Source organism: Pseudomonas brassicacearum (genome assembly GCF_009601685.2).
In the GTDB taxonomy this organism is placed as follows: Bacteria; Pseudomonadota; Gammaproteobacteria; order Pseudomonadales; family Pseudomonadaceae; genus Aquipseudomonas; species Aquipseudomonas kilonensis_B.
In genome coordinates, this window is record NZ_CP045701.2 from 5,506,052 (window position 1) to 5,561,257 (window position 55,206).

Consider the following 55,206-nt stretch of genomic DNA (forward strand, 5'->3'; position numbering starts at 1 on the left):
GTTCCTCGACCATGCGATCGCGGAACTTGTACATTTCCTGGAATTTCCAGCGGGTGTCGACGTGCATCACCGGAAACGGCAGCTTGCCGGGGAAAAACGCCTTGCGTGCCAGGTGCAGCATCACGGCGGAGTCTTTACCGATGGAGTAAAGCATCACCGGGTTATCGAACTCGGCGGCCACCTCGCGGATGATGTGGATGCTTTCCGCCTCCAGCTGTTTCAGATGCGTCAGTTTGTCGACCATGGCTACTCACGAAAACATTCTTATGAACGGCCAGCGGGCCGTGTTCGAGCGGGGAATCCTAGCACAGCGACCTCTTCTAATCAGGGCGCCAACTAGATCGAAACAGCATATGGATATGCCTGCCGGTTCGGGCATTGCAGTGAATTTTGTGGGAGGCAGTGACCCCTGTGGGAGCAAAGCTTGCTCGCGATAGCGGCGTTGCTTGTGCCGACGTCATCGCGAGCAAGCTTTGCTCCCACAGGCCCGCTTCCACATTTGGTTCAGCGTTAGTCAGATCGGATTCGGGCAATCGATGAAGATGTGCTCCAGGGCAAAGCGTCGCGCCAGGTAGTCACCCAGCGCCTGGATGCCATAGCGTTCGGTCGCATGATGCCCGGCGGCGATGAAGCTGATGCCATTTTCCCGCGCGCTGTGGAACGTCTGCTCCGATGCCTCGCCGCTGAGGAACAGGTCGACGCCGGCCAGCACCGCCTGATCGATATACCCCTGGCCGCCACCGGTGCACCAGCCGACCCGGCGAATTATCTGCTCGCCTTCGATCAGCAAGGGCTCGCGACCCAAGGTTTGCTGGACCTTGCGCGCGAAATCCCGCGCCGTCATCGGTTCGGACAGGGAGCCGACCAGGCCGACGATCTTGGGGTTGTCCGGATCCAGCGGCCCTTCGACGGTGATGTCCAACTGGCGGGCCAACTGCACGTTGTTGCCCACCTCCGGGTGCAGGTCCAGGGGCAAGTGGTAGGCCAGCAGGCTGATGTCATGCCTGAGCAACGTCTTGAGGCGACGCTGTTTCATGCCGGTGATGCAAGGGTTTTCGCCCTTCCAGAAATAACCGTGGTGCACCAGCACCAGGTCGGCCTCGGCCTCGACGGCAGCGTCAAGCAAGGCCTGGCTGGCGGTGACGCCGCTGACAATGCGCATCACCTGGGGCGCGCCTTCGACCTGCAGGCCGTTGGGGCAGTAATCGGCAATCCGGCTGCTGGTCAGGTAACGGTCCGCTTCTTCAACCAGGGTGTTCAGGGCTACGGCCATGAAAAGACTCCTAAATATCCCGTTCAGAGGCGCGCGCGGCCTCGTATAATGCGCGACATTATGGGCGGTCTCATACCGCCTGCAACCTTTGTAGGACGTGCTTAATGTTCAAGGCGCTGCGTTTTTCCGGCTGGCCGCTATTGGCCGGCGTGCTTGTCGCTCTACTGATTATCCAGCGTTACCCGGAATGGGTCGGCCTGCCGAGTCTCGACGTCAACTTGCAGCAGGCGCCGCAAACCAAGGCGGTGCAGCAGGGGCCGGTGTCCTATGCCGATGCCGTGACCACCGCTGCGCCGGCCGTGGTGAACCTGTACACCACCAAGGTCATCAACAAACCCAGCCATCCGTTGTTCGAAGACCCGCAATTCCGGCGCTTCTTCGGCGACAACTCGCCCAAGCAGAAGCGCATGGAGTCGAGCCTGGGGTCGGGTGTGATCATGAGCCCGGAAGGCTATATCCTCACCAACAACCACGTTACCAGCGGTGCCGACCAGATCGTGGTGGCCCTCAAGGACGGCCGCGAAACCCTGGCCCGGGTGATCGGCAGCGACCCGGAAACCGACCTCGCGGTGCTCAAGATCGACCTCAAGAACCTGCCGGCCATCACCATCGGCCGCTCCGACAGCATCCGCATCGGCGACGTGACCCTGGCCATCGGCAACCCGTTCGGCGTCGGCCAGACCGTGACCATGGGCATCATCAGCGCCACCGGGCGCAATCAGTTGGGCCTGAACAACTACGAGGACTTCATCCAGACCGACGCCGCGATCAACCCCGGCAACTCCGGCGGCGCGCTGGTGGATGCCAACGGCAACCTGACGGGGATCAACACGGCGATCTTCTCCAAGTCCGGCGGCAGCCAGGGCATCGGCTTCGCCATTCCGGTGAAGCTGGCGATGGAGGTGATGAAGTCGATCATCGAACACGGCCAGGTGATTCGCGGCTGGCTGGGCATTGAAGTCCAGCCGCTGACCCAGGAACTGGCGGAGTCCTTTGGTTTGTCCGGGCGGCCCGGCATCGTGGTGGCGGGGATTTTCCGCGACGGCCCGGCGCAGAAGGCCGGCCTGCAACTGGGCGATGTGATCCTGAGCATCGATGGCGAACCGGCCGGCGATGGCCGCCGCTCGATGAACCAGGTGGCGCGGATCAAACCCACCGACAAAGTGACCATCCAGGTCATGCGCAACGGCAAGGAGCTCAAGCTCACCGCTGAAATCGGCCTGCGCCCACCGCCGGCGCCGGTGGTGCTCAAGGAAGAGCAGTAAGCCGCGTCATACGCCGGGCTCTGTAGGAGCTGCCGAAGGCTGCGATCTTTTGATCTTGATCTTGATCTTTCACTTGGGACTCAAGTGTCTGGGGAAAGATCGCAGCCTCGTTGCACTCGACAGCTCCTACACTGCTCCTACGCTGCGCCTACACAGGTCCAGCGGGGGCGTGTTTTCCCAGCGAAGGAACCACGCCCGATTGGCAAATCAGAAATAGCATAAATTCTCATTAGTAGTGTTATATTGTTTCAATTCTAAAAATTGGAACAACATAACATGTCATCCCTCAAACGGATTTCTCTCGCCAGCTTGGCTTTGGGTCTGCTGGGCGATCCGGCCTACGCCGAAGAAACCCAGCCCTTGGAACTGGACGCCATCACCGTGACGTCCGACTATGAATCCGCCACCGGGCCTGTCACTGGCTATCGCGCCACCCGCTCTGCCAGTGCCACCAAAACCGACACGGCCCTGCGCGACATCCCGCAATCGATCAGCGTGATTCCCGCCAGCGTGCTCAAGGACCTGGGCAGCACCAACATCGAGCGGGCATTGGAATACGCTGGCGGCGTGTCGAAGCAGAACAACTTCGGCGGCCTGACACTCTACGAGTACAGTGTGCGCGGCTTCACGACGTCGGAGTTCTACAAGGACGGGTTCAGCGCCAACCGAGGGTATCCGAGCACGCCGGACGCGGCGAACATCGAACGCATCGAAGTGCTCAAGGGCCCGGCCGCCAGCCTGTATGGCCGGGGCGATCCCGGTGGTACGGTGAACATTGTTACCAAGAGACCCCAGCCGGAAGCCTTCACCACCTTGCAAACCAGCGCCGGCAGTTGGGATCGCTACCGCACCGCACTGGACGTCAACACGCCACTGGATACCGAAGGCAACCTGTTGTCGCGGGTCAACCTGGCGGTCGAGGACAACAACAGCTTTCGCGATCACGTCGACAGCAAGCGCGTCTTCGTCGCACCCTCCCTCAGTTGGCAATTGAACCCCGACACCCGGTTGCTGGTGGAAAGCGAAATCGTGCGCCACAGCTCGACGTTCGACCGTGGCATCGTCGCCCCGAACAACCGCTGGAGTGGTGTCTCCCGCTCGACTTTTTTGGGCGAGCCCAACGACGGCGACATCGACAATCACAACAACATGCTCCAGGCCGCCCTCGAACATCAGCTCAACGACACCTGGCAACTGCGCCTGGCCAGCCATTACAAGCAGGGTGAACTCTGGGGCTTTGCCTCCGAAGCACGACCGCTGAATGCCGACGGCCACACACTGAACCGCCGCTATCGCGAGCGCGACAACAATTGGCACGACAGCATCACCCAACTGGAATTGCGTGGCCTGTTCGACCTCGGCCCGTGGCAGCACGAACTGCTGATCGGCAGCGAATACGAGGACTACCGCAAGAACGAGCGCGTGACCACCATCAACGGTGGCACTTATCCCATCGACATCTATCAACCGGTCTACGGCCAGCCGAAGCCTGATGGCAAACGTACCGGCACCGATTTTTTCGAGCGTGTGCAAAGCCGCGCGCTGAACCTTCAGGACCAGATCGTCTTCACCGACAAGCTGCGGGGCATGCTCGGCGTGCGTTACGAGCATTTCGAGCAGAGCATCGACGACCACACCACCAACGTCACCAGCCGCCAACGTCACGACGCCCTGACGCAGCGGGCCGGCCTGCTGTATCAACTGACGCCTGAAGTCGGCCTGTTCGCCAACGCCTCCACCTCGTTCAAGCCCAATAACGGCCTGGATGCCGACAGCAAAACCTTCGATCCCGAGGAAGGTGTCGGCTACGAAGTAGGGATCAAGAGCGAGTTGTTCGACGACCGCCTGAGCACCACCCTGGCGGCGTTCCATATAGAAAAGGAAAACGTCCTGGCTCAGGTCGCGGGGACTGATTTCTACAGTGCCATGGGCAAGGCCCGCAGCCAGGGCATCGACCTGCAATTCAGCGGGCAAGTGACCGACGCCGTGCGGGTGATCGGCGCCTATGCCTACATCGATGCCGAAGTGACCCAGGGTGACGAGCAAATCCCCACGGGCAGCCGGATCCTCGGCGTCGCCAAACACAGCGCCAGCCTGCTGGGCGTCTACGAATTCCAGAACGGGCACCTGCGCGGTTCGGATGTCGGCGCGGCGTTCACGTATGTCGGCGATCGCTCGGGCGAAGCCGGCAAGGATTTCGAACTGCCGGCCTACCACACCGTGGATCTGCTGGCTCATTACAAAGCCAGCGACAACGTCACCGTGGGCCTGAACCTGAACAACGTCTTCGACGAAAAATACTACGAGCGCGCCTACAGCAACTACTGGGTCACCCCCGGCGAGCCGCGCAATTTCACTGTCAGTCTCACCCTTGATCTGTAAAAGGAAACTCAGCATGAAACACCCCAAGACCTTCGCCCTGCTCGGCCTGCTTTTGGCTACACAGGCCTCGGCCCACGGCCTATGGACCGAACAGCGTCGCGGCAACATCGAAGTGATCTACGGCCATGGCGCCGAAGACAATGCCTTCAAGGCGCAGAAAATCAGCGGTGCCTGGGCCTATGACCTGGGCGGCAAGATGATCCCCGTCACCGTGGAACGCTTGGCGGACCACGCCCGCCTGCAACCGCTCAAGCCGCCGGCTGTGCTGGCCGTGGCCCTGGACAACGGCATGTGGTCCCAGACGGCCGACAAGAAGTGGATCAACGAAGGTCGCAGCAAAGTACCCGGGGCGATCGAATCGACCCATACGTTCAAGTACAGCCTGGCGATCTATGAACCGGGGGCGAAACTACCGACGCTTGCACCGATCAAGTTCGTGATCATGCCGGAGGTCGACCCGCTGACCGTAGGCCCGGGCCAGTCACTGCCGGTAAGGGTGCTGCTGGACGGCAAACCGGCGGCCGGTGTGAAACTGGTGGGTGACTACCGCAGCGCGCCGAACACCGTCTCGACTGAAACCGACGCGCAAGGCCGGGCCAAGGTGCTGGTGCGCAACGAAGGCTTGAATGTGATCGCGGCGCAGATGGAAATTGCGCTCAAGGACAACAAGGACGTGGCCACCCGTGGCGTGTTCACCTCGTTGACCTTCCTCGGCGAGCCACATCACGAGTGACGCCCAGAACCTAAAGTGCGGGCTTGCTCCGAGCGGCGATCCGACGATGAGGCCAATACAAGCGCCGAAAAACTCAAGCCGGGGTCAAGCACTCCGGCCCATTGAGTTTCGGATCATTGACCATGTTGGCCAGCACTCGCTCGCGCAGTGGCGCCGGCTCGCTTGCCAGCAGCCCTTGCAAGGCATGCAATGGTGTCTCGGGATCGAGCCACAGGCGCTGGCCGTCTTCGTCCAGGATCAACGGCCGGCGTTGACCCGCCGCCGGCTGGGTGATGACTGCCGTGCTCAGCCACACCTGTTCCTGCACTGGATACGCCTCCCAGATCGCGGCAAAAAACAACGACGAACCCTCCCCCGGCGTCAGCCAGTACGGCCGCTTGCGCGTGCCGCCGCGCCACTCATAGAAACCATTGGCCGGCAGCAGGCAACGGCGCAGGCGCAAGGCTTCTCGGAACATCGGTTGTTCGGCCACGGTTTCGGCCCGGGCATGGGCCGGGGTGCGGGACAGGTCGGTCAGCCACGGCGGCGTCAGGCCCCAGCGCGCCCGGGCCAGTTCGCGCTGGCCCTCGGCGCCGGCCCGTAGAATCAGCACCGAATCGTTGGGCGAAATATTCCATTGGGCCTTCTGGTCGGCGGGAAAACCGGGCAGGGCCGCGAAAGTGGGGTTCCAGCGAAACAGGGCATAACGTCCACACATGGGGCAACACGACTCTTGATCGAACAAACGGCCGCCAGCCTAACAGACCAGCGTACCGGGGTAGCTGTCCGGTTCATCGCCGGGCAACGGCAGTGCGGCATTGTAAGCGGCGATCAACTCCCGAGCGTATTGCGCCTGCTCGTCATCCACCGCCAGCCCCAGCAGGCCTTGCATGGGCAATTCCCCCGCACCACCGACCAGATCGCGCCCCACCAGATGCGCCGTGATGCCTTCGCTGGCAAGCATGCCTTGCAACAACTCGCCTTCCATCAGGTTTTCCAGTTCGTAGATTCGCCGCATCGGTGTTGCCCCCGTCAATCGTTTTCGCTGAAGACCTCGAGATGCCATTCCTCACCATGAACCTGCAGCACAAAGTTGATTGGCCGGCAACACACCTGGCAATCCTCGATGTAGGTCTGGTCGCCGCCGGACAAGTCCACGGATGTCTCTACTTCCTCCCCACAATAGGGACAATCATAACTAGCCTGTTCCAGCATCGCGGTCTCCCAGGTGACTTGTGCGTATAATCGCCGGTCTGTTTGCAGGGCTATTTTTGTCTGGCTTATCTTCCAGGCCGTGCCCTGTCGTTTTTTCGATCGAACCTTTACTTACCCTAGCCGTTTCCAACAAGAGAGCATGATGGGCGAATTCGATGCCATCCGACCTTACGACGACAGCGAAGTCCCAGCGGTGCTGGCACGACTGCTCGGCGACAAGGCGTTTCTAGATATCCTCACCCACTTCCGCTTCCCACGCCTGGCCGGCGCCTTCGGCTGGATGCTCAAACCCCTTATAGCGCAAAGATTGCGCCGTGAGTTCGCCGGTGTGACCTCGGTCGCCACGCTGCAGGACAAGGTGGAGTTCTATGTCGACCACACCATCGAGCGCGCTACCGATGGCGTGACCTATACCGGGGTGGAGCAATTCAAGTCCGGCAGTGCGTACCTGTTCATCGCCAACCACCGCGATATCGTGATGGACCCGGCCTTCGTCAACTACGCCGTGTACCACGCCGGCCTGCCAACGCCGCGCATCGCCATTGGCGACAACCTGCTGCAAAAGCCCTTTGTCAGCGACCTGATGCGCCTGAACAAGAGCTTCATCGTGCACCGTTCCATCACCGGGCGGCGGGAAAAAATGGCGGCGTACCAGTTGCTGTCGGCGTACATCAATCATTCGATCCGCAACGACTGCGCCTCGATCTGGATCGCCCAGGCCGAAGGACGGGCCAAGGACGGTGACGACCGGACCGAATCGGCGATCCTCAAGATGTTCCACATGAGCCGCAAGGACGAGCCGTTCGGCGAGGTGATCCAGTCACTGAATCTCACCCCGGTGTCGATCAGCTACGAATACGACCCGTGCGACCAGGCCAAGGCCCGCGAGTTGTACATCCGCGCCACCACCGGCACCTACACCAAGGCCCCGGGCGAGGACGACGTGAGCATCGCCAAGGGCATCACCGGCTACAAGGGCCGGGTCCACGTGAATTTCGCCGCGCCCATCACCGAGCTGTTCGAGGACACCAAGCAATTGGCCCAGGAGATGGATCGGCAGATTCTCGGCGGCTACCGCCTGTTCCCGGTGCACTACCTGGCTTATGCCCAATGGGCCGACGCCGACCCACAGTTGAAGGTGCCCACGGCTGCCGAGGTGTTTGGTACCGAAGAGCTGGCCAAGGCCCAGGAAGAATGGCAACGCCGATTGGACGCTTGCCCACAGGAACACCGGCCGTTCCTGGTGCTGCAATATGCGACGCCGGTGCGAAATCAGTATCGGGTCAAGGCGGGGTTGGCGCTTTAAAGCGGCTCCCGCGGGGGTTGTGTAGGAGCTGCCGAAGGCTGCGATCTTTTGATCTTTTGATCTTTTGATCTTTTGATCTTTCGCTTGAGATTCAAGTGTCTGGGGAAAGATCGCAGCCTCGTTGCACTCGACAGCTCCTACACAGCGCCTACATAGCGCCTTCGCGGCTCCTGCGGGCGCAGCCCAGCGGGAGCAAACGCCCTTGCCATGGCTATTTCGTCAGAACTGCGTACTGATCCACGACACCAGCAATGCCAGCGCCAGGCAGCCAAAGCCAAACCGGTAGAAAAACCGGTTCATTCGCTGAGTGGCCAGGTCCAGCAGCGCTTCGAATCGTTCGTTGCCTTCGCGATTGCGCGCTTCAAGGCAGGCACGCGCCCGTTGTTCGCGGCGGCGCGTCGCATGCAGCACCCAGCCGCCAGGGCAGGCAAACAGCAACGCGAGCAGGTTGATCAGTTTGGCGGGGTGGGCGGCGAACAACGAAAACAGATGCAGCGACATCACGAACCTCAAGCGAAAAACGGACAGGACACGTCCGTGGCCTACGAACAGGGCACGGATTCTACCGAAAGCCTGCCGCCCTGCGCCGTTTTTTCCGACCAGTAACGATCATGTTCGGGGCTGGCGTAGTGACTTTGTGGCGAGGGGATTTATCCCCGCTGGGTCGCGCAGCAGCCCCAGAGCTCAGCCATGCAAACCTTCTAATTCTTCACGTCACGGTTTCGTCATCTGATTAGGCCACTCTGTCGCCCTTCAAACCTGCACGGAACCCGTCATGCTGCACGCCGAAAACCAGGACCGCCTCTATCTCATCAGCCCAAGCGACGAACAACAGAACCTCGTCGACAGCCTGTCCTTCAACGTGCAGGACCGACATTGGCTGGTGTATTGCGCCCTGGGCGGCCATCCACATGCCGACCTGCCGGAGACAGACCTGCTGACCGGGATCAGTGTGCTGGAGTTCTATTCCCAAGCAGCCTGAGAATCTTGCCCATAAAAAACTTGTGGGAGCGAGCTTGCTCGCTCCCACAGGGATATAAGGCTTATGACTTACTCAGCCAATACCTGGCCAATGGTCGGGTCCTTGAACAGCCGGGTCAGGGCATCGCTCAAGACGTCGCTGACCAGCTTGGTGTTGGTGTCCTGGTTAGGCGCCATGCCGAAGCGCTGGTCCAGGGAAGCACCGTAACGACCGCTGTAGCGGCGGTTGGCGTTCTGTACCTCGGAGCGGAAGGTCGCGCCGATAGTGGCTTCGGTCACGTACATGCCTTCCTTGGGTGACTGGTACTTGAGCTCGGCCAGGGTCACGGTCAGTTGCGGTGCATTCAAGGCATTGGCGGTCGGCGTAAAGCCCAGCAAACGCACGGCAGCTTCAGCCTGGGCCTGCAGCTTGGGCAGGATCTGCGCGCCCTGCACCGTGATCACACTGGTTTCCGGGTACAGCCCGCCACGGGTGCCGAGCGTCGGCGACGGACGACCGTCCACCACCCGCACCACCACCGGCTGGCCATGCCCCACAGGCGCCAGTTGGGCATTGAGCTTGGGCTCCGGGTTAAGTTGTTGCGGGCTGTGGGCGCAGCCGACGAGGGTCAGACTGGTCACAGCGATCAAACCGAACAACAGGCGTTGCAACATGCTCTTCTCTCCAGAATCGGGCACAAACAGGCCAGCAGTATAGCGGTGCGCCATCGCGGTGAACTAGCGCCTTACGATGAATACTGAAATGTCTGACACGGGCCTCGATTGCCGGTTCCTGTCACCCCATTGTCACGGTCCTTACACCAGCATGTCATGGCCCGCTGTCAGGCTTATCCCAAGCTCCCTGACCCGGTATCCGATCATGCGCTTCCTTATTTCCCTGTTCACCCCGCGCCCTCATCACCGCAGCTTCGCCCTGCTCGATCGCAATGGCCGTTGCCAGGCATTCAAGCAGTGCAGCCTGCAACCCATGGGTGAAGGCTGGGTGGAAATCGACGAGATCCGTCTCAACTGGTTGCACCAGCCATTGCCCGCCAGCGCCCGCGTACAACCGCTTCGTGCTCGCGCACGCAGCCGGCAGCTGTTGACCATCTGACCGGACGGCTAATAAAAGTCATTAAACACGACCATTTCCCTGCGTTTCTTCGATACAATCTCCCCCCGATTATAAGGACGTCTCCTGATCGGGCCTCGCAACACCGCTGATACCCAGGTATTGGCACCCCGCAACGCCCACAGAGAGCCGCCCACACAGATCGAGTGAAGCTGGCGCGCTTGCTGTTCCTCCAGGCAAATCACCACTTTTCGCGAATCTGCAGAGCTGTCATTACGCTCGGTCACTGAGCTGTCTGCCCGTTTTGCCTGTCATGTACTACATGGGGGCAACCAAACCGGGCGCAGTGCCAGGCTGGGACAGCCCTTTTTTGAGGTTCACGTCTTCAAAAGAGCGTGAAAAAACGGGTTTTCACAACTTCACGAGAGTGTGGCGAGCAAATGAATAGTTTTGCGTCTGAACAAGCACCATTAGCGTCTGAAACAGCCCAACGACACAGGACCGGATATCGCTCAAGAACCGGCGCCTGAAGCCTGTCCGCTACGGATTTGGTTGCACGAACGGATGTCTCGGCCATAAGTCGAATTGCCCGCCCGGCGCTTAAATGAGTTCATGTGACTCTTGAGGCCAGGCTGCATGCATCCGCAGTAGGTGCGAAAAATTGCGAAGATTCGGACATGGCGATCCTGGCCATGGATAACTGGGGCGCAACTGACCTGCCCCGCCACTCCTGGCCGCTATGCCGACAATTTGGTGCTGCAGATTTTGGAGACGCGTTAAATGGCGCATAACGAAGCAGTCGATGTAGTTCTGGTAGGGGCCGGCATCATGAGTGCCACCCTGGCCGTACTGCTCAAGGAGCTCGACCCCGCGATCTCGCTGGAAGTCGTCGAGCTGATGGACTCCGGTGCCGCGGAGAGTTCCAACCCGTGGAACAATGCCGGTACCGGCCACGCCGGGCTGTGTGAGCTCAATTACACACCCCAGGCGGCCGACGGCAATGTCGACATCAAGAAAGCCGTGCATATCAACACCCAGTTCGAGGTGTCGAAGCAGTTCTGGACGTACCTGACCAAAAAGGGCACGTTCGGCTCCTCCAAGTCCTTCATCGCCCCGGTGCCACACCTGAGCTTCGTGCAAGGCGAGAAAGGCGTGTCGTTCCTGAAAAAGCGCTTCGAGCTGATGCGCCAGCATCACGCTTTCGCCGACATGGAATACACCGAGGACAAGGCCCGGATGGCCGAGTGGATGCCGCTGATGATGCCTGGCCGGCCGGCCGATGAGGTCATCGCCGCCACCCGCGTCATGAACGGTACCGACGTCAACTTCGGCGCCCTGACCAACCAGTTGCTCAAGCACCTGACCAGCGCCCCGGACACCCAGGTCAAATACTGCAAGCGCGTCACCGGCCTCAAACGCAACGGCAGTGGCTGGACCGTGAGCATCAAGGACGTCAATTCCGGCAGCAGCCGCGATGTCGACGCCAAGTTCGTATTCCTGGGTGCCGGCGGTGCGGCGTTGCCGCTGCTGCAGGCCTCGGGCATCGAGGAAAGCAAGGGCTTCGGCGGCTTCCCGGTCAGCGGCCAGTGGCTGCGTTGCGACAACCCGGAAGTGGTCAAGCACCACCAGGCCAAGGTCTACAGCCAGGCCGCCGTGGGTTCGCCGCCGATGTCGGTGCCACACCTGGACACGCGCGTCGTTGATGGCAAGAAATCCCTGCTGTTCGGGCCGTACGCCGGTTTCACCACCAAGTTCCTCAAGCATGGTTCGATCATGGACCTGCCGCTGTCGGTACGCGCCGGCAACATCGGCCCGATGCTGGCCGTGGCCCGGGACAACATGGACCTGACCAAATACCTGATCAGCGAAGTGATGCAGTCCATGGAGCAACGCCTGGAATCGCTGCGTCGCTTCTACCCCGAGGCGAAAGCCGAGGACTGGCGCCTGGAAGTGGCCGGCCAGCGGGTGCAGATCATCAAGAAAGACCCGAAGAAAGGTGGCGTCCTGCAGTTTGGTACCGAGCTGGTGGCGGCCAAGGACGGCACCCTCGCCGCCCTGCTCGGCGCATCGCCGGGTGCTTCGGTGACCGTGTCGATCATGCTGGAACTGATCGAACGCTGCTTCCCGGACAAAACCAAGGGCGAGTGGGCTGCCAAGCTCGCAGATATCTTCCCGGCCCGGGAAAAAGTACTGGAAACCGACGCAGCGCTGTATCGCAAGATCAATGCGCAGAACAACATTGCGTTGGAGTTGGTTGAAGAAAGCAGTGAGACCCAAAGCTACGCTTGATTGCATCGCATGAAAAAACGCCCCGTTCTCCATGAGAGCGGGGCGTTTTTGTTTAAAGGATCGCAGGCTTGGCGATCTCCTGTAGGAGCTGGCGAAGCCTGCGATCTTTTGATCTAACCGCGAGCCTTGTTGACCAACTCGATGTAATCCTCGGCATTACGCTGGTCGCGAACCAGCGCAACGAAATCGTTGCCGTGCTCATCCTTGCCATTGAAGTCATGGCCGGCCTCGACGAAGAACGTCAGGAAGCGCTCGAAATCGTCGACCCGCAGGCCACGGTAAGCCTTGATCAGTTTGTGCAGCGACGGCGACGTGGCATCGACCGGTTCGAAATTGAGGAACAGCTTGATCTGTTCATCGCCAATCTCGTCGCCAATCACTTGTTTCTTGTCTTTACGCATTGCCGGCTCCAGCTCGCACAGTTCACGGGGCGGGCAGTTTACCCCCGGCAAGGCCCGGGGCTCAACGCGGGCGTTCGGCGCCGGTGTGCAGGTCGGCCCAGATATGGCCGTTGGCGTACGTGAGAAACTGTACATAGACCGTGTTGTGGCGCAGCAGATCGATGACCACTCGGTACTGGGCCTGTGGATAAGACAACGTCAGGGTCTTGCTCGCCTCGTCGAAGGCCGGCTTCTTCAGGCTTTTGCTTTCGCCATCGAAGTTGAGGATCACCTGGTTGAGGGTGGCCCCCTTGTTCATCGGCTTGCCCTTGAGACGGACCAGCAAGGGGGAAGTGACCGGTATCGGTTGCTGGTTGGACTGTCGCTGGTTACCCAGCACCACTGAATACTCGGTCACTTGCAGCAACTGCTGCTGTTCCGGCTGCTCCTGGCGCACCATCAGGTCATCAGGCGGCAAGAACTGGCTGTGCATCGGCGCGGCCACGGCCGCCAGGGGTAGGCTGGACATCAGCAGCAAAGTGGCGCAGCGGCGGGTCGATACACGCATGACAAGCTCCGAGGTCTTGGCCTGGCACTCTAGCATGAGCCTGAGCGGTAAAAATAACGACCCAGGTCAATACTTGCATACGACAAGCACGGCATACTCAAAGAGCCATCAGCCCTCGCATCACATGATGCCCTTGTGGCGAGGGGATTTATCCCCGTTGGGCTGCGTAGCGGCCCCCACCGAGTATCCGGTTCAGGACTGCTTCGCAGCCCAGCGGGGGTAAATCCCCTCGCCACCGCTTGGGTGTATGCCGGGAGTTCGGCATTTTCCCCGTTCATTTTCGTGGAGTCCCTATGTCATTCTCCGCCCCACCCTTGTTCGCCGCCTGGCGCCAGACCTGGCGCGCCGGTTACACCCTTGAACGCCTGCGCGGCGACTTGGTGGCCGGGCTTACCGTCGGCATTATTGCCATCCCACTGGCCATGGCCCTGGCGATTGCCGTTGGCGTACCGCCGCAGCATGGTTTGTACACCGTGTTGGTGGCAGCGCCGTTGATCGCCCTCACCGGCGGCTCGCGCTTCAACGTCAGCGGACCGACGGCGGCGTTCGTGGTGATCCTGCTGCCCATCACCCAACAATACGGCCTGGGTGGCCTGTTGTTGTGCACCATGCTCGCCGGCCTGATTCTGATCGCCTTGGGATTGATGCGCGCCGGACGGCTGATCCAATACATTCCCTACCCGGTGATCCTTGGTTTTACCGCCGGGATCGGCGTGGTCATCGCCACCTTGCAACTCAAGGATCTGCTGGGGCTGACCACCGTCGGGCAAGCCAAGCACTACATCGAACAGTTAGGCGAACTGATCGTGGCACTGCCCAGTGCCCGACTCGGCGATGGCATCATCGGCGTCACCTGCCTGGCGGTGCTGATTGCCTGGCCACGCTGGGTACCGCGGATTCCCGGGCACCTGGTTGCCTTGCTGGTCGGGGCGCTATTGGGACTGGCGCTGGAGCGCGGCGGCTGGCCGGTGGCGACTCTGGGTGAGCGTTTCAGCTACGTGGTCGATGGCATCAGCCACCCCGGCATCCCACCCTTTTTACCGAGCTTCGAGTGGCCATGGAACCTGCCAGATGGCCAGGGTCATCCCCTGGCGCTTTCCTACGACCTGATCCGCCAATTGCTGGGCCCGGCCTTCGCCATCGCCATGCTTGGCGCCATCGAGTCGCTGCTGTGCGCCGTGGTGGCGGACGGCATGACCGGCAGCAAGCACGACCCCAACGCCGAGCTGATCGGCCAAGGCCTGGGCAATGTCGTGGCGCCGCTGTTCGGCGGTATCACCGCCACGGCGGCCATTGCCCGCAGCGCGACCAATGTGCGCAGCGGCGCCTCTTCACCGCTGGCCGCCATCATTCATAGCCTGGTGGTGCTGCTGGCGATGGTGCTGCTGGCGCCCTTGTTCAGCTACCTGCCCATGGCTGCCCTGGCGGCGCTACTGGTGATAGTGGCCTGGAACATGAGCGAAGCCGGACATGTGGTGCATACCTTGCGCATCGCCCCGCGCAGCGACGTACTGGTGCTGCTGACCTGCCTTAGCCTGACCGTCCTGTTCGACATGGTCATGGCTGTCGCCGTCGGCCTGCTGCTGGCCGCCGGGCTGTTCATCAAGCGCATGAGCGAGTTGACCGACAGCGCCGAACTGCCGCGCCACTTCCACCAGGCCCTGCTGGAGATGCCTGAGCATGTGCGCTGCTACGCCATTCGTGGGCCGCTGTTCTTCGGCGCGGCAGAAAAAGCCCTGGATGTGCTGCGCAAGTTCGATCCGGGGGTGCGCGTGGTGGTGGTGGAAATGAGCGCCGTGCCCATGCTGGACATGACCGCACTGGCCGCGTTTGAAAACATCCTGAAGGATTACCGCAAGCAGGGCATCGGGCTGATCCTGGTGGCGACGGCGCCAAGGGTGCGCCTGAAGCTGCGCCGCGCCGGTATTCATCGCGAGCAACGCCAATTGGCGTATGTGCAGACCCTGGAGCAGGCGCGGGTCAAGAGCGAGCAATGGCTGGCAGCCAATAGCACCGCCCATTCACGACTGGCTTGATCGGTAGTGAGGGCGCAGATGTACAGCTAAATTCAAGTGGCGAGGGGATTTATCCCCGCTGGGCTGCGAAGCAGCCCTAAAAACAGGCAACCCGTTATCTCAGGCTGATCGAGTCGATCGGTTTGGGGTCGCTTCGCAACCCAGCGGGGATAAATCCCCTCGCCACAGGCTAGTCGAACTGGGCGCGCATCCAGGCGTGGTATTGCGCCACGCCGGCCTCGCCTTCACGGGGTGCCCAGTGGGCCAGTTCGCCCTCGCCCACGGGCCGGTAGGGGCCAGCCTTGCATTCAAACATCAGGCTGTCGGCTTCCAGCACCACCAATCCGTGATACACGCCGGCCGGCAGGTCGACGCCGAGGCAGTCGCCACCGGCCTGCAGGATGCGCTTGTTAACCACCGCACCGGCTTCATCGAAGATCAACACCCCCAACCGGCCCTTGAGCACCAGCAAGGTTTCCGCCTTGTCGGCGCTCAGGTGGCGGTGCGGCGGGATGTAGGTCGAAGGCTGCAGGCCCACCGCCATGCGGTGGCACGGCTCATCCATCTCGTGGAAGTTATGGTGCTGCCGCCCACGAGGACTGGCCGCAGCTTTTTCGGCCAAGTCATCGAACAGTGCATGATCCAGAAAGCTTGGCCGAGTCATCGATTACATTCCCTTGACGGCGAAAATGCCATTGGCGTTGCGCCAGTAACCTTTGTAGTCCATGCCGTAGCCGAAGATGTAACGGTCGATGCACGGCAGGCCGACGAAATCGGCTTTCAAGTCAGGGCGAGCCTTGCGGTCGTGGTCTTTGTCGATCAACACGGCGGTGTGCACGGCGCGGGCACCGGCGTGTTTGCAGAAGTCGATGATCGCGCCCAGGGTGTGACCTTCGTCGAGGATATCGTCGATGATCAGCACGTCGCGGTCGATGAACGAGACTTCCGGCTTGGCTTTCCAGAACAGGTCGCCGCCGCTGGTTTCGTTGCGATAACGCGTCGCGTGCAGGTAGGACGCTTCCAGGGGGAAGTTCAGATAGGTCAGCAGCTTGCCGGAGAAAATCAGCCCGCCGTTCATGACACAGAACACCACCGGGTTGGCATCGGCCAGTTGATCGTTGATTTGCGCACCGACACGGGCGATGGCCGCTTCGACTTCGGCTTCGGTGTACAGGCAGTCAGCCTCTCGCATGATTTGACGGATATGCTCGAGATCAGCGGACATGGCGCTCTCCAGGGGAGGTTGAGGGGGAGGGACGGTTCGGAAAAGCGGGCAAAGGTACGCATCCCGCCCGGCCAGATCAAGCGTTTGTGGACTAACGTTCTGTATTGTCTATAGGACAACACCCTCGGATAGATTAATCTAGGCCGGTTTTTTTGCCCGCCGCCGGAGCCTTCCCCATGCCCATCCTCGAGATCCGCCATCCGCTGATCAGACACAAACTCGGCCTGATGCGCCGCGCTGACATTAGCACGAAGAACTTCCGTGAACTCGCCCAGGAAGTCGGTGCCCTGCTCACCTACGAGGCCACCAAGGATTTGCCGCTGGAGTCCTATGAAATCGACGGCTGGGCCGGCACGGTCCAGGTCGAAAAAATCGCCGGCAAGAAGATCACCGTGGTGCCGATCCTGCGCGCCGGTATCGGCATGCTCGAGGGCGTACTGAGCCTGATCCCGGGGGCCAAGGTCAGCGCCGTGGGCGTGGCTCGCAACGAGCAGACCCTGCAGGCGCACACCTACCTGGAAAAACTGGTGCCGGAAATCGACGAGCGCCTGGCGATGATCATCGACCCGATGCTCGCCACCGGCAGTTCCATGGTCGCCACCATCGACCTGTTGAAAAAAGCCGGCTGCCGGGACATCCGCGCCATGGTCCTGGTCGCCGCTCCCGAAGGCATCAAGGCCGTGCAGGACGCCCACCCGGATGTGACCATCTACACCGCGTCCATCGACCAGAAACTCAACGAACACGGCTACATCATCCCGGGCCTGGGCGATGCCGGCGACAAGATCTTCGGCACCAAGCAGAAGGACGCTTGAGCATGCAGGATGAGTTCAACGATCCGCTCTGGCGCCAAGTGCTGTCCGGCGCGCAGATGCTGTTCGTCGCCTTCGGCGCGCTGGTGTTGATGCCGCTGATCACCGGGCTGGACCCTAACGTGGCGCTGTTCACCGCCGGCCTGGGAACGATCCTGTTCCAAATCGTCACCGGGCGGCAGGTGCCGGTGTTCCTGGCCTCGAGCTTTGCCTTCATCACCCCGATCATCCTCGCCAAGGGCCAGTTCGGCCTGGCCGCGACCATGGGCGGCGTGATGGCGGCAGGTTTCGTCTATACCTTTCTGGGCCTGGCGGTGAAGATCAAGGGCACCGGGTTCATCGACCGGCTGCTGCCGCCGGTGGTGATTGGTCCGGTGATCATTTCCATCGGCCTGGCCATGGCGCCGATTGCCGCCAACATGGCGATGGGCAAGGCCGGCGACGGCACCGAGCTGATTCATTATCAAACCGCGATGCTGATTTCGATGCCGGCCCTGCTCACCACCCTGATCGTGGCGGTGTTCGGCAAAGGCATTTTCCGCCTGGTGCCGATCATTTCCGGCGTGCTGGTGGGCTTTGCCATGGCGTTTTTCTTCGGGGTCGTGGACACCGCGAAAATCGCCGCCGCGCCATGGTTCGCCCTGCCAGCCTTCACCGCACCGGAGTTCAACTGGCAGGCGATCCTGTTCATCGTGCCGGTGGCGCTGGCGCCGGCCATCGAGCATATCGGCGGCGTGATTGCCGTGGGCAGCGTGACCGGTCGCGACTACCTGAAAAAACCCGGCCTGCACCGCACACTGCTCGGTGACGGCATTGCCACCACCGCCGCCGGCCTGTTCGGCGGCCCGCCCAACACCACCTACGCCGAGGTGACCGGCGCGGTAATGCTGACCAAGAACTACAACCCGAAAATCATGACCTGGGCAGCGATCTTTGCCATCAGCCTGGCATTTATCGGCAAGTTCGGCGCGCTACTGCAAAGCATCCCGGTGCCGGTGATGGGCGGCATCCTGTGCCTGTTGTTCGGTTCGATTGCCGCGGTGGGCATGAACACGCTGATCCGCCACAAGATCGACCTGGGCGAGGCGCGCAACCTGGTGATCGTGTCGGTGACGCTGGTGTTCGGCATCGGCGGTGTACTGGTGGGCACCGGCACTGGACCGGACGACTTCGGCCTCAAAGGCATCGCGCTGTGCGCGGTGGTGGCGATCGTGTTGAACCTGCTGCTGCCGGGCAATGACAGCTGGAAGCAGAAGCAGGCGGATGAGCCGCTGCTGTAGATTCACCGCCTGTACTATTGTCATCGCGGGCAAGCCTTGCTCCCACAGGTTTTGAGTGGACCATGCTTGAGTGGTCAAGACAAAATCTGTGGGAGCAAGGCTTGCCCGCGATGCTTTTCGAGGTTTACAGAGCTATCGGCGCCCGTTCGCAGAGAGTACTCAACGCCTGCGCCCACTGCGGCTCATCGTTGAGGCAAGGCACCAGCACCAACTCCTCTCCCCCCGCCTCGCGGAACTGCTCACGGCCGCGATCGCCGATTTCCTCCAGGGTTTCAATACAGTCGGCCACGAACGCCGGGCACATCACCAAGACTTTCTTCACGCCGCTTTTGGCCAGTTCCTCCAGGCGTGCCTCGGTATAGGGTTCGATCCACTTGGCCCGCCCCAATCGCGACTGGAACGACACCGACCACTGGCCGCCCTTGAGCCCCATGCCTTGGGCGAACAACTCGGCAGTGCGAATGCATTGCGCGCGGTAACAGGTCGCCATGACCTCCGGCGGCGCGTTCTTGCAGCAGTCGGCATCCTTGAAGCAATGAAATCCCGTAGGGTCGAGCTTGGTCAGGTGTCGCTCCGGCAAGCCGTGGAAACTCAACAACAGATGATCGTGTTCCTGCATCAGGTACGGCTTGGCGCTGGCCACCAGGGCGTCGATGTATTCGGGCTGATCGTAGAACGGCTGGAGAATCGAGAACTGCACATCGAGTTTCTTCTCCCCCACGACTCGCTTGGCCTCCTCGATCACCGTGGTCACGGTGCTGTCGGCGAACTGCGGATACAACGGCGCCAGCGTGATTTTCTTGTGACCCTGGCTCGCCAGCCGCACCAACGCCGATTCAATGGACGGCTCGCCATAACGCATTGCCAGCTCCACCGGGCCCTGGGTCCACTGTGCGGTCATGGCCTGTTGCAGCCGGCGACTGAGCACTACCAGCGGCGAACCCTCCTCCCACCAGATCGAGGCGTAGGCATGGGCCGACTGCTCGGGGCGCTTGATCAGGATCAGCGACACCAGCAAGCGTCGCACCGGCCATGGCAAGTCGATGACATACGGGTCCATCAAAAATTGATTGAGGTAGCGGCGCACATCGGCCACCGAAGTGGAGGCAGGCGAACCCAGATTCACCAGAAGCAACGCGTGATCGGTCATGCAACGTCCTATTTCAAAGGCGGCTGGACAAGTCTTCCAGGGCCGCAGGCAAATCAGTGAACCGGAAGGTGAAACCCGCCGCCTGCAATCGGGCCGGCGTTGCGCGCTGGCCGCCAAGTAACAGCAATGACAACTCCCCCAGCGCGACTTTCAACGCAAGTTCCGGCATCGGCACCACGGCTGGCCGATGCAATACATGCCCCAGGGCCTTGGCGAAATCGCGGTTGCGCACCGGGTTCGGAGCGCACGCATTATAAGGACCGCTGGCATCAAAGCGGTGCAGAAGAAAATCAATCAGGGCGATTTGATCGTCAATATGAATCCACGGCATCCACTGCCGACCATTGCCGATACGCCCGCCCAACGCCAGTTTGAACGGCAACAGCAGCCGCGACAAAAAGCCGCCCTCGGCAGACAGGACCAGGCCGGTACGAACCAGCACCACACGTATGCCCAACGCCTCGGCCCGTTGCGCGGTTTCTTCCCAGGCGATGCACAACTGGCTGGCGAAATCTTCGCTCACTGGCCCCGACTCCTCGGTCAACTCTCGCTCGCCACCGTCGCCATACCAACCCACTGCAGAACCGGAAATCAACACCTGCGGTTTCGGCTCGCAACGCTCCAGCCACGCCAGCAAAACTTCCGTCAAGGTGATGCGACTGCTCCACAACAACATCTTGCGCTTGTGGCTCCAGGGCCGGTCGGCAATCGGTGCTCCCGCGAGGTTGACCACCGCGTCCACCGGCTCGACAATTTCATCGAGCTTGGCAACGCCTCGCACATCGGCCCCACAGATTTTTGCCACCTCTTCGGGTCGGCGACTCCATACCGTCAAGTGATGTCCCTGCCCCAACCAGAGGCGGCAGAGCTGACGTCCGATCAAACCAGTACCGCCGGTCAGCAATATGTGCATGAGATGTTCCTCGCAACGCGTTTTACCCGGCCCATTAGTCTATTTTTATAAGCAGGGATTTTTCGTATCGGACAGGGTCTGTGTTTAACAATAGGACAACCTGTCCAAACGCGAACGGTAAAACTTATACCAAAAACCCGAATTGTACAGGTTCAAACGACGGCGTAGTCTGTACAGAAAGGTAAACGAGGCCCTCATGACTGTACCTATCGCAATCATCGGCACCGGCATCGCCGGACTTTCAGCCGCCCAGGCCCTGACGGAGGCCGGGCATATCGTTCAACTCTTCGATAAAAGCAACGGCAGCGGCGGACGCATGTCGAGCAAACGCAGCGACGCCGGCGCATTGGACATGGGCGCGCAGTACTTCACCGCCCGCGATCGGCGCTTTGTCACGGAGGTCCAGCGTTGGCAAACCAACGGCTGGGCGGCGGAATGGAACCCGCAACTCTACAACTTCCAGAACGGGCAACTGAGCCCATCGCCGGACGAACAGACCCGCTGGGTCGGTACGCCGCGCATGAGCGCCATCACCCGCGCCTTGCTCGACAAGTTGCAGGTGCAGTTTTCCTGCCGGATCACCGAGGTGTACCGCGGCCAGGAACATTGGCATTTGCAGGACGCAGAAGGTTTCACCCACGGCCCCTTCGGCCAGGTGGTGATCGCCACGCCAGCACCCCAGGCCACCGCATTGCTGGCGGCCGTACCGAAGCTGGCCGCAGTGGCCGCCGGCGTGAAGATGGACCCGACCTGGGCCGTGGCGCTGGCCTTCGAAACGCCGCTGGATACGCCCATGGAAGGCTGCTTCGTACAGGACAGCCCCCTGGACTGGCTGGCACGCAACCGCAGCAAACCGGGGCGCGACAACACGCTCGACACCTGGGTACTGCACGCCACCAGCGACTGGAGCCGGCAGCACATCGACCTGTCCAAGGAAGCGGTGATCGAACATCTGCACGGCGCCTTCGCCGAATTGCTGCACAGCGCGATGCCCGCACCGAGCTTCAGCGTGGCCCATCGCTGGCTCTACGCTCGCCCCGCCGGCAGCCACGAATGGGGCGCCCTGGCCGATGCCGACCTGGGCCTGTATGTGTGCGGCGACTGGTGCCTGTCCGGTCGGGTCGAAGGCGCATGGCTCAGCGGCCAGGAGGCTGCACGCCGCTTGCATGCAAGCTTGCAGTAAACGCGTCACCCATCGCTATCCGCTGCTGTCGAAAGAGACAGCAGCCTGCCTGCGACATAGATTGACGCCGCCTCGCTACATAAATCCGGTTGACTTGTGCGCGTTCGGACCTATGATGAAAATATTGTACAGAAATGAAAAACTGTACAAGATTTACCAATCAGAGGTCGCCCATGCCGAGCACAGCCATCGCTAAACCCAGAATTGCCATTAGTGCCTGCCTGATGGGTGCTGAAGTTCGCTTTAACGGCGGGCACAAACAATCGCAGTTGTGCAGCCGCACCCTCGTCGACTATTTCGACTTCGTGCCGGTGTGTCCCGAAGTCGCGATCGGGCTGGGTATCCCCCGGGAGCCGATCCGCCTGGTGGGTAACCCCGAGCACCCCGAAGCGCTCGGCACGGTGAATCGCGACCTCGACGTGACCCGGCCACTGGCCGACTACGGGCAGCAAATGGCTGGGGAACTGGATGACATCTGCGGCTACATCTTCATGCAGAAATCGCCATCCTGCGGACTGGAGCGGGTCAAGGTCTACGACCACAACGGCGTGACCCAGGACGGCGGCGGACGCGGCATCTATGCCCAGGCCTTCTGCGAACGCCACCCCGACCTGCCGGTGGAGGAAGACGGTCGTCTCAACGACCCGGTGCTGCGGGAGAACTTCCTGACCCGGGTATTTGCCTATGCCGCCTGGCAACTTTTGCGTCGCGGCGGACTGACCCGTCGCAACCTGATCGAATTCCACTCGCGCTACAAATACCTGCTGATGGCCCACAACCCGGTGCAATACAAGGCCCTGGGCAATTTGCTGGGCAGCATGGGCAAGGCTGACCCCAATGAGCTGGGCCCACGCTATTTCAGTGCATTGATGGCGGCCTTGAAGAAATGTGCCACCCGCCGCACCCACTCCAATGTGCTGCAACACCTGAGCGGCTACCTCAAGCGCGCCATCGACGCCGAGGACAAACAGGAAGTACAGCATCTGATCGGGCAATACCGCCTCGGCATCGTGCCCTTGGTGGTGCCACTGACGTTGCTCAAGCATCACTTGCGCCAACACCCCGATCCTTACCTGGCACAGCAGGTCTACCTGCAACCGCACCCGGAAAACCTCAGCTTGCGAAACGCTATTTGATGAGCAACGAACCTGACTCCAGTGCCAGCGAAGACCTGGGGGCCGATTTTGCCAAGGCCTTGGCGCAAGGCTGGCTGCCCATACGCGAGGTCGCCCGGCAAACCGGTGTCAACGCCGTCACGCTGCGAGCCTGGGAGCGCCGTTACGGCCTGATCGTGCCGCACCGCACGCCCAAGGGCCACCGACTGTTCAATGCCGACCATGTACAACGGATCCTGAGCATCCTCACCTGGATCGACCGTGGCGTTGCGGTGAGCAAGATCAAGCCTTTGCTGGACGCACCACAGCCACCGACCGAACCTACGCAGGCGCCGGAGAATGACTGGCAGCGCCAACGCCACGCCTTGGTGCTGGCGGTGACGCAACTGGCCGAGCGCCAGATCGATGACCTGGTCAACCAGGCGATGGCGCTGTACCCGCCCTGGACCGTGTGCGAACAGTTGCTTTTGCCGTTGCTGGCCGAGTTGCACCTGCGCTGGCAAGGCCAGTTCGGCGCGCAGCTGGAACGGGTCTTCCTGTATTCGTGGCTGCGCAGCAAGTTCGGTAGCCGGATCTATCACAACAACCGCCAGTTGCGCGGCGCGCCCCTGCTGCTGGTCAATCATTCGGACTCGCCCCAGGAACCGCACCTGTGGCTCACCGCCTGGCTGGCCAGCAGCGCCGACTGCCCGGTGGAAGTATTCGACAATTCTCTCCCGCCCGGCGAACTGGCCCTGGCAGTCGAGCGCCTCAAGGCCCGCGGCGTCCTGCTGTATTCCAGTCACGCCCTCAACCTGTCCCAACTGCCCAGGCTGCTGGGGGCAATTGATTGCCCGATCATCATTGCCGGCCCGGCCGCGTCGATCCACCAAGCCAGGTTATCCACAGGCGTGTCGATGATTGACGTGTCCTGGGCCGAAGACCCGTTATCGGCTCACCGCGAACTGAGTCGCCGAGAACTCCTTTAGATGGAAGACAGCATGCAACTGATCTGGCTGCGCAGCGACTTGCGCCTGCACGACAACACCGCCCTCGCGGCAGCCGCAGCCCAAGGACCCTGCGTGGCGGTATACCTGACCAGCCCCGGACAATGGCATGTCCATGACGACGCACCGTGCAAGATCGATTTCTGGCTGCGTAACCTCGGCGCGTTGAGTGCGGCCCTGGCCGAATTGAACATCCCACTGCTGATCCGCGCCGCTGCGCATTGGCACCAGGCCCCGCACGTGCTGCTCAAGCTGTGTCGCGAACTGAACGTCGGCGCCGTGCATGTCAACGAAGAGTACGGCCTGAATGAAACGCGACGCGACGCCGAAGTCGCCCGCGCATTGAATGACCAGGGCGTTGAATTTCACAGCCACCTTGATCAATTGCTGTTCAAGCCCGGTAGCGTGCTGACCAAGACCGGCAATTACTTCCAAGTGTTCAGTCAGTTCCGCAAGGTCTGCTACAGCCGTCTGCACTTCTCATTGCCGAGCCTGGTCGCCACGCCGGCCCGGCAGGCTCCCACCGGCATTGCCCGTGACCCGGTGCCGACGCAAGTCGAGGGATTCGCCCCGCCCAGCCAAGCGCTACGCGCCCTCTGGCCCGCCGGTGAAGCCGAAGCCCGTCGGCGCCTGGACACCTTTGTCGAGCAGCACATCGATGATTACCAAGGCGAACGGGATTATCCCGCCAGGCCCGGCACCAGCCAGCTATCGGCCTATCTGGTGGCCGGCGTGGTGTCACCGCGTCAGTGCCTGCACGCCGCACTGCAAGCCAATCAAGGTGAATTCGAGAGCGGAAGTGCCGGTGTTGTGACCTGGATCAATGAATTGCTCTGGCGCGAGTTCTATAAACATATTCTCGTGGGCTATCCACGCGTGTCGCGCCATCGTGCGTTTCGTCCGGAAACCGAGGCGCTCGCGTGGCGCAAGGCCCCCGCAGAACTGGAGGCCTGGAAGCAAGCACGCACCGGCCTGCCGATAATCGATGCGGCCATGCGTCAATTGCTGGAGACCGGCTGGATGCACAACCGCTTGCGTATGGTCGTAGCCATGTTCCTGACCAAGAATCTGTTGATCGATTGGCGCGAAGGCGAGCGCTTTTTCATGCAGCACCTGATCGACGGCGACCTGGCCGCCAACAATGGTGGCTGGCAGTGGAGCGCCTCCACCGGCACCGATTCGGCGCCCTGGTTCCGCATCTTCAACCCGCTGAGCCAGTCGGAAAAATTTGACCGCGAGGGTTTGTTCATCAAACGCTGGCTACCTGAACTGAACGATCTGGACAGGCAACAGGTCCATACCCCAAATACCCAGGGCGGCTTGTTTGGCGCCGTGGATTACCCGACACCGATTGTCGACTTGAGCCAATCCAGAGCGCGTGCGCTGGCCGCGTTCAGAAACCTGCCAGCGCGACAGGACGCAGCCGTTGAAGGGATGGGCGATTAGCGAACAAGAAATTGCCCGTCTGTGGGATGCGTTATTCATCCGATAACATATAGTCTTACTAATCGTATGGACTCTATTTGAAAAACCCACATAGCAGTGCGCTGTCCAATCGAAAGGAGTAGGGAATGGGTTTAAGACTGCCACGGCGCTATTGGCTCACCGGGGCTGGCAACGGAATCGGCGCTTCGTTGGCTGAAGCGATACTGCAGACGGGTGCATACCTGGCTGTCAGTTCGCCCTCGGCCCGAGTGTGCGAAACCCTTTCGGTACGTTATCCAGGACAAGTGCTGAGCGTGCCCGGCAATTTGACCGACAGTCAGGCCGTGCGCGAGATCAGCGAACAGATCACCCGGCAGTGGGGCGCCCTGGACCAGGTGATCGTCAATGCCGGGACGGCGGAGTATGTTGACGGGCAGCCGACCGACCACACATTGATCGAGCATATCGTGCGCAGCAACCTGCTGGCTGCCAGTTTTTGCATCGAAGTGGCCGCGCCCTTATTGCGCGCCGGGACCGAACCTCATCTGGTAGGCATTGCCAGCCCGGCGACTTACCTGCCACCTTCGCCAATCGAAGCGGGTGGCGGCGGGATGCGTCATCTGTTCGAATCGGCTCGCTCAGAACTGGCGTGCGCGGGTGTTGATGTGACGTTGGTACACCCTGGCTACGGCGGCCCGTTGCAGGAGCCCGACGAGTGCTTTCCAACCCCGACTCACTGGTCGGCGGACGAAGCAGCGCGGCATGTGCTCAATCATCTGGTCGAGCGCCCGCGGGAAGTCGCGCTCCCCATTGCCTCCATGACCGCACTCTGGCCGTTACCGTCGTCGACCGAAACCCTGCCAACCGATATCGGCTCATGCCAGGCGAAGAACGGCTATCCGATCAAGGGACAACCCTGAGTCGCCGATTGCCTTACACTGCGCGCCATGAAAACCATCCCCGTCCATGAAATCCCGGCACCGGCCGTCACGTGCTCGACGTGCGCGGCGTGCTGCTGCCAGTTGGAAGTGATGCTGATCACCGATACCGGGGTCCCGGAGCGCTTTATCGACACGGACGATTGGGGTGGGGAAGTGATGCTGCGGCTCGACGACGGTTGGTGCGCAGCCCTGGATCGCGACAGCATGATGTGCACCATCTACGAAAAGCGCCCACTGATCTGCCGCGAGTTCGAGATGGGTGCACCGGAGTGCCTGGAAGAACGCCAGGGCATTGCGACGGCGTATCGATAAACTCTGGTCTGATCTACTGTGGGAGCGAGCTTGCTCGCGATAGCGGTGGCTCAGACAACTTTATCTTGGCTGGTCTATCGCTATCGCGAGCAAGCCCGCTCCCACAGTATTTAAGTGTTACAGCGGCATCGTGTAGTGCAGCGCGTAGCTTTCTACGCCATCGTTGGTCGACTTGATGCCGGCGTTGGAGTAATGAGTGGCGCGAATGCCCACTTCATGTCCGCCATTGAAGCGCAGGCCGAAGCCGATGCGATCTTCGAACTGGAAGGCTGTGCCAAGCTTGTTGTCTTCCACTTCGGTATTGGCGAACAACGCCACGCCGATACCCGCTTCGATGTAAGGCTTCACGTTCTGGCCGGAAAATTCATACACAAACACAGGCGAAAACGACAGGCTGTGATTGCTGGATGTCTCGTCCCCCTCCCAATAGGTATAGGCGCCGCTCCAGTAGCCGGTCAGGCGACCGACATCACTTTGCAGCCAACTCTTGTCCCAATCGAACTGCATGCCCAGACGATAAGTCATCGTCGAGTCGCTGGTCTGGCCCACCCCAAACTCCACACCCGCTGCTTGCGCAGTATAAGTGTGCCCCAACAATGCAGCCGCAAACGCGGCAAAGCAGAATAAGCGCTTCATTAGAAACATCCTTTTCCGAACAGACTTAGTTGATTTTGTTACAAACATACAAAGCTATAGAAATCCGCGCTAAAACAGAAGTTCAGCACGTTTTACGCAATTTTCACGTTTTTTTTACAGATCGAAGCTTCGCACATCGCCGGACGAATGCCATAGCGTAGGTAGGATTTTTCTTAAATGTATCGGGTCTGCACTCGTCCAGAAATGCGTTTCGCCGGCCGGCCCCTCAGCCAACAGCCCTCGCTCAGCCAAGAGGCGCTGAAGTTGCCGGGCCACGGCGGCACCGGTATCGATCAGGCTGATGTGCTCCGGAATCATCCGCGCGAGCAATGGCTTGAGGAAGGGATAGTGCGTGCAGCCCAGAATCAGCGTATCGCAGCCGGCCGCCAGCAAGGGGTCGACGTAATGTTGCAGCAATTGATACAAGGCCGGACTCTGCAAATCCCCCGTTTCGATCAGTTCAACCAGTCCCGGACACGGTTGCGTGATGACTCGCACATCGCTGGCAAAACGGTCGAGCAGCGCGGCGAACTTGGCGCTCTGCAAGGTGCCAGTGGTGGCCAGCACACCGACGATACCGCTGCGAGTCGCGGCGGCGGCCGGCTTGACCGCCGGCTCCATGCCGACGATAGGCCAATGGGGGAAATCACGGCGTAGATCGGCAACGGCAGCAACCGTTGCGGTGTTGCAGGCTACAACCAGCGCCTTGGCGCCCTGGCCCAAGAGAAAGTCGGCAATGATCGCGCAACGTTGTCGGATGTATTCCGGAGTCTTTTCGCCGTACGGAATATGCCCACAATCAGCGACATACAACAACGATTCATTGGGCAGCAGCCGACGGATTTCCCCCAGAACCGACAACCCGCCGACGCCCGAGTCAAGCACACCGACCGGCGCTTCACTCATGTTGGCCACCGCAGACGCTGCAACCTGGGTCGCGTTTGACCCGTAGTTCACGGAAACGCGTGCCCAGGGCATCGATCAACAGCAGGCGACCCACCAGCGGCTCACCGAAACCGGCCAGCAGCTTCAAGGCTTCAAGGGCTTGCAGGCTGCCCACCAATCCCACCAGCGGTCCGATCACACCTGCCTCGCTGCAGGTCAGCTCGGCTTCGCTGCCGTGGCCGTAAAGGCAGTGGTAGCAGGGGCTTTCGGGGCGGCGTGGGTCAAACACCGACAACTGCCCTTCCAGGCGAATCGCCGCGCCGCTGACCAACGGTTTCCCCGCCGCGACACAAGCCGCGTTCACCGCTTCGCGGGTCGAGAAATTGTCGGAGCAGTCGAGCACCACATCCACCGCCGCGACCGCCGCGGCCAGGCTGTCTTCGTCCATGGCCGCGCGGTGAGGCACCAGCCGAACCTCGGGGTTGATCGCCCCAAGGCGTCGCATCGCCGAATCGACTTTGCTCAGGCCGACGCTGTCGGTGTCGTGAATGATCTGGCGTTGCAGGTTGGTCAGGTCGACGGTGTCGAAATCCGCCAAGTGCATCTCACCCACCCCAGCGGCGGCCAGGTACAACGCCACCGGGGCGCCGAGACCGCCGAGGCCGATGATCAGCACGCGGCTTTGCTTGAGACGCAACTGGCCGTCGATGTCGACGTGCTGCAACAGAATCTGGCGGCTGTAGCGCAACAACTCCTGATCGTTCAGCATGGCAGGCACCCCAGGCTGATGCGCTCATGACCGCCCAGGTCCTTGCGGCTGTGGACCTCGACAAAGCCTTGGGTACACAGCAAATCGCGCACCGCCTCGGCCTGGTCGTAGCCGTGTTCGAGCATCAGCCAGCCACCCGGCTCGAGGTGAACCGGGGCCTGGGCAACGATCTGGCGCAGATCATCGAGCCCGTCCGGCCCGGCAACCAGGGCGCTGGCCGGCTCGAAACGCACGTCGCCCTCGACCAGGTGCGGATCGCTGGCTGCGATGTACGGAGGGTTGCTGATGATCAACTCGAAACGCTCGCCGTCCAGGGCATTGAACCAGTGGCTGCTCAACACCGTGACGTTGTGCAGGTCCAGGCGCTGGCGATTGCGTTCGGCCAGGGCCACGGCCTCCAGCACCCGGTCGACCGCCGTGACTTTCCAGGCCGGGCGCTCACTGGCCAATGCCAGGGCAATCGCGCCGCTGCCGGTGCCCAGGTCCAGGACCCGGGCCGGTGTCGCCGGCAACAAGGCCAGCGCGGTTTCCACCAGCAGCTCGGTGTCGGGACGCGGGATCAGGGTATGGGGCGCGACTTCCAGGTCGAGTTTCCAGAAACCCTGTTGCCCGAGAATGTATGCCACCGGCTCGCCGGCACGCCGGCGCCGCAGGTATTCGGAGAAAAGCAACGCCGCCTCGCTGGGCACGATCCGCTCGGGCCAGGTGTGCAGGAAGCTGCGGGACTTGCCCAGCGCAGCGGCCAGCAGTAACTCGGCATCCAGCCGTGACGTGGGCGAATCCGGCAACTCGGCCGCGCGCAACAGACTGGCGATGATGGTCATTTGTTCACCTGTGCTTACTCGCCAATCGCAGCCAACTGGTCGGCCTGGTATTCGGCCAGCAACGGCTCGATTACCGCATCGACACCACCGGCAAGGATCTCGTCCAGGGAATACAGGGTCAGGTTGACGCGATGGTCGGTGACCCGGCCCTGGGCGAAGTTGTAGGTACGGATCCGCTCGGAACGATCACCCGAGCCCACCAGCAATTTGCGTTCACTGGCGATGGCATTGGCCGCGGCACTGGTCTGCTGGTCGTTGAGCTTGGCCGACAACCAGGCCATGGCCCGCGCGCGGTTCTTGTGCTGGGAACGTTCTTCCTGGCACTCGACCACGATGCCCGAAGGCAAGTGCGTGATGCGGATCGCCGAGTCGGTCTTGTTGACGTGCTGGCCACCCGCGCCGGAGGAACGGTAAGTGTCGACCCGCAGGTCCGCCGGGTTGATCTCGATGGCTTCCTGCTCGTCCGGTTCGGGCAATACCGCCACGGTGCAAGCCGAGGTGTGGATACGCCCCTGGGACTCGGTGGCCGGCACGCGTTGCACGCGATGGGCACCGGATTCGAATTTCAGCTTGCCGTAGACATTGTCGCCTTCGACCCGGGCGATGACTTCTTTATAGCCACCGTGTTCGCCTTCGTTCTCCGAGAGAATCTCCACTCGCCAACCGCGACGTTCGGCGTAGCGCGAATACATGCGAAACAGGTCGCCGGAAAAAATCGCCGCCTCGTCGCCGCCGGTACCGGCACGGATCTCAAGGAACACGTTGCGCCCGTCATTCGGGTCCTTGGGCAGCAGCATGCGTTGCAGGTTGCTTTCCAGCTCAACCAGTTGCTCCTTGGCTTCGCGGACTTCCTCCACGGCCATTTCGCGCATGTCCGGGTCGCTGTCCTTGAGCAGCGCCTGGGCGCCTTCAAGATCGCCCTGCACTTTGAGCAACTGTTTATAGGTGGCGACAATCGGCTCGACTTCCGCGTATTCCTTGGAATAGGTGCGGAATTTGTTCTGGTCGGAAATGACTTCGCCATCGCCCAGCAAGGCGGTCAATTCTTCGAAACGGTCCTGGAGGATGTCCAGTTTGTTGAGCAGTGACGCTTTCATTGCGGTTTTTTATCCGAAAAGCTATCCGGTGAGCCCTCACCGAGGGCGAAGAGTTCCTGGGCCATGGCCAGCGCATCGAGGCGGCCTTCGGCGGTCAGCTTCTTGAGCTGGACGCTGGGAGCGTGGAGCAATTTGTTGGTCAGGCCGCGGGCCAGTTGCGCCAGCACCTCTTCGGCATTGCCGCCGTTGGCCAGCAGGCGCAGGGCTTTTTGCAGCTCCTCGTCGCGCAGGCGTTCGCTCTGCTGACGGTAGGCCTTGAGCACATCCACCGCCGCCAGCTCGCGCAGGCGCACCATGAAGTCGTCGGCGCCGACGGTAATCATCTCTTCGGCCGCCTGGGCCGCGCCCTGCCGGCTCTTGAGGTTCTCGGCGACCACCTCGTGCAGGTCGTCGACGCTGTAGAGATAAACGTCGTCCAGTTCGCCAACCTCCGGTTCGATGTCCCGGGGAACGGCGATGTCCACCATGAAAATCGGCTTGTGCTTGCGCAGCTTCAGGGCGCTTTCCACGGCTCCCTTGCCGAGGATCGGCAACTGGCTGGCGGTGGAACTGATGACGATATCGCTGTGCACCAGCTCGGCCGGAATGTCCGACAGCAGCACCGCATGGGCGCCAAACTGCTCGGCCAGGGAGCTGGCCCGCTCCAGGGTCCGGTTGGCGACGACAATGCGCTTGACCCCCAGGTCGTGGAGATGGCGGGCGACCAGGGTGATGGTCTCGCCAGCGCCGATCAGCAGTGCCTGGCTGCGTTGCAAGTCACTGAAAATCTGCTTCGCCAGGCTGACGGCAGCAAACGCCACGGACACCGGGTTCTCGCCAATAGCCGTGTCGGTGCGCACCTGCTTGGCGGCGTTGAACGTCGCCTGGAATAGCCGCCCCAGCAGCGGGCCGACGGTGCCGGCCTCGCGAGCCACGGCGTAGGCCGACTTCATCTGGCCGAGAATCTGCGGCTCGCCCAATACCAGCGAGTCGAGCCCCGAGGCGACACGCATCATGTGACGAACGGCCGCATCGTCTTCGTGCACATAGGCGCTGGCGCGCAGTTCTTCAAGGCTCAGGTTGTGATATTCGGCCAGCCAGCGCAGGACTGAATCGGCCGAAACGTGATCCTGTTCTATATAAAGCTCACTGCGATTGCAGGTGGAGAGGATCGCAGCTTCGCGGCTGTCGGTGAGTCGGCAGAGCTGCTGCAAGGCCTCAACCAGCTGCTCAGGCGTAAAGGCCACGCGCTCGCGGACGTCTACTGAAGCAGTCTTGTGGTTAATACCGAGTGCAAGGAAGGCCATTCAAGGTCGCTGATGGTGACGTGAAGCCGGCAATTGTCCTACTTCGTCAGATCCAGAACAACCACTCGATCTCTATCGCCCTGCCCGGGGTTGTAAATCGACGGGGCGGTTATGTTTGACCGAAGGCTTGTGTCATGATGATCCGACCGCAGGTTAGTCGTCCTCTTCCTATATGAATAGATCTTCCGCGTTGCTCCTCGCTCTTGCCTTGCTCAGCGGCTGCCAGTCCATGGCCCCCGTTTCGACGGACGGTACGCCGCCGGTCGAAGACAGCGTGCAGGCACCTGAAAAACCCAAGGTCTACGGCTCGTTCAGCGAAGAAACCATCTTCAGCCTGTTGAGCGCCGAACTGGCAGGCCAACGCAATCGCTTCGACATTGCGCTGGACAACTACGTGACCCAGGCCATCAACACCCAGGACCCGGGCATCTCCGAGCGGGCCTTTCGCATTGCCGAATACCTGGGCGCCGACCAGCCTGCGCTGGATACCGCGCTGATCTGGGCCAAAAATGCCCCGGACGACCTCGAAGCGCAGCGCGCCGCCGCCGTGCAACTGGCCCGGGCCGGGCGCTACGACGACTCCATGATGTATATGGAGAAGGTCCTGCTGGGCAAGGGTGACACCCATTTCGACTTCCTGGCGCTGTCCGCCGCCGATACCGACCAGGAAACCCGCAACGGCCTGATGAAAAGCTTCGATCGCCTGTTGCAGCGCCACCCGCACAACGGTCAGTTGATTTTCGGCAAGGCCCTGCTGCTGCAACAGGATGGTGATACCCAGGGCGCCCTTACCCTTTTGGAAGACAACCCGCCGGAAGCTGGCGAAGTGGCGCCGATCCTGCTGCGCGCACGCCTGCTGCAAGGCTCCAACCGCGGCGACGAAGCCCTGCCGCTGCTGGAAAAAAGCATCAAGAAGTACCCGGACGACAAACGCCTGCGCCTCACCTACGCCCGCATGCTGGTGGAAAACAACCGCATGGACGACGCCAAGGTGGAGTTCTCCAGCCTGGTCCAGCAATACCCGGAAGACGACGAGTTGCGCTATTCCCTGGCGCTGGTCTGCCTGGAAGCCAAGGCCTGGGAAGAGGCCAAGGGTTACCTGGAAGACCTGATCGCCCGGGAAAGCCACGTCGACTCGGCCCACCTGAACCTGGGTCGAATCGCCGAGGAACGCAATGACCCTGAGAGCGCACTGATCGAGTACGCCCAGGTGGGCCCGGGCAACGACTATCTGCCGGCACAGTTGCGCCAGGCCGATATCCTGATCAGCAATGGCAAGGCCGCCGAAGCCCAGAGCCGTCTCGCCGTACAACGCGACTCCCAACCTGACTACGGCATCCAGTTGTACCTGATCGAAGCCGAAACCCTGTCGGCCAACAATCAGGGCGACAAGGCCTGGAGCGTGCTGCAACAAGCCTTGAAGCAGTACCCGGACGATCTGAACCTGCTGTATACCCGCGCCATGCTGGCGGAGAAACGCAATGACCTGGCCCAGATGGAAAAAGACCTGCGCCTGATCATCCAGCGTGACCCGGACAACGCCATGGCCCTCAACGCCCTGGGCTATACGTTGTCGGATCGCACCACCCGTTATGACGAAGCCAAGCTGCTGATCGAACAGGCCCACCAGATCAACCCGGAAGACCCGGCGGTGCTCGACAGCCTTGGCTGGGTGAATTTCCGCCTGGGCAATCTGGACGAAGCCGAACGCCTGTTGCGCCTGGCCCTGGAGCGCTTTCCCGACCAGGAAGTCGCCGCTCACCTGGGCGAGGTCCTGTGGGCCAACGGCAAACAACGCGAAGCCCGGCAGATCTGGAGCCGATTCCTCAAGGATCAGCCTGACAGCCCCATCTTGCGCAGCACCATCAAACGCCTGACCGGATCCGAGACTCTCTAAGATATGTTTTTGCGCCATTTCATCGTTTTCAGCTTCATTGCCTTGCTCGCCGGTTGCGCGGGCTTCGGCGCCCGTGAATCCGTCCAGGGCCAGGGCAACCAGGCCCAGTGGCGCGAGCACAAGCAACAACTGAGCGGCCTCGACGGCTGGCAGATCGACGGCAAGATCGGGATCCGCGCACCCAAAGACTCCGGCAGCGGCACGCTGTTCTGGCTGCAGCGCCAGGACTACTACGACATTCGCCTGTCGGGCCCACTGGGCCGCGGTGCGGCCCGCCTGACCGGCCGGCCGGGCCAGGTATCACTGGAAGTTGCCAACCAGGGACGCTACGAGGCACCCACGCCCGAAGCGCTGCTGGAAGAACAACTGGGCTGGAAGCTGCCGGTTTCCCACCTGACCTGGTGGGTTCGCGGGCTGCCGGCACCGGACAGCAAAAGTCGTCTGACCCTCGACGCCGACAGCCGCCTGTCCAACCTGGAGCAAGATGACTGGCAGATCGAGTACCTCAGCTATGCCCAGCAGAGCGGCTATTGGCTGCCCGAACGCATCAAGCTGCACGGCAGCAATCTCGACGTCACGCTGGTGATCAAGCAATGGCAGCCGCGCAAGCTGGGGCAATGACATGAGCGCTGCACGCCTGACCCTCCCCTCCCCGGGCAAGCTCAACCTGATGTTGCACATCCTTGGCCGTCGCCCGGATGGCTATCACGAGTTGCAGACGATTTTTCAGTTCCTGGACTACGGTGACGAAATCACCTTCGCCGTGCGCGAAGATGGCGTGATTCGCCTGCACACCGAGTTCGAAGGCGTCCCCCACGACAGCAACCTGATCGTCAAGGCCGCGAAAAAACTCCAGGCGCAATCCGGTTGTCCGCTGGGCATCGATATCTGGATCGAAAAAATCCTGCCCATGGGTGGCGGCATCGGTGGCGGCAGCTCGAATGCAGCCACCACGCTGCTCGGTCTCAACCACTTGTGGCAGCTGGGATGGGACGCGGATCGCCTGGCCGCCCTGGGTCTGACACTGGGCGCCGACGTGCCGGTTTTCGTGCGTGGCCATGCCGCTTTCGCCGAAGGCGTAGGGGAAAAACTCACCCCAGTGGACCCCGAAGAACCTTGGTACTTGGTGCTGGTGCCGCAAGTCTCTGTAAGTACAGCAGAAATTTTTTCAGATCCGCTGTTGACACGTAACTCTCCTCCCATTAAAGTGCGCCCCGTTCCCAAGGGAAACAGTCGAAATGACTGCTTACCGGTGGTAGCAAGGCGTTATCCAGATGTTCGTAACGCTTTGAATTTGTTAGGTAAATTTACCGAAGCAAAACTCACCGGAACTGGAAGTTGTGTGTTTGGGGGCTTCCCAAGCAAAGCTGAAGCTGATAAAGTCTCGGCCCTTCTGACAGAGACCCTTACAGGGTTTGTAGCAAAAGGAAGCAACGTTTCGATGTTGCATCGCAAGCTGCAAGACCTGCTCTAAAGGAATCGAGTGCTGGGCACTCGCAGCAACAGATACAGGGGCGTCGCCAAGCGGTAAGGCAGCAGGTTTTGATCCTGCCATGCGTTGGTTCGAATCCAGCCGCCCCTGCCATTTTCCTATACTCATCCAGGTATACCCTCAGCCTTCAGGTACTGCGCGTGTCCAAGATGATGGTCTTTACGGGGAACGCTAACCCCGATCTGGCTCGGCGTGTTGTACGTCAGCTGCATATCCCTCTCGGTGACATCTCTGTCGGTAAGTTTTCCGACGGCGAAATCACTGCCGAGATCAATGAAAACGTTCGCGGTAAAGACGTCTTCATTATTCAGCCGACTTGCGCTCCGACCAACGATAACCTGATGGAACTCGTCGTGATGGCTGATGCCTTCCGCCGCTCCTCGGCTACTCGTATCACTGCTGTTATTCCTTACTTTGGTTATGCCCGTCAGGATCGCCGTCCGCGTTCCGCACGTGTGGCGATCAGCGCGAAAGTCGTGGCTGATATGCTGACCGTAGTCGGCATCGACCGTGTTCTCACGGTTGATTTGCATGCTGACCAGATTCAGGGTTTCTTCGATATTCCCGTGGATAACATCTACGGCTCCCCAGTCCTGGTGGATGATATTGAAGATCAGCGCTTCGAAAACCTGATGATCGTGTCCCCGGACATTGGCGGCGTCGTGCGTGCACGGGCGGTTGCCAAATCCCTGGGCGTGGATCTGGGTATCATCGACAAACGCCGTGAGAAAGCCAATCACTCCGAAGTGATGCATATCATCGGCGACGTCGAAGGGCGTACCTGTATTCTGGTCGATGACATGGTCGATACCGCCGGCACCCTGTGCCACGCGGCCAAGGCCCTGAAAGAGCATGGCGCTGCCAAGGTCTTTGCCTACTGCACACACCCTGTGCTGTCGGGTCGAGCGATCGAGAACATTGAAAATTCCGTGCTGGACGAGCTGGTGGTCACCAATACCATCCCGCTGTCCGCAGCAGCACAAGCCTGTGCGCGTATCCGCCAACTGGATATCGCCCCGGTTGTTGCCGAAGCGGTTCGCCGCATCAGCAACGAAGAATCGATCAGTGCGATGTTCCGCTAAGGGCCCTGCCCTTCCCTGGACATCTCGTTGACGAAAAGCGCCCCGCCCCGGCATTACCTGTCGGGGCGGGGCTTTTTTGCCCATACCGTGGTTGACGCTGGTCGCAAACGTCACTCGGTCATGGCTATTTTGGAGATACAACATGAACGAATTTACTCTGAATGCTGAAGTGCGTTCCGACCTGGGGAAAGGTGCGAGCCGCCGCCTGCGTCGTCTCGCAAGCCTGGTTCCAGCTGTAGTCTACGGTGGCGAGAAAGCCCCTGAGTCCATCAGCATGCTGGCCAAAGAAGTTGCCAAACTGCTCGAAAACGAAGCGGCCTACAGCCACATCATCGAGCTGAACATTGGCGGCACCAAGCAGAACGTCGTGATCAAGGCCCTGCAGCGTCACCCGGCCAAAGGCCACGTGATGCACGCTGACTTCGTCCGCGTTGTTGCCGGTCAGAAGCTGACTGCTGTTGTTCCAGTGCACTTCGTCAACGAAGCTGCCCCGGTCAAGAAAGGCGGCGAAATCTCGCACGTTACTTCGGAAATCGAAGTTTCCTGCCTGCCGAAAGACCTGCCTGAGTTCATCGAAGTCGACCTGGCTGACGCCGAAGTTGGCACGATCATTCACCTGTCCGACCTCAAGGCTCCTAAAGGCGTTGAGTTTGTTGCTCTGGCACACGGCGATGACAAGGCTGTTGCCAACGTCCACGCTCCACGTGTTGCTCCAGAAGCTACTGAAGAAGGCGCTGCAGAGTAATTTCACTCTGTCGCCGGAGTGACCGGAAACATCGCGGACTGGAACGTAGCGAGACAGCGGGCGAGAACGCGAAGTTTACTTAACGGTAAATCCGCCATTTTCGTCCACTGTCGCAACACCGCCTGATTGCGACATCGTTATCCACACTCCAGGAAGGGCCCCTATCGTGACTGCCATTAAACTGATCGTTGGCCTGGGAAATCCAGGCGCTGAATACGAACAGACCCGGCATAACGCAGGGGCCCTTTTTGTTGAGCGCATCGCGCAGGCACAAGGCGTCAGCCTGGCAGCCGATCGCAAGTATTTCGGCCTGACCGGTCGCTTCTCGCACCAGGGTCAGGATGTTCGCCTGTTGATTCCCACCACCTACATGAACCGCAGCGGCCAGGCCGTGGCGGCATTGGCCGGTTTCTTTCGCATCAAGCCTGAAGAAATCCTGGTGGCCCACGACGAACTCGACCTGCCTCCGGGCGTTGCCAAGCTCAAGCAAGGCGGCGGCCATGGCGGTCACAACGGGTTGCGCGACATCATCGCGCAACTGGGTAATCAGAATACCTTTCACCGCCTGCGGCTTGGCATCGGCCACCCGGGCGTTGCCAGTATGGTTTCAAACTTTGTCCTGGGTCGTGCGCCTCGCGCCGAACAGGAAAAACTCGATGCCAGCATCGACTTTGCCCTCGGCGTGCTGCCGGATATCCTCGCAGGTGAATGGAACCGCGCGATGAAAAACCTGCACAGCCAGAAGGCCTGACACTTATCCGAGGGGAAACACCATGGGATTCAATTGCGGCATCGTCGGCCTGCCTAACGTCGGCAAGTCCACCCTGTTCAACGCCCTGACCAAATCCGGTATCGCGGCTGAGAACTTCCCCTTCTGCACCATCGAGCCGAACACCGGCATCGTTCCGATGCCCGATCCACGCCTGGAAGCCCTGGCGGCCATCGTGATCCCGGAGCGCGTGCTGCCGACCACCATGGAGTTCGTCGACATCGCCGGCCTGGTGGCCGGGGCTTCGAAAGGTGAAGGCCTGGGCAACAAGTTCCTGGCCAACATCCGCGAAACCGATGCCATCGCCCACGTGGTCCGCTGCTTCGAAGACGAGAACGTGATTCACGTTTCCAACAGCGTCGACCCGAAGCGCGACATCGAGATCATCGACTTGGAACTGATCTTCGCCGACCTCGACAGCTGCGAGAAGCAACTGCAGAAAGTCGCTCGCAATGCCAAGGGTGGCGACAAAGACGCCGTCGCTCAGAAAGCCCTGCTCGAGCAGTTGATCGCCCACTTCACCTTGGGCAAGCCGGCACGCAGCCTGATCAAGAACATGGGCGCCGATGAGAAGCAGATCATTCGCGGCTTCCACCTGCTGACCACCAAGCCGGTCATGTACATCGCCAACGTTGCCGAAGACGGCTTCGAGAACAACCCGCTGCTGGACGTGGTAAAAGCTATCGCCGAAGAAGAAGGCGCGATCGTGGTACCGGTCTGCAACAAGATTGAAGCGGAAATCGCCGAGCTTGAAGACGGCGAAGAGAAGGACATGTTCCTGGAGGCCCTGGGCCTGGAAGAGCCTGGCCTGAATCGCGTGATCCGCGCGGGTTATGAAATGCTCAACCTGCAGACGTACTTCACCGCTGGCGTAAAAGAAGTCCGCGCCTGGACCGTACGCGTCGGAGCCACCGCGCCACAAGCCGCGGCCGTGATCCACACCGACTTCGAAAAAGGCTTCATCCGCGCCGAAGTCATCGCCTATGACGATTTCATCCAGTACAAGGGTGAAGCCGGTGCCAAGGAAGCCGGTAAATGGCGCCTGGAAGGCAAGGAATACATCGTCAAGGACGGTGATGTGATGCACTTCCGCTTTAACGTCTAAGTTGCGGGTGATGGTGTGTATATCCGTTATTTAGGTAACGGCTGCTTATGGTTCCGCTCTTACAGCGGAACCGCCAGTAGCCCTTACCGCAGAAACGGATATACACACCACCCCAAACCGTTTCTATCGCACTCAAGAGATCAACAGCAGCCCAAAAATCATCGACTCTTTGAAATCACACCACCCATATACTGATTCAAATCGCGAAAATCCTTAACACTCCAAGGATACGGCGATAGTTTCACACCATTCTCTCGCAAGGTCCTCGGAATCAAATCCCCATTGGGTCGAAGTATGATCGACGACACAATCACACCCGGATAATCACCGAGTCGTTTCTTGAAAGCGGCAGTTGTAAGATCAGGTGTAGGTGGATTGCTTTTATGAGCCAACGGCCCTGTCCCCTTGATATCTGCCCCATGACACATGGCACATCTCTGTAAATAGAGATTTTTCCCATTGGCATTATCCGCAAAGGATAGTGATGTTTGAATGAGCGATAAAAACCCTAGCGAAGCGATGACTAATATTTTCATTATGCTTTCGGCACATGCCAATCTTTACGGGCGCAACTCCCTGTGGGAGCGAACTCATTCCCACAGGTTTTAGGTGCCGGGATTGTTCTCCGCTCGCACAATCTGACTAGAACAGATAACCCATGTAGATCGCCGCGCCACCACCGGCCTGCACACCCGCGTTCACCCCGGCCATGACCACCGCCCCTTTGGCCGAGCGCGCCAGTTGCCGGTTGACCGTGGTCGAAGCAATAAGGGAGGTTGCCGGGTTGGAGCTCAGGGCCACCGACAATGCCAGCAACTTGGAATCGAGCCCGAACAGCAAGGCTGTGGCCGAACCACCGATCCCCAGGCCCACACCCACCTCGGTATACATGCAAGGGCCGGTGATGTCGTCACTGGTCAGGTCGCGATCGACCAGGGCGTCGCTGACAAACACCTTGCCGGTGCTGGGAAAAGCCTCCGCCGCCCCCGCGCCGGCCACGCTCTTACCCTTGATCTGGATATTGATCTTGCCGAAACGCGGCAGCCGAGCGCCAAACCCGACCCCTACGCCGACGCCACCATAGCGGTAGCTGACGTCTTCCCCCAGCGGCGAGCGCAGGGTAATCGAGCCGCCACTGCCCGCCACCATGACCACGGTCAGGCCACCACCGCTGGCGGTCTGGTACTGCCAGCGACTTTCGTTGACCGGGAGTGGGATGTTGTAGCTCATACGTTCAAAGTCCTTTATGTGAATGAGCCGCATCGCGACCGCGTTGGCGGGTGGCTTTTAGCAGGCCGACAAGGGTGAACACCAGGCCGATAAAACCCAGCACGCCGGAGGTCCCCCACAGTGCCGCCGGGGTATCGACGATGGCACTGCCAGCCGGCTGCTCGGGCAGATAATGCACCCGCACCCGTTGGTCCTTCTGATAACCGAAGATAAAGCCGCCCTGGGGATAGGAAATTTTTTCACCGCTGACGGTGGTGAAGGCGATCTCAGGATGCGAGCCACCGGCATTCAAGTGGCTGACGATGCCATCGGCGGTCTGTGCCCGGGCGAGGAAGTCATGTCGGTCGAGGCTGAGATTGACGGCAATGCCCAGCAAGCCAATGCCAATCAGGCCAAAAAGCAGGCCCAGCAGTATCGTCCCGATGCGTGACGGGGTGTCGTTAGCCATGGCTTGTCCCGGTTTCATCCATGAAAAGAAGGCGGCGAGGATAACAAAAAGCCTGCTAGGTCGTAATGCCGTTCATTCGAGGGTCGTTGCGAGGGAAATTGCTCCCTCGCAACAGACGCTCGTTAGCCTCTTTTAACTTTGAAACGCCCAAGCACCCGCTGCATCAGGGAAGCTCGCTCCGAAAGGTCCTTGGCCGCCACCGCGCACTCTTGTGAGTTCGACTGGTTTTTCTGCGTCACTTCGTCGATCTGCTCAAGCCCGATACTGGCCTGCTGCAAGCCCGAAGCCTGCTCGCTGGAGGCCTGGTAGATCAGCGAGACCAGGCTCGACACCGCGCCGGTTCCACTGACGATGTTCTTCAGCGATTCGGCGGTCCGGCCGGCGATGATCATGCCGCGCTGGGTCTTGCTCGAGGAATCGGCGATCAGCGCGGCGGTCTGCTGGGCCGCCTCGGCACTGCGGGCGGCCAGGCTACGCACTTCGTCGGCCACCACGGCAAAACCGCGCCCAAGCTCACCGGCCCGGGCAGCTTCGATCGCCGCGTTCAAGGCCAGCAGGTTGGTTTGTGCGGCGATGTTGTCGATGGTGGTAATGATCGCGGTGATGTCCTTGCCCGAGTTGTCGATTTCGGCCATGGCGGCAATCAGTTCACTCATCAATTTGTCGCTTTCCCCGGCATCGGCCCGCGAGGCCTGGGATTGCTCATCGGCTTTCTTGGCGTTGGCGGCATTGTCCCGGGTCTGGGCGGCCATCTGCGTCATCACCGCGCTGATTTCGGTGATGGACGAGGCGGAATTGGAGGCCCCATCGGAGAGTGACTGACTCAAGTCGGTGACCTGCGCCGAGCTGCCGGTGATCTGGGTGGCGCTGATTTGAACCTCGGAAATCAGCTGGTTCAGGTTGCTGACCATCTTCTCCAATGACTTGCCAAGGGTGTCATGGGGCGACGACAAGCGGACCTCCAGGTCCAGGTCACCTTCGGAAATCCGCTCGGCCACCCGCACCTGCCGTTGCAGGCTTTCAGACATGTCATTGAGGGCCGCAGACAACTGCCCGACTTCATCCTCGGATTTCTGCACCAGGCGACGCGAGAAATCGCCCAGGCTGATGGTGGCAGCCAAGGCCGCGGCTTCGCGAATCGGCCCGACGATTTTGGCCGCGGCATACCACAGGGCAGCCAGGGCCAACAACGAAATGACCAACCCTACCGACACCTGCCAGATGCTGTTGTTGAGACTGCGCGCCTGCAGTTCCTGCTCCAGGGCGATGGCCTGGCTCATGACCACAGCCTTGGGCAGGCGAATCAACACCGCCCAGGGCTTGCCCGTGCGCCCGAGCGCAATGGGCATCAGCACTTCGATATTCTGTGTTTGCGCATTGAGCAGGCCATCACCCCGTCCGCCCTGGATATCGCTGAGCACTTTTTCCCAGGAGTCAGGCAACAAGGTCTTGATCGGCTGGCCAATCAGGTCGGTCCGCTGGCTGTCCGCGACCACCAAGCCCTGGTTACTCAAAATCGAAACCGTGCCTTTGCCGCCGTAGAGATCGGCAGACATCTGCTCGCTGAGTTTCTGGATAAACGCGATATCGAAGTCAGCCCCAACCACGCCGTAGAACTTGCCGTTGGACACGATGGGCACCGACAAGGTGGTCAGCCAGACGTTTTTACCCTGGACCACATAAGGAATGGGGTCCAACACGCTTTCCTTCAGCGTGTCGCGCGGGCCGCTGTACCAGCCACCCTTGGGCACGCCGTTGGGGTGACGGTCCGGGGAGTCATATTCGACCAATGGCTGCACCGCGACATGACCATCGGCGCTGCGCGTCCAGTAAGGCGTGAAACGCCCGGTCAGCGGGTTATTGCCATCTTCTGCATTGCGCAACGCCGTATCCTGCCCGTCCAACGCATTCGGTTCCCAGCAGGAATAGGTGCCGTTGAAGTCCGGGTTATCCTTGAGGACGCTGAGCAGTACGCTGTTGATTTGCTCCCGGCCCAATGCCAGGGGGCTTTGCGAGGCCTTGCTGGCGGCAAAGGCATTGGCCATGGTGCGGGCCGCATCCAGCGCATTTTGCAACTTGGCCTGGATGGCGTTGGCCCGGGATTCGGCCAGGTTCTGGATTTCCCGGATGGTTGACTCTTCAACCAGCGCGCTGACTTCGGTCGCGACATATTGCTCATTGGCCCGGGCACTAAAGAGCCCGTAGACAATCAAGCTAATGGATGAAACAAACAGGCATACGCCTGCCGTGACACAAATACGTGCCTGCAATGACTTGAACTTCATATCCTTCCCCGCCTGATTCTATATATGGCCAACATCAAAGACGGCAGCCTCTAACGTGTGCACGACACGGCAATAACAATCGATCACGGCTGCTAGGTGCTCACAAGGCAAACACCTTGTAAGCACTTGGCGATACAGCACTTATAGGCACTTCAGCGTGGTAGGTGGGGGCGCAAACTCACCTCTGTTCGCCCGCAGAGCAGCAGAGGTCATCAAATCAAGAGTTGAAGGCCTTATGTCCGGGACAATAAGGGCGATAGGTGGAAAGAATGTGAAAGCCTGCTTTTTCAGTCACCACAAGGGTGACCCTTGAATAATGCCGCAGATTCCATTCCAGCCATTAACCACAACAGCAAATTAACACGACCGTCTTTTGTACAAACCCCAACTTAAGGCTTGTACAAACCTGTACTTTGGTCGCAACTGCAGTGTACTCATCAAGTAGCGATTCAAGACTCAGTGTGTTTTAACTGGAGACTTAATTCACGTACCAGCCCATTGCTGCTGGCATGCCGGGACTTCGTTTCGGGGCCTGGATGCCTGAACACCCACAATCCCATGTGGGAGCGAGCCTGCTCGCGAAGGCGTCGGCTCAGCTACATGGATATTCTCGCCTCAAGCCTTTCGAGTTCTCGGCAGGAAAATCGCCAACACCCCGAACAACGGCAGGAACGAGCACAACCAGTACACATACTCGATGCCCCGGATGTCCGCCAGGTGCCCCAGCAGTGCGGCGCCAATCCCGCCGAAACCGAACATCAGCCCGAAGAACACACCAGCGATCATCCCGACATTGCCCGGAACCAGTTCCTGGGCATACACCACGATGGCCGAGAACGCCGAAGCCAGGATGAAGCCGATAACCACACTGAGAATGCTGGTCCACAACAGGTCGACGTGAGGCAGGATCAGGGTGAACGGTGCCACGCCGAGGATCGAGAACCAGATCACCGCCTTGCGCCCGATCCTGTCGCCAATCGGTCCACCAAAGAAAGTCCCCGCCGCCACGGCCCCAAGAAACAGGAACAGGTGCAATTGCGAAGAGGCCACCGACAGGTCGAACTTCTCGATCAGGTAGAACGTGAAGTAGCTGGTGAAACTGGCCATGTAGAAGTACTTGGAAAACACCAGCAGCCCCAGCACTGCCAACGCACTCAAGACCCGCCCCTTGGATAGGCCATGCGTAGCCGCCTGGCCTTGCTTGAGTTTGAACAGGTTCAGGTGGTTGGCGTACCAACGGCTGATGCGGTACAGCACGAACAGCGCAAAGAGGGCGAACAACCCGAACCAGGCCACATTGGCTTGGCCATAGGGAATGATGATTGCCGCGGCCAGCAGCGGGCCAAAGGCAGAGCCGGCGTTACCGCCCACCTGGAACGTCGATTGCGCCAGCCCGTAGCGGCCGCCCGAGGCCAATCGCGCTACCCGCGACGCTTCCGGGTGAAAGGTCGACGAGCCGATACCGATCAATGCCGCCGCCACCAGGATCAGGGCAAAACTGCCGACCATTGACATCATCACAATGCCGATCAGCGTACACACCGTTCCGGCCGGCAGCAGCCAGGGCTTGGGGTGCCGGTCAGTGTGATAGCCGACCCAAGGCTGTAACAAAGAGGCGGTCAACTGGAACGTCAGTGTGATCAAGCCAACCTGAGTGAATGTCAGGCCATAGCTGTCCTTGAGCATCGGATAAATCGAGGGCAGCACGGCCTGGATCAAGTCGTTGATCAGGTGCGCCAGCGCCACGGCGCCGATGATCCGCATGACCAACGGGCTGCTTTGCGCAGTGGCGGCAACGGAGGGGATCTCGGCCTGGGTATTGCTGATAGCCATGGGAGTTTCCATACGACAGAGGGATGCACACGGGCAGGTGCGTCAATGTGCCATTTTTCGGTGCAGCAAGGCTATCCCCTTAGCTAGCTATCGACCTTGAAAAATTGTCGAAATCCAAGGTGATAGCCCAACGCCATGGTCTGAATCTTGCCTTGTTAATGACCTACAACGCGGCTCCTTACAAAGGGGACCGAGAATGGGAAGTTTCGCTACAGAGCTGGCCTACCGAGCCGATTTGGACAAACTTTCGAGGCCTTTTAAAAGGGCACCTGTTTCGGCACTTGTGTAGAAAACGCACAAAAATAGTGCAAGGGTGTTCAGGGGAGTATGGGCATGCAGGCTTTTTTATCACCGGGAATCAGGTTGTTGGGGCATTTCGGCTTCGCCCGCAAGTTCCAGTTGTTGTTCCTGCTTTTTATCCTGCCGCTCATGGGCAGCCTGTGGCTCATCGGCCAGGACTATCGCGACAAGCTCAGTCTGATTTCCGGGGAACGCGCCGGGGTGCGCCAATTGATGGCCCTGGATAACCTGGACAATCTGCTCACTGCCCAGCGCAACCGCGCGGCGCGCTGGCGTGCCACCGAAACCAATCGGCAGCCGACACCCGCGACGCTGGCTGCCATGGCGGCATACGATGCAGTGCAACCGGCCCTCACCCAGGCCGCCAGTGACCTGGGCAACACCCTGCAAACCGAAGGGGCCGAAGCCGATACCCTCGCGCGCTATCAAGTCCTGCAAACCAGCCTCAACGGTCTGGATTCGAAAAGCCTGGGCAGCGTGGGCTGGTGGCCGGATGGCTACGACCGCTTCACCGCCGCCCTCAGCGCCCTGCAGGCCTTGCGCGAACAAATGGTCATGGACAACCGCCTGACCCTCGCCTCCTGGCTGGAGACGTATTTGCTGACGCAGATTTCCACCCAGCAGACGCCGGACCTGATCGAACGGGTCGGTCGCCTGGCCAGCGTTGGACAGGCCTCAGTGGTCTCAGGTCAGTTCACGTTGCAGAGTCGCCTGCAACTGCGGGACCTGCGCAGCCGTATCGGCGACGCCCGGGACCAACTGGTCAAGACCGGAGGGCTGCTGGAAACCCGCCTGCCCAGCGAATTGCAGATCTGGGCCGAACAATACCAGGGCAGCCTCAAGCACTTGGATGCCGGCCTGAAGGTGTTGGATGACGGCGTGTTCGGCGGCTCCATCAATCTCAAGCCCGAAGACTTCGAGAAACACATGGATGCCCTCCTCGCCGACCTGGCGACCCTGCGGCAACAGTCCCTGGTGGCACTGGATACGCGACTGGACCACTACCACGGTTCGGCGATTCGCCAGTTCACCCTGGTCGCGACGGTACTGGGCTGCCTGCTGCTGGCGGCGCTGTACCTTTTTGTTTGCCTGCAAGCGTCGATCCGGCGCAGCGCCAGCGGCATCACCCTGCTGGCCGAAGCGCTGCGCGATGGCAATCTCAGCCTGCAAGTGCCGGTAGAGGGGCGCGATGAACTGGCGGCCATCAGCACCGCCCTCAACGTTGCCGTGGTGCAGTTGCGCAACAGCCTGCTGGGGGTGGACCACGAAACGTTGCAGTTGAGCAATGCCGTGCGCACCCTCAACACACACTCCAGCGGCGCCCTGGGCGAAGTCGAAGCCCAGCAGATGCAGATCAGCCAGATCGCTGCCGCCGCGACACAACTGGCCGCCACCTCCCAGGGCGTGGCCAAGAGCTGTGAACAGGCTTCCGATAGCGCCCAGCAGACCCGTCGCATCGCCACCGACAGCAGCCGCGACAGCCAACGCACCACGGCAAGCATCCAGCAGCTCAACCAGCGCCTCAACGAAACCGCCGCCGCATTGGGGCGGGTCAGCGAACAGGGGCAACAGATCCAACTGGTGGTCGATACCATTCGCGGCGTGGCCGAGCAGACCAATCTCTTGGCCCTCAATGCCGCCATCGAAGCCGCTCGCGCCGGGGAACAGGGCCGTGGTTTCGCGGTGGTAGCCGACGAGGTGCGCAGCCTGTCGCAACGTACCCAATCCTCCACGCAACAGATTGCCGCCACCGTCGACAGCCTGCGCGCCACGGTCAACGAAGCTGTCAGCCTGATGGAAGCCGCCTGCGGCCAGGCCCAGACCGACGCCCAAGCGGTCACCGGCCTTGGCGAGCGGCTCGGTGAAATCGCCAGCGCGGTGCAAAGCGTCACCGACACCCTGGCGCAAATCGCCACCGCCGTGGATGAACAAGCCAGCACCGCCGACGAGGTCAGCGGCAATATCCAGCAAGTCGACCAGGCAGCGATGCGCTTGCTCGAAGGTGCACGTGCCGTGAACGTGGCGGCGGATACCTTGAGCCAGGGCAGCCAGGCCTTGAGTGCCAACACAGGGAGATTTCAGCTCGGTTGATAGCGATTTGCGGCGAGGATTGTTAAGCGGTTGAAAGCGCAGAGAAATATTTCAGATTTACGCTTGACACATCTTCGTTACCAGCGAATAATGCGCGCCACTTGGCTACATAGCTCAGTTGGTTAGAGCATAGCATTCATAATGCTGGGGTCCGGGGTTCAAGTCCCTGTGTAGCCACCAAGTACTAAAAACGGCCTATCGAAAGATAGGCCGTTTTTTATGCCTCGAGAAAAGTACCTGCCCTCTCAGGATTTGATTGCGCACCTCTGTGGCGAGGGGGCTTGTTGATTTGCGCCACACGCCTCGCATCGCTACAGTCGGTCTCTATTCCACGCCACGGATGGAGCGACACGTGCTTACAGATCTGAAACCGAACCTTCGTCACCTGTCAGCCGTTTCGTTACTGGCTGTCGCCCTGACACTCATCGCCTGTAAGGCCCCGTCCTCCTCCACCACCACACCTGCATTGCCCAGCGCACCGGAAATCGCTTCCGGCTACCGCACCGATCTGCAGACCCGCCACGCCGACAAGCACATGGCCGCCGCGGCCAACCCCTTGGCGGCCGAGGCCGGGCGGGAGATGTTGCGGCGCGGCGGCTCGGCCATCGACGCGGCGATTGCGATGCAAGCGGTGCTGACGCTGGTGGAACCACAATCTTCAGGCATCGGCGGCGGCGCGTTCATTGTGCTGTGGGATGGCAAGACCGTGCGCACCTACGACGGTCGCGAAACAGCACCGGCCGGCGCCACTGAAAGACTTTTCCTGCAAGCCGACGGCAAACCCATGCCGTTTACCGCTGCCCAAATCGGCGGCCGCTCCGTTGGCACGCCGGGAGTGTTGCGCGCCTTGGAACTGGCCAACCGCAAACACGGGCGCCTGGAATGGGCGACACTGTTCGAGCCAGCCATCGCGCTGGCGGAACGAGGTTTTGCGATCTCGCCCAGGTTGCATTCGTTGATCGCGGCCGATCCGTCCCTGCCGGGCTCGCCGGACATGGCCGCCTACTTCCTGAACGCCGATGGCAGCCCGAAAGCGGTCGGCACGCTACTGAAGAATCCAGCCTTGGCCAACGTGCTCAAGCGCATTGCCAACGAGGGCCCGGATGCGTTGTACAAAGGGCCGGTGGCCGAGGAGATAGTCGCCAAGGTGCGAGGCAACGCCAATCCCGGCAGCCTTTCGCTCAATGACCTCCAGGGCTACGCCGCCCGGGAGCGCGCGCCGTTGTGCTCCGACTACAAACGCTGGCAAGTGTGCGGCATGGCGCCCCCGTCTTCAGGCGGGATTGCCTTGGCGCAGATCCTCGGGACATTACAGGCCCTGGAACAGCGCGACAGCCACAAGGCCCTCGCGCCATTGAAACCACTCAAGACCGACAAACCCGCCGGCCTCGAGCCTGCGCCCGAGGCGGTGCACTTGATCGCTGAAGCGGAGCGCCTGACCTACGCCGACCGCGCCCAGTACGTCGCCGACTCGGATTTTGTCCCCGTGCCGGTCAAGGGCCTGGTCGATCCGGACTATCTGGCCAGCCGCGCAGGCCTGATCGGCTCACGCAGCATGGGTGTCGCCAAGCCCGGCACACCACCGGGCATCCAGGTGGCCTACGCCCCGGACCGTTCCCCCCTGCGCATCTCCACCTCGCAAGTGGTGGCGGTGGATGACCTGGGAGGGGCTGTGTCCATGACCACCACGGTGGAGTCGGCGTTCGGCTCACATTTGATGGTCCAGGGCTTCATGCTCAACAACCAGCTGACCGACTTCTCGTTCATCCCTGAAGAAAACGGGCAAAAAGTCGCCAACCGCGTCGAACCCGGCAAACGCCCGCGCTCGTCCATGGCGCCGACGCTGGTCTTCGATCGTCAGAGTGGTGAGTTGCTGGCCGCTGTTGGTTCGCCGGGTGGCTCGCAAATCATCGAATACGTCGCCAAGTCGGTCATTGGCCTGCTCGACTGGAACCTGGACCCGCAAACCGCCATCAACCTCCCCAACTTCGGCAGCCGTAATGGCCCCACCGAACTGGAAAAGGGACAGTTCAGCCCGGCGTTGGTCCAGGCGCTGAAAGACAAAGGCCATGCGGTGAGCGAGATCGACATGAACAGCGGTACCCAGGCGATCGTCCGGGTGCGTGATGCACAAGGAAAGACGTCTCTGGCCGGCGGTGCGGATCCGCGACGGGAAGGAGAAGCGCTGGGGGATTGAACACTCGCCGATCAGGTTGAGTCAGCGTGCCAGGATGTTGAATGTGTGGCCGCCATCGCGAGCAAGCTCGCTCCCACAGGGGGTGGCGGCGAACACAATATCAAGGCTATTCAGGGAGAACTGTGTGAGCGAGCTTGCTCGCGATAGCGGCCGCTAGCTCAGCAGTTTTCCTCAGGTCGATAGCTGATTGGCAAACTGGCTCACCGCATCGACCACTTTCTTCGCCCCGTCCTGAATCTCGACGATCACCGTGCCCGCCTCGGCGGCCAGGGCCAGGCCGTGTTCAGCCTGGTGCTGGCCGTCGGTCATCAGTGCCACGGCGTTGCGGGCCATGTCCTGGTTCTGACGGACCACGCCGACGATTTCATCGGTCGCCTGGCTGGTGCGCGATGCCAGTTGTCGCACTTCATCGGCCACCACCGCAAAGCCGCGCCCTTGCTCGCCGGCCCGGGCGGCTTCGATCGCGGCGTTGAGCGCCAGCAGGTTGGTTTGTTCGGCGATGCCGCTGATGGTCTTGACGATGGTGCCAATCACCAGGGATTGCTCATTCAGCGCCTCGATGCCTTCGCCAGCGGTTTGCATGTGTCGGGCCAGGTCGCGCATCACGTCCACGGCCTGGGTCACCACCGTCGTGCCGCGCTGGGCACTGTTGTCGGTCTGCAGCGAGGTGCTGTAGGCGATGCTGGCCGCCTCGGCGACAGCTTTTTCCTGGTTGACCTGGTCCGTGATGTTGGTGGCGAACTTGACCACTTTATACAGTCGCTCGTTGGCATCGACCACCGGGTTGTAGGAGGCTTCCAGCCAGACCTCACGACCATTGCTGTCGATACGCTTGAAACGGCCAGCCACGAATTCACCGCTGTTCAGGCGCTTCCAGAACTGCTGGTAGGCCGCGCTGTTGTACTCCTCAGGCTCACAAAACATGCGGTGATGCTTGCCCTTGATCTGCGCGAGGCTATAGCCCATGGCGTTGAGGAAACGATCATTGGCCGTCAGTACGTGACCGCCCAAATCGAATTCGATCACCGCCGTTGAACGCACCAACGCGCCAATGAGGTTTTCATGCTCGCGGGAAGCCTCGATGGTGCGGGTCAGGTCATTGGAATACATCGAAAAGTAGCGAATCCGCCCGTCGGTACTCCGTACAGGCTGAAGGATCGAACGCAGCCAGGCTTCCTGACCATTGCCGCGAACCAGGCGCACGGCACCGGAAAAGTGTTCGCCCCGGGTCAGCGCCGACTTGAAGCGAACCTGGAACTCATTGGATTTCAAATATGCGGGAACCAGCTCATCCACAGGCCGGCCAATCAAGTCCTGGCTCTTGTAGCGCATCTCGTCGAGGAAATTCTGATTGACCGATTGAATCCGTCCCTCGGCGTCCAGGGTGAGGCCAAGCATTTCGCGATCCAGGCTGTCCTTGACTTGTGCAAGGCTGGACAGTTCTTGGCGAAGAGCCAGCAGCTCCTGCTTCAGGCGGTTGTTGAACATGGGCAGCTCCGACAGCAGGAGAATTGAATGCTGTTCCCTTGCCATCGGCCCGGCGTTTTTTTTCTAAAGAGCCTTACAAGCCGCTCTTGAAAATAATCATGGAGGCTCTCGAAACCCTGACAAGCGTCCCATGGTCACTGGATTGCTCTACTGTTGATGGCTGACCGCTGAGGCCTTGCCGCCCCCCAATACCCATAACCATAAAAACGAGGTAATTGCCGTGACCACCGACATCGAAGACAGCCGTTGCGCCCGCTTCGCCTTGCGCTGTTCCAGTTTCGCCGAGCGCTGGTTCCCCGACTCCTGGGTCTTTGCCGCGCTGGCGGTGCTGGTGGTCGCGCTGGCGACACAAATTATCGGCGCCCCGCCCACGGCAGCCGCCATGGCGTTTGGCGACGGCTTCTGGAGCCTGATCCCGTTCACCATGCAGATGGCCTTCGTGGTGATCGGCGGTTACGTGGTCGCCAGTTCGCCACCCGCCGTCAAGTTGATCGATCGCTTGGCGCGGATCCCGAAGAACGGCCGCTCTGCCGTGGCGTGGGTGGCGCTGATCTCCATGGTCGCGTCGTTGCTCAACTGGGGCCTGTCGCTCGTGTTTGGCGGCCTGCTGGTGCGGGCCCTCGCCCGTCGCACCGATCTGAAGATGGACTATCGCGCCGCCGGCGCCGCCGCATACCTTGGGCTGGGTGCTGTGTGGGCCCTGGGGTTGTCTTCATCGGCCGCACAATTGCAGGCCAACCCGGCCAGCCTGCCGCCGTCGATCCTGTCGATCACTGGCGTCATTCCGTTCACCCAGACCATCTTTCTCTGGCAGTCCGGGGTGATGCTGCTGGCGCTGATTGTGATCTCGTTGATCATTGCCTACGCCACCGCCCCCGGCCCGAACAGCGCCCGTGACGCCGCCGCCTGCGGGATCGACCCCAGCTTCAGCATGCCGGTGCTGCAACCGCGCACCCGTCCCGGGGAATGGCTGGAACACAGCCCGCTGTTGACCATCGCCCTGGTGCTGCTGGCGGCCGGCTGGCTGTTCCATGAGTTCTCGACCAAACCTGCGATCAATGCCATTTCCGGGCTCAACACCTATAACTTCCTGTTCATCATGCTCGGGGCCTTGCTGCACTGGCGGCCGCGCAGTTTTCTCGATGCGGTGGCCCGTGCAGTGCCAACCACCACCGGCGTACTGATCCAGTTCCCGCTATACGGCTCGATCGCCGCCTTGCTGACCACAGTCAAGGGCAGCGATGCCCAGACGTTGGCCCACCATATCTCGACCTTTTTCGTCCAGATTGCCTCCCATGACACCTACGCCTTGTTAATGGGTGTCTATTCGGCGGTACTGGGCTTTTTCATTCCTTCTGGCGGCGGCAAGTGGATCATTGAAGCGCCCTACGTCATGCAGGTGGCCAACGACCTGAACTATCACCTGGGTTGGGCGGTGCAGATCTATAACGCCGCCGAAGCGCTGCCAAACCTTATCAACCCGTTCTACATGCTGCCGTTACTGGGGGTCTTGGGGCTCAAGGCCAGGGACCTGATCGGTTTTTCCTTCGTGCAGTTGCTGGTGCATACGCCGTTGGTGCTGGCGCTGCTATGGGCACTGGGGACAACATTGAGTTATTTGCCGCCAGTGATGCCATAAAGCCATAAAAAAGGGCCGATATTTCCCTCGGCCCACTTTTTCTTCGGCCCGGTCTGTTTCAGTATTGGGGGCGCCCTGTTTTAGGGGTCCCTCACGCTGAAAAGGATCTGAGCATGTTCAAACTCGCCGTTCTTCCTCTTGCCGCCCTGGCCCTGAGTGCCACTGCTCACGCCGAGGACATTGACGTACAACTGGGCAGCACCGAACGCGTCACTCGCCTCTTCGCCTATCCCAACAACTGCAACGTCATCTGCTTTCGCGACTGGACCCTGGAGCAGACCGTCGAGCATTACCTGACCCAAAGCGTACAGCGCGACGGCTACAGCACGGCCAAGGTCAGTGTCAAAAGCGACAACGATAAAGTCTATGCCCACATCAGCGGCGTACCGAAGAGCTACGGCCAACCGCTCAAGGCCCTGCTTGACGCCGGGGACCTGGCGTACAACGGCGCCTCGAAACTCAACAGCGACCAGAAATGGTCCTACAACTGGTACCTGTTCCTGCCGCTGGGCATGGCCCTGGAAAACCGCAAGAGTGTCGAGTTGCTGCACTTCCCGCCGGATTACTCCCTGACCCAGGCCCAGGACTACCTGGAGTCGGCCACCACCGATCGTTGGGCCACGCTGCTGACCGTCAACGGCATTGCTGTTGAACAGACGCCGGCCTACCAGACCATCATCGACATCGCGCCCATCGCGGCGCCATCCAACGCCGGCAGCACACTGGCGGGGCTCTACAGCTACTTCAACGATTACCAGACGACCATGGTCACGCAGGTCACCCAAACCGCCAGCGGCGCCGCATTGCCAATGGTGGCCTTCGGAGCGCCCGTTCGGGACTGGATCAAGACCCAGTACGGCCCGACCGTGAATGTACTCGGCCTGGCGACCATCACAACCGGCAGCGGCGTCAAGGTTCCGGTCCTGGGTTCCAATCATCCGAGCTACATCTGGTACGCCGCCGACAAGGACAGCTACGACGGTGACGAAGCCAAGGCGGATGCCGCTGGCCTGAAAGTCATGGGTCAGGACCTGAGTGCTTCATGCTGGCAGGCCGGCATGGGCAGCAAGCCAGGCACCGACCCGAGCACACTGCTGAACCAGTGCACGCAGACCTGGCAGGTCACGCAAAAGGAAAAGACCTGCGAATTGTTCTACACCTCCATTCGCAACTTGACGCCGGCAGATGCAGCGAAAAAATGCGAAACGCCGGCGATCAAGTCGCAACTTCCACAACTGAAGGTGCCTATGCCGCTGCCTGCCGAGGCGGTCTAAACCTTGAGGTGCTTTCCCGCGTAGGTTTGGGCTGACACGGGAAAGCGCTTTTGGCGCCTGTCAGAGTTGACAGTAGATGACGCCCCCGACTTGGGCGAAGCTATCAAGGTTTTTTCAACGATCGCCGGCAGGATCGCCAGCGCCAGAAAGTCGAGTGTTTAGCACCGACAAGGACTGTCATGACCACGTTCATAACAGATAGGGCCTGTTCACAGAATCGGGATTGCATCTACCCGGAAAAACAACTCAGCACCCGCCTGGGCTACCCCTCGGCGCGCGATTTCGAAGTGCATCACACGACCGACGGGCGCGGCAACGGCATCGTCGCCCGCAAACCATTCGCTCCCATGGAGAGGATGTGCAGGGTTTCGGGGCTGCTGGTGAGCCGACGGCGCCTGCACACGCTGCAGATCCTGCCGGACGTCCACATGTATGACCCACACTTCGCCGGATTGCTGCTGCATTCCTGCGACCCGAATGTCTTCCTCGACATGAGCGAGCTGTGGCTGTGGTCACTGGCCCGTATCGATGAAGGTGACTGCCTGACGATGGACTACGCCAGTACCGAACAGAAACTGTATCGACAGTTCGCCTGCCGGTGCGGTTCGCCCAACTGTCATGGCTGGATTACCGGCTATGACGAACCGCCCAATGAGCAGGGAATGAAGTTTCTACGGCACTGGCGCCGCCAATGTCACCGCGACTGACGAACCGGAATCAAGGCGCGCCAACCGGACGCAGCCTATACTGCGGTGGCAACTGTTCGAAACCGCTGATCGTGGTGTCCAGGCTCTTCCAGCGTCCGTCCTTGATGCCATAGATGCAGCCATGGATCGACAGTTTCTGCCCCCGGTGCCAGGCGTTCTGCACGATGCTGGTATGGCCGACATTAGCCACCTGCTGGATCACGTTCAGCTCGCACAGGCGGTCGACACGTTCCTCCTCGGTCGGCAATTGGCCCAACGCCTCGCGATGCTCGTAGTACAGGTCGCGAATCGAGCGCAGCCAGCCGTCGATCAGGCCCAGTTGCCGGTCCTGCATCGAGGCACGCACGC

Annotated in this window: 54 protein-coding genes, 2 tRNA genes and 2 pseudogenes (2 of these 58 only partly in view); 30 read left to right on the plus strand and 28 right to left on the minus strand. The window is 60.7% G+C overall.

Annotation, left to right across the window (positions count from 1 at the left end; genetic code table 11):
* Together cysD and GFU70_RS23805 are read right to left on the minus strand one after the other, a co-directional pair.
* Positions 1-244, minus strand: partial view of a sulfate adenylyltransferase subunit CysD gene (cysD, locus tag GFU70_RS23800; RefSeq protein ID WP_003178041.1) — the 5' portion only. Its footprint begins 674 nt before the window's first position; 244 of the gene's 918 nt are visible here — the first part of the coding sequence; the start codon lies at positions 242-244; the stop codon falls past the left edge of the window.
* Positions 245-514: 270 nt separating this feature from the next.
* Positions 515-1,273: a Nif3-like dinuclear metal center hexameric protein gene (locus GFU70_RS23805; protein ID WP_153388894.1), complete on the minus strand. Its 759-nt coding sequence runs from the start codon at positions 1,271-1,273 to the stop codon at positions 515-517.
* A gap of 104 nt (positions 1,274-1,377) precedes the next feature.
* Here GFU70_RS23805 and algW point away from each other — a divergent pair, with 104 nt between their 5' ends.
* The 3 genes from algW (at position 1,378) to GFU70_RS23820 (ending at position 5,653) form a co-directional block, all read left to right on the plus strand.
* Entirely contained in the window at positions 1,378-2,538 is a 1,161-nt protein-coding gene (algW, locus tag GFU70_RS23810; protein WP_058543563.1) for a Do family serine endopeptidase AlgW, read from the plus strand.
* A gap of 276 nt (positions 2,539-2,814) precedes the next feature.
* On the plus strand, positions 2,815-4,920 hold the full coding sequence (locus GFU70_RS23815; protein WP_153388895.1) for a TonB-dependent siderophore receptor: 2,106 nt from the start codon (positions 2,815-2,817) through the stop codon (positions 4,918-4,920).
* Positions 4,921-4,933: 13 nt separating this feature from the next.
* The gene (locus GFU70_RS23820) at positions 4,934-5,653 is read left to right on the plus strand and encodes a DUF4198 domain-containing protein (RefSeq protein WP_058543562.1); all 720 of its coding nucleotides are present in this window, start codon (positions 4,934-4,936) and stop codon (positions 5,651-5,653) included.
* A 73-nt stretch (positions 5,654-5,726) separates the two neighbouring features.
* Here the strand turns inward: GFU70_RS23820 and GFU70_RS23825 are convergent, their stop codons facing one another.
* Genes GFU70_RS23825 through GFU70_RS23835 form a run of 3 tightly spaced genes read right to left on the minus strand, consistent with a single transcriptional unit; the run spans position 5,727 to position 6,847 of the window.
* Complete coding sequence (locus tag GFU70_RS23825) at positions 5,727-6,350, minus strand: SOS response-associated peptidase (RefSeq protein WP_058543561.1); 624 nt, start codon at positions 6,348-6,350, stop codon at positions 5,727-5,729.
* 39 nt (positions 6,351-6,389) lie between these two features.
* Complete coding sequence (locus GFU70_RS23830; protein ID WP_153388896.1) at positions 6,390-6,650, minus strand: putative signal transducing protein; 261 nt, start codon at positions 6,648-6,650, stop codon at positions 6,390-6,392.
* 14 nt (positions 6,651-6,664) lie between these two features.
* Positions 6,665-6,847, minus strand: a complete 183-nt coding sequence (locus tag GFU70_RS23835; RefSeq protein WP_058543559.1) for a CPXCG motif-containing cysteine-rich protein — start codon at positions 6,845-6,847, stop codon at positions 6,665-6,667.
* Positions 6,848-6,986: 139 nt separating this feature from the next.
* On the opposite strand from GFU70_RS23835, the gene GFU70_RS23840 reads away from it, so the two are divergent.
* Positions 6,987-8,153 (plus strand): 1-acyl-sn-glycerol-3-phosphate acyltransferase, encoded by a 1,167-nt coding sequence (locus tag GFU70_RS23840; RefSeq protein WP_058543558.1) that lies wholly within the window; start codon positions 6,987-6,989, stop codon positions 8,151-8,153.
* Between the two features lie 219 nt (positions 8,154-8,372).
* Here GFU70_RS23840 and GFU70_RS23845 read toward each other — a convergent pair whose 3' ends face one another.
* Positions 8,373-8,654, minus strand: a complete 282-nt coding sequence (locus GFU70_RS23845; RefSeq protein WP_058544126.1) for a hypothetical protein — start codon at positions 8,652-8,654, stop codon at positions 8,373-8,375.
* Positions 8,655-8,928: 274 nt separating this feature from the next.
* On the opposite strand from GFU70_RS23845, the gene GFU70_RS23850 reads away from it, so the two are divergent.
* A complete protein-coding gene (locus GFU70_RS23850; protein ID WP_058544127.1) occupies positions 8,929-9,135 on the plus strand; it encodes a hypothetical protein in 207 nt (68 codons plus the stop codon).
* Between the two features lie 68 nt (positions 9,136-9,203).
* Here the strand turns inward: GFU70_RS23850 and GFU70_RS23855 are convergent, their stop codons facing one another.
* Positions 9,204-9,788 (minus strand): YajG family lipoprotein, encoded by a 585-nt coding sequence (locus GFU70_RS23855; protein ID WP_058544128.1) that lies wholly within the window; start codon positions 9,786-9,788, stop codon positions 9,204-9,206.
* 205 nt (positions 9,789-9,993) lie between these two features.
* Between GFU70_RS23855 and GFU70_RS23860 the strand changes: the two genes are divergently transcribed.
* The gene (locus tag GFU70_RS23860; RefSeq protein WP_058544129.1) at positions 9,994-10,227 is read left to right on the plus strand and encodes a hypothetical protein; all 234 of its coding nucleotides are present in this window, start codon (positions 9,994-9,996) and stop codon (positions 10,225-10,227) included.
* Positions 10,228-10,965: 738 nt separating this feature from the next.
* Positions 10,966-12,474 carry a malate dehydrogenase (quinone) gene (gene mqo / locus GFU70_RS23865; RefSeq protein WP_153388897.1) on the plus strand — a complete coding sequence of 503 codons (1,509 nt, stop codon included), beginning with the start codon at positions 10,966-10,968 and terminating at the stop codon, positions 12,472-12,474.
* A gap of 113 nt (positions 12,475-12,587) precedes the next feature.
* On the opposite strand, the gene GFU70_RS23870 is transcribed toward mqo, so the two are convergent.
* Positions 12,588-12,875, minus strand: coding sequence for a PA4642 family protein (locus GFU70_RS23870; RefSeq protein ID WP_058544131.1), 288 nt, complete (start codon positions 12,873-12,875; stop codon positions 12,588-12,590).
* 61 nt (positions 12,876-12,936) lie between these two features.
* Positions 12,937-13,422 carry a hypothetical protein gene (locus GFU70_RS23875; protein ID WP_058544132.1) on the minus strand — a complete coding sequence of 162 codons (486 nt, stop codon included), beginning with the start codon at positions 13,420-13,422 and terminating at the stop codon, positions 12,937-12,939.
* Positions 13,423-13,715: 293 nt separating this feature from the next.
* Here GFU70_RS23875 and dauA point away from each other — a divergent pair, with 293 nt between their 5' ends.
* Complete coding sequence (gene dauA, locus GFU70_RS23880) at positions 13,716-15,458, plus strand: C4-dicarboxylic acid transporter DauA (RefSeq protein WP_058544133.1); 1,743 nt, start codon at positions 13,716-13,718, stop codon at positions 15,456-15,458.
* A 169-nt stretch (positions 15,459-15,627) separates the two neighbouring features.
* Here dauA and GFU70_RS23885 read toward each other — a convergent pair whose 3' ends face one another.
* Together GFU70_RS23885 and GFU70_RS23890 are read right to left on the minus strand one after the other, a co-directional pair.
* Positions 15,628-16,101 (minus strand): WbuC family cupin fold metalloprotein, encoded by a 474-nt coding sequence (locus tag GFU70_RS23885; protein ID WP_064106945.1) that lies wholly within the window; start codon positions 16,099-16,101, stop codon positions 15,628-15,630.
* 3 nt (positions 16,102-16,104) lie between these two features.
* The gene (locus GFU70_RS23890; RefSeq protein ID WP_003205500.1) at positions 16,105-16,662 is read right to left on the minus strand and encodes a hypoxanthine-guanine phosphoribosyltransferase; all 558 of its coding nucleotides are present in this window, start codon (positions 16,660-16,662) and stop codon (positions 16,105-16,107) included.
* 176 nt (positions 16,663-16,838) lie between these two features.
* On the opposite strand from GFU70_RS23890, the gene upp reads away from it, so the two are divergent.
* Both upp and GFU70_RS23900 read left to right on the plus strand, forming a co-directional pair.
* A complete protein-coding gene (upp, locus tag GFU70_RS23895) occupies positions 16,839-17,477 on the plus strand; it encodes a uracil phosphoribosyltransferase (RefSeq protein WP_003185330.1) in 639 nt (212 codons plus the stop codon).
* A 2-nt stretch (positions 17,478-17,479) separates the two neighbouring features.
* Positions 17,480-18,754 (plus strand): uracil-xanthine permease family protein, encoded by a 1,275-nt coding sequence (locus tag GFU70_RS23900; RefSeq protein WP_058546044.1) that lies wholly within the window; start codon positions 17,480-17,482, stop codon positions 18,752-18,754.
* Between the two features lie 124 nt (positions 18,755-18,878).
* Here the strand turns inward: GFU70_RS23900 and hemH are convergent, their stop codons facing one another.
* Positions 18,879-19,904 (minus strand): ferrochelatase, encoded by a 1,026-nt coding sequence (gene hemH, locus GFU70_RS23905; RefSeq protein WP_116641347.1) that lies wholly within the window; start codon positions 19,902-19,904, stop codon positions 18,879-18,881.
* Positions 19,905-19,917: 13 nt separating this feature from the next.
* Positions 19,918-20,817, minus strand: a complete 900-nt coding sequence (locus GFU70_RS23910) for a TIGR01777 family oxidoreductase (RefSeq protein ID WP_153388898.1) — start codon at positions 20,815-20,817, stop codon at positions 19,918-19,920.
* Positions 20,818-21,013: 196 nt separating this feature from the next.
* On the opposite strand from GFU70_RS23910, the gene GFU70_RS23915 reads away from it, so the two are divergent.
* From GFU70_RS23915 to GFU70_RS23940, 6 genes are all read left to right on the plus strand, one after another.
* A complete protein-coding gene (locus tag GFU70_RS23915; RefSeq protein WP_058546041.1) occupies positions 21,014-22,000 on the plus strand; it encodes an NAD(P)/FAD-dependent oxidoreductase in 987 nt (328 codons plus the stop codon).
* Between the two features lie 173 nt (positions 22,001-22,173).
* Complete coding sequence (locus tag GFU70_RS23920) at positions 22,174-23,136, plus strand: YbgA family protein (protein ID WP_058546040.1); 963 nt, start codon at positions 22,174-22,176, stop codon at positions 23,134-23,136.
* Complete coding sequence (locus tag GFU70_RS23925; RefSeq protein WP_058546039.1) at positions 23,136-24,083, plus strand: MerR family transcriptional regulator; 948 nt, start codon at positions 23,136-23,138, stop codon at positions 24,081-24,083. Before GFU70_RS23920 ends, GFU70_RS23925 begins: the two co-directional genes overlap by 1 nt.
* A 12-nt stretch (positions 24,084-24,095) precedes the next feature.
* Entirely contained in the window at positions 24,096-25,547 is a 1,452-nt protein-coding gene (phrB, locus tag GFU70_RS23930) for a deoxyribodipyrimidine photo-lyase (RefSeq protein WP_153388899.1), read from the plus strand.
* A gap of 125 nt (positions 25,548-25,672) precedes the next feature.
* Complete coding sequence (locus tag GFU70_RS23935) at positions 25,673-26,446, plus strand: SDR family NAD(P)-dependent oxidoreductase (protein WP_058546038.1); 774 nt, start codon at positions 25,673-25,675, stop codon at positions 26,444-26,446.
* Positions 26,447-26,473: 27 nt separating this feature from the next.
* Complete coding sequence (locus tag GFU70_RS23940) at positions 26,474-26,779, plus strand: YkgJ family cysteine cluster protein (protein ID WP_003205513.1); 306 nt, start codon at positions 26,474-26,476, stop codon at positions 26,777-26,779.
* Between the two features lie 117 nt (positions 26,780-26,896).
* On the opposite strand, the gene GFU70_RS23945 is transcribed toward GFU70_RS23940, so the two are convergent.
* From GFU70_RS23945 to hemA, 6 genes are all read right to left on the minus strand, one after another.
* The gene (locus tag GFU70_RS23945) at positions 26,897-27,415 is read right to left on the minus strand and encodes an acyloxyacyl hydrolase (protein ID WP_014340188.1); all 519 of its coding nucleotides are present in this window, start codon (positions 27,413-27,415) and stop codon (positions 26,897-26,899) included.
* Between the two features lie 114 nt (positions 27,416-27,529).
* The gene (murI, locus tag GFU70_RS23950; RefSeq protein ID WP_058546037.1) at positions 27,530-28,321 is read right to left on the minus strand and encodes a glutamate racemase; all 792 of its coding nucleotides are present in this window, start codon (positions 28,319-28,321) and stop codon (positions 27,530-27,532) included.
* Positions 28,314-29,069, minus strand: coding sequence for a molybdopterin-synthase adenylyltransferase MoeB (locus GFU70_RS23955; protein ID WP_003205517.1), 756 nt, complete (start codon positions 29,067-29,069; stop codon positions 28,314-28,316). Before GFU70_RS23955 ends, murI begins: the two co-directional genes overlap by 8 nt.
* Positions 29,063-29,893 carry a peptide chain release factor N(5)-glutamine methyltransferase gene (prmC, locus tag GFU70_RS23960; RefSeq protein WP_116641345.1) on the minus strand — a complete coding sequence of 277 codons (831 nt, stop codon included), beginning with the start codon at positions 29,891-29,893 and terminating at the stop codon, positions 29,063-29,065. Before prmC ends, GFU70_RS23955 begins: the two co-directional genes overlap by 7 nt.
* A 14-nt stretch (positions 29,894-29,907) precedes the next feature.
* Positions 29,908-30,990, minus strand: a complete 1,083-nt coding sequence (prfA, locus tag GFU70_RS23965; protein WP_058546035.1) for a peptide chain release factor 1 — start codon at positions 30,988-30,990, stop codon at positions 29,908-29,910.
* The gene (gene hemA, locus GFU70_RS23970) at positions 30,987-32,276 is read right to left on the minus strand and encodes a glutamyl-tRNA reductase (protein ID WP_058546034.1); all 1,290 of its coding nucleotides are present in this window, start codon (positions 32,274-32,276) and stop codon (positions 30,987-30,989) included. The genes prfA and hemA overlap by 4 nt, the downstream gene beginning before the upstream one ends.
* Positions 32,277-32,448: 172 nt before the next feature.
* Between hemA and GFU70_RS23975 the strand changes: the two genes are divergently transcribed.
* From GFU70_RS23975 to ychF, 8 genes are all read left to right on the plus strand, one after another.
* Positions 32,449-34,173 carry a tetratricopeptide repeat protein gene (locus GFU70_RS23975; protein ID WP_058546033.1) on the plus strand — a complete coding sequence of 575 codons (1,725 nt, stop codon included), beginning with the start codon at positions 32,449-32,451 and terminating at the stop codon, positions 34,171-34,173.
* A gap of 3 nt (positions 34,174-34,176) precedes the next feature.
* A complete protein-coding gene (gene lolB, locus GFU70_RS23980; protein ID WP_058546032.1) occupies positions 34,177-34,794 on the plus strand; it encodes a lipoprotein insertase outer membrane protein LolB in 618 nt (205 codons plus the stop codon).
* A gap of 1 nt (position 34,795) precedes the next feature.
* Positions 34,796-35,647 carry a 4-(cytidine 5'-diphospho)-2-C-methyl-D-erythritol kinase gene (ispE, locus tag GFU70_RS23985; protein WP_153388900.1) on the plus strand — a complete coding sequence of 284 codons (852 nt, stop codon included), beginning with the start codon at positions 34,796-34,798 and terminating at the stop codon, positions 35,645-35,647.
* A 36-nt stretch (positions 35,648-35,683) separates the two neighbouring features.
* Positions 35,684-35,758: transfer RNA gene (locus tag GFU70_RS23990), tRNA-Gln, on the plus strand.
* 47 nt (positions 35,759-35,805) lie between these two features.
* Positions 35,806-36,747 carry a ribose-phosphate pyrophosphokinase gene (locus tag GFU70_RS23995; protein WP_003171603.1) on the plus strand — a complete coding sequence of 314 codons (942 nt, stop codon included), beginning with the start codon at positions 35,806-35,808 and terminating at the stop codon, positions 36,745-36,747.
* Between the two features lie 142 nt (positions 36,748-36,889).
* Positions 36,890-37,492, plus strand: coding sequence for a 50S ribosomal protein L25/general stress protein Ctc (locus tag GFU70_RS24000; protein WP_058546030.1), 603 nt, complete (start codon positions 36,890-36,892; stop codon positions 37,490-37,492).
* A gap of 166 nt (positions 37,493-37,658) precedes the next feature.
* Positions 37,659-38,243, plus strand: coding sequence for an aminoacyl-tRNA hydrolase (gene pth / locus GFU70_RS24005; protein ID WP_003205533.1), 585 nt, complete (start codon positions 37,659-37,661; stop codon positions 38,241-38,243).
* A gap of 22 nt (positions 38,244-38,265) precedes the next feature.
* A complete protein-coding gene (gene ychF, locus GFU70_RS24010) occupies positions 38,266-39,366 on the plus strand; it encodes a redox-regulated ATPase YchF (RefSeq protein WP_058546029.1) in 1,101 nt (366 codons plus the stop codon).
* 158 nt (positions 39,367-39,524) lie between these two features.
* Here ychF and GFU70_RS24015 read toward each other — a convergent pair whose 3' ends face one another.
* The 6 genes and pseudogenes from GFU70_RS24015 to GFU70_RS24035 all read right to left on the minus strand — a co-directional run bounded on the left by GFU70_RS24015 (position 39,525) and on the right by GFU70_RS24035 (position 45,162).
* A complete protein-coding gene (locus GFU70_RS24015; protein ID WP_153388901.1) occupies positions 39,525-39,902 on the minus strand; it encodes a c-type cytochrome in 378 nt (125 codons plus the stop codon).
* Positions 39,903-40,008: 106 nt separating this feature from the next.
* Positions 40,009-40,596, minus strand: coding sequence for a hypothetical protein (locus GFU70_RS24020; RefSeq protein ID WP_058546028.1), 588 nt, complete (start codon positions 40,594-40,596; stop codon positions 40,009-40,011).
* 4 nt (positions 40,597-40,600) lie between these two features.
* A complete protein-coding gene (locus GFU70_RS24025; RefSeq protein ID WP_058546027.1) occupies positions 40,601-41,044 on the minus strand; it encodes a DUF3592 domain-containing protein in 444 nt (147 codons plus the stop codon).
* A gap of 122 nt (positions 41,045-41,166) precedes the next feature.
* Complete coding sequence (locus tag GFU70_RS29195; protein WP_373419653.1) at positions 41,167-42,072, minus strand: methyl-accepting chemotaxis protein; 906 nt, start codon at positions 42,070-42,072, stop codon at positions 41,167-41,169.
* A pseudogene (locus tag GFU70_RS29200) lies at positions 42,067-43,329 on the minus strand (HAMP domain-containing protein); the annotation flags it as partial. The pseudogene GFU70_RS29200 and the gene GFU70_RS29195, both read right to left, overlap by 6 nt.
* A gap of 615 nt (positions 43,330-43,944) precedes the next feature.
* Positions 43,945-45,162 carry an MFS transporter gene (locus GFU70_RS24035; protein WP_153388903.1) on the minus strand — a complete coding sequence of 406 codons (1,218 nt, stop codon included), beginning with the start codon at positions 45,160-45,162 and terminating at the stop codon, positions 43,945-43,947.
* A 333-nt stretch (positions 45,163-45,495) separates the two neighbouring features.
* Here GFU70_RS24035 and GFU70_RS24040 point away from each other — a divergent pair, with 333 nt between their 5' ends.
* From GFU70_RS24040 to ggt, 3 genes are all read left to right on the plus strand, one after another.
* Entirely contained in the window at positions 45,496-47,553 is a 2,058-nt protein-coding gene (locus GFU70_RS24040; protein ID WP_153388904.1) for a methyl-accepting chemotaxis protein, read from the plus strand.
* Positions 47,554-47,656: 103 nt separating this feature from the next.
* Positions 47,657-47,733, plus strand: a tRNA-Met gene (locus GFU70_RS24045).
* A 160-nt stretch (positions 47,734-47,893) separates the two neighbouring features.
* Complete coding sequence (gene ggt / locus GFU70_RS24050; RefSeq protein WP_153389193.1) at positions 47,894-49,750, plus strand: gamma-glutamyltransferase; 1,857 nt, start codon at positions 47,894-47,896, stop codon at positions 49,748-49,750.
* 171 nt (positions 49,751-49,921) lie between these two features.
* On the opposite strand, the gene GFU70_RS29205 is transcribed toward ggt, so the two are convergent.
* Both GFU70_RS29205 and GFU70_RS29210 read right to left on the minus strand, forming a co-directional pair.
* Positions 49,922-50,353 carry a methyl-accepting chemotaxis protein gene (locus GFU70_RS29205; protein WP_370873836.1) on the minus strand — a complete coding sequence of 144 codons (432 nt, stop codon included), beginning with the start codon at positions 50,351-50,353 and terminating at the stop codon, positions 49,922-49,924.
* A 108-nt stretch (positions 50,354-50,461) separates the two neighbouring features.
* Positions 50,462-51,283, minus strand: a pseudogene (locus GFU70_RS29210) (PAS domain-containing protein); the annotation flags it as partial.
* A gap of 175 nt (positions 51,284-51,458) precedes the next feature.
* Here GFU70_RS29210 and GFU70_RS24060 point away from each other — a divergent pair.
* The 3 genes from GFU70_RS24060 (at position 51,459) to GFU70_RS24070 (ending at position 54,858) form a co-directional block, all read left to right on the plus strand.
* Complete coding sequence (locus tag GFU70_RS24060) at positions 51,459-52,877, plus strand: short-chain fatty acid transporter (RefSeq protein WP_058546021.1); 1,419 nt, start codon at positions 51,459-51,461, stop codon at positions 52,875-52,877.
* Positions 52,878-52,990: 113 nt separating this feature from the next.
* Entirely contained in the window at positions 52,991-54,151 is a 1,161-nt protein-coding gene (locus GFU70_RS24065; RefSeq protein WP_058546020.1) for a hypothetical protein, read from the plus strand.
* A gap of 179 nt (positions 54,152-54,330) precedes the next feature.
* Positions 54,331-54,858, plus strand: coding sequence for a hypothetical protein (locus tag GFU70_RS24070; RefSeq protein ID WP_058546019.1), 528 nt, complete (start codon positions 54,331-54,333; stop codon positions 54,856-54,858).
* 10 nt (positions 54,859-54,868) lie between these two features.
* Here the strand turns inward: GFU70_RS24070 and can are convergent, their stop codons facing one another.
* Positions 54,869-55,206: the 3' portion of a carbonate dehydratase gene (gene can / locus GFU70_RS24075; RefSeq protein ID WP_058546018.1), read on the minus strand. It continues 307 nt past the right edge of the window; only the last 338 of its 645 coding nucleotides appear in the window; its start codon lies beyond the right edge, outside the window — the gene reads right to left on this strand; the stop codon is at positions 54,869-54,871.

Excerpts from the sequence above, each read along its gene's own strand:
- ispE (WP_153388900.1), top strand. The coding sequence starts at position 34,796 with ATGAGCGCTGCACGCCTGACCCTCCCCTCCCCGGGCAAGCTCAACCTG.
- dauA (WP_058544133.1), top strand. The coding sequence starts at position 13,716 with ATGTCATTCTCCGCCCCACCCTTGTTCGCCGCCTGGCGCCAGACCTGG.
- GFU70_RS24000 (WP_058546030.1), top strand. The coding sequence starts at position 36,890 with ATGAACGAATTTACTCTGAATGCTGAAGTGCGTTCCGACCTGGGGAAA.
- prmC (WP_116641345.1), bottom strand. The coding sequence starts at position 29,893 with ATGACCATCATCGCCAGTCTGTTGCGCGCGGCCGAGTTGCCGGATTCG.
- murI (WP_058546037.1), bottom strand. The coding sequence starts at position 28,321 with ATGAGTGAAGCGCCGGTCGGTGTGCTTGACTCGGGCGTCGGCGGGTTG.
- GFU70_RS23830 (WP_153388896.1), bottom strand. The coding sequence starts at position 6,650 with ATGCGGCGAATCTACGAACTGGAAAACCTGATGGAAGGCGAGTTGTTG.
- algW (WP_058543563.1), top strand. The coding sequence starts at position 1,378 with ATGTTCAAGGCGCTGCGTTTTTCCGGCTGGCCGCTATTGGCCGGCGTG.
- GFU70_RS23885 (WP_064106945.1), bottom strand. The coding sequence starts at position 16,101 with ATGACTCGGCCAAGCTTTCTGGATCATGCACTGTTCGATGACTTGGCC.
- GFU70_RS23910 (WP_153388898.1), bottom strand. The coding sequence starts at position 20,817 with ATGCACATATTGCTGACCGGCGGTACTGGTTTGATCGGACGTCAGCTC.
- upp (WP_003185330.1), top strand. The coding sequence starts at position 16,839 with ATGCCCATCCTCGAGATCCGCCATCCGCTGATCAGACACAAACTCGGC.
- GFU70_RS23975 (WP_058546033.1), top strand. The coding sequence starts at position 32,449 with ATGAATAGATCTTCCGCGTTGCTCCTCGCTCTTGCCTTGCTCAGCGGC.
- mqo (WP_153388897.1), top strand. The coding sequence starts at position 10,966 with ATGGCGCATAACGAAGCAGTCGATGTAGTTCTGGTAGGGGCCGGCATC.
- GFU70_RS23915 (WP_058546041.1), top strand. The coding sequence starts at position 21,014 with ATGACTGTACCTATCGCAATCATCGGCACCGGCATCGCCGGACTTTCA.
- GFU70_RS23925 (WP_058546039.1), top strand. The coding sequence starts at position 23,136 with ATGAGCAACGAACCTGACTCCAGTGCCAGCGAAGACCTGGGGGCCGAT.
- hemH (WP_116641347.1), bottom strand. The coding sequence starts at position 19,904 with ATGACCGATCACGCGTTGCTTCTGGTGAATCTGGGTTCGCCTGCCTCC.
- GFU70_RS23820 (WP_058543562.1), top strand. The coding sequence starts at position 4,934 with ATGAAACACCCCAAGACCTTCGCCCTGCTCGGCCTGCTTTTGGCTACA.
- GFU70_RS23870 (WP_058544131.1), bottom strand. The coding sequence starts at position 12,875 with ATGCGTAAAGACAAGAAACAAGTGATTGGCGACGAGATTGGCGATGAA.
- GFU70_RS24015 (WP_153388901.1), bottom strand. The coding sequence starts at position 39,902 with ATGAAAATATTAGTCATCGCTTCGCTAGGGTTTTTATCGCTCATTCAA.
- GFU70_RS24025 (WP_058546027.1), bottom strand. The coding sequence starts at position 41,044 with ATGGCTAACGACACCCCGTCACGCATCGGGACGATACTGCTGGGCCTG.
- GFU70_RS24070 (WP_058546019.1), top strand. The coding sequence starts at position 54,331 with ATGACCACGTTCATAACAGATAGGGCCTGTTCACAGAATCGGGATTGC.
- GFU70_RS23835 (WP_058543559.1), bottom strand. The coding sequence starts at position 6,847 with ATGCTGGAACAGGCTAGTTATGATTGTCCCTATTGTGGGGAGGAAGTA.
- GFU70_RS23890 (WP_003205500.1), bottom strand. The coding sequence starts at position 16,662 with ATGTCCGCTGATCTCGAGCATATCCGTCAAATCATGCGAGAGGCTGAC.
- GFU70_RS23955 (WP_003205517.1), bottom strand. The coding sequence starts at position 29,069 with ATGCTGAACGATCAGGAGTTGTTGCGCTACAGCCGCCAGATTCTGTTG.
- GFU70_RS24035 (WP_153388903.1), bottom strand. The coding sequence starts at position 45,162 with ATGGCTATCAGCAATACCCAGGCCGAGATCCCCTCCGTTGCCGCCACT.
- GFU70_RS23940 (WP_003205513.1), top strand. The coding sequence starts at position 26,474 with ATGAAAACCATCCCCGTCCATGAAATCCCGGCACCGGCCGTCACGTGC.
- GFU70_RS23900 (WP_058546044.1), top strand. The coding sequence starts at position 17,480 with ATGCAGGATGAGTTCAACGATCCGCTCTGGCGCCAAGTGCTGTCCGGC.
- GFU70_RS23805 (WP_153388894.1), bottom strand. The coding sequence starts at position 1,273 with ATGGCCGTAGCCCTGAACACCCTGGTTGAAGAAGCGGACCGTTACCTG.
- GFU70_RS23855 (WP_058544128.1), bottom strand. The coding sequence starts at position 9,788 with ATGTTGCAACGCCTGTTGTTCGGTTTGATCGCTGTGACCAGTCTGACC.
- GFU70_RS23875 (WP_058544132.1), bottom strand. The coding sequence starts at position 13,422 with ATGCGTGTATCGACCCGCCGCTGCGCCACTTTGCTGCTGATGTCCAGC.
- GFU70_RS24065 (WP_058546020.1), top strand. The coding sequence starts at position 52,991 with ATGTTCAAACTCGCCGTTCTTCCTCTTGCCGCCCTGGCCCTGAGTGCC.
- GFU70_RS29205 (WP_370873836.1), bottom strand. The coding sequence starts at position 50,353 with ATGCGCGACCTGGCCCGACACATGCAAACCGCTGGCGAAGGCATCGAG.
- GFU70_RS23825 (WP_058543561.1), bottom strand. The coding sequence starts at position 6,350 with ATGTGTGGACGTTATGCCCTGTTTCGCTGGAACCCCACTTTCGCGGCC.
- GFU70_RS23845 (WP_058544126.1), bottom strand. The coding sequence starts at position 8,654 with ATGTCGCTGCATCTGTTTTCGTTGTTCGCCGCCCACCCCGCCAAACTG.
- lolB (WP_058546032.1), top strand. The coding sequence starts at position 34,177 with ATGTTTTTGCGCCATTTCATCGTTTTCAGCTTCATTGCCTTGCTCGCC.
- hemA (WP_058546034.1), bottom strand. The coding sequence starts at position 32,276 with ATGGCCTTCCTTGCACTCGGTATTAACCACAAGACTGCTTCAGTAGAC.
- GFU70_RS23815 (WP_153388895.1), top strand. The coding sequence starts at position 2,815 with ATGTCATCCCTCAAACGGATTTCTCTCGCCAGCTTGGCTTTGGGTCTG.
- GFU70_RS23860 (WP_058544129.1), top strand. The coding sequence starts at position 9,994 with ATGCGCTTCCTTATTTCCCTGTTCACCCCGCGCCCTCATCACCGCAGC.
- GFU70_RS23840 (WP_058543558.1), top strand. The coding sequence starts at position 6,987 with ATGATGGGCGAATTCGATGCCATCCGACCTTACGACGACAGCGAAGTC.
- GFU70_RS23920 (WP_058546040.1), top strand. The coding sequence starts at position 22,174 with ATGCCGAGCACAGCCATCGCTAAACCCAGAATTGCCATTAGTGCCTGC.
- ggt (WP_153389193.1), top strand. The coding sequence starts at position 47,894 with ATGGAGCGACACGTGCTTACAGATCTGAAACCGAACCTTCGTCACCTG.
- prfA (WP_058546035.1), bottom strand. The coding sequence starts at position 30,990 with ATGAAAGCGTCACTGCTCAACAAACTGGACATCCTCCAGGACCGTTTC.
- GFU70_RS29195 (WP_373419653.1), bottom strand. The coding sequence starts at position 42,072 with ATGTCTGAAAGCCTGCAACGGCAGGTGCGGGTGGCCGAGCGGATTTCC.
- GFU70_RS24020 (WP_058546028.1), bottom strand. The coding sequence starts at position 40,596 with ATGAGCTACAACATCCCACTCCCGGTCAACGAAAGTCGCTGGCAGTAC.
- phrB (WP_153388899.1), top strand. The coding sequence starts at position 24,096 with ATGCAACTGATCTGGCTGCGCAGCGACTTGCGCCTGCACGACAACACC.
- ychF (WP_058546029.1), top strand. The coding sequence starts at position 38,266 with ATGGGATTCAATTGCGGCATCGTCGGCCTGCCTAACGTCGGCAAGTCC.
- GFU70_RS23935 (WP_058546038.1), top strand. The coding sequence starts at position 25,673 with ATGGGTTTAAGACTGCCACGGCGCTATTGGCTCACCGGGGCTGGCAAC.
- GFU70_RS23850 (WP_058544127.1), top strand. The coding sequence starts at position 8,929 with ATGCTGCACGCCGAAAACCAGGACCGCCTCTATCTCATCAGCCCAAGC.
- GFU70_RS24040 (WP_153388904.1), top strand. The coding sequence starts at position 45,496 with ATGCAGGCTTTTTTATCACCGGGAATCAGGTTGTTGGGGCATTTCGGC.
- GFU70_RS23945 (WP_014340188.1), bottom strand. The coding sequence starts at position 27,415 with ATGAAGCGCTTATTCTGCTTTGCCGCGTTTGCGGCTGCATTGTTGGGG.